Annotated in this window: 56 protein-coding genes and 2 pseudogenes (1 of these 58 only partly in view); 31 read left to right on the top strand and 27 right to left on the bottom strand. The window is 69.4% G+C overall.

From position 1 onward, the window contains the following. The 3 genes from ACIOJD_RS32400 to ACIOJD_RS32390 all read right to left on the bottom strand — a co-directional run. Window positions 1-334, bottom strand: partial view of a glycosyltransferase gene (locus ACIOJD_RS32400; RefSeq protein WP_401920013.1) — the 5' portion only. It extends 2,369 nt beyond the left edge of the window; the window shows 334 of its 2,703 coding nt (coding positions 1-334); its start codon is at window positions 332-334; its stop codon lies beyond the left edge, outside the window. An 83-nt stretch (window positions 335-417) separates the two neighbouring features. Next, a complete protein-coding gene (locus tag ACIOJD_RS32395; protein WP_401919821.1) occupies window positions 418-1,101 on the bottom strand; it encodes a GntR family transcriptional regulator in 684 nt (227 codons plus the stop codon). 165 nt (window positions 1,102-1,266) lie between these two features. Next, window positions 1,267-2,661, bottom strand: coding sequence for an aspartate aminotransferase family protein (locus tag ACIOJD_RS32390; RefSeq protein WP_401919820.1), 1,395 nt, complete (start codon window positions 2,659-2,661; stop codon window positions 1,267-1,269). Between the two features lie 264 nt (window positions 2,662-2,925). Between ACIOJD_RS32390 and ACIOJD_RS32385 the strand changes: the two genes are divergently transcribed. Further along, window positions 2,926-3,678 carry an HD domain-containing protein gene (locus tag ACIOJD_RS32385; protein WP_401919818.1) on the top strand — a complete coding sequence of 251 codons (753 nt, stop codon included), beginning with the start codon at window positions 2,926-2,928 and terminating at the stop codon, window positions 3,676-3,678. Window positions 3,679-3,741: 63 nt separating this feature from the next. On the opposite strand, the gene ACIOJD_RS32380 is transcribed toward ACIOJD_RS32385, so the two are convergent. Together ACIOJD_RS32380 and ACIOJD_RS32375 are read right to left on the bottom strand one after the other, a co-directional pair. After that, complete coding sequence (locus ACIOJD_RS32380; RefSeq protein ID WP_401919817.1) at window positions 3,742-4,419, bottom strand: response regulator; 678 nt, start codon at window positions 4,417-4,419, stop codon at window positions 3,742-3,744. Beyond that, window positions 4,416-5,744, bottom strand: coding sequence for a sensor histidine kinase (locus ACIOJD_RS32375; RefSeq protein ID WP_401920011.1), 1,329 nt, complete (start codon window positions 5,742-5,744; stop codon window positions 4,416-4,418). Before ACIOJD_RS32375 ends, ACIOJD_RS32380 begins: the two co-directional genes overlap by 4 nt. A gap of 365 nt (window positions 5,745-6,109) precedes the next feature. Here ACIOJD_RS32375 and ACIOJD_RS32370 point away from each other — a divergent pair, with 365 nt between their 5' ends. From ACIOJD_RS32370 to ACIOJD_RS32360, 3 genes are all read left to right on the top strand, one after another. Next, the gene (locus ACIOJD_RS32370) at window positions 6,110-6,904 is read left to right on the top strand and encodes a class I SAM-dependent methyltransferase (RefSeq protein ID WP_401919816.1); all 795 of its coding nucleotides are present in this window, start codon (window positions 6,110-6,112) and stop codon (window positions 6,902-6,904) included. A 304-nt stretch (window positions 6,905-7,208) separates the two neighbouring features. Beyond that, window positions 7,209-8,345, top strand: coding sequence for a PQQ-dependent sugar dehydrogenase (locus tag ACIOJD_RS32365; RefSeq protein ID WP_401919815.1), 1,137 nt, complete (start codon window positions 7,209-7,211; stop codon window positions 8,343-8,345). A gap of 107 nt (window positions 8,346-8,452) precedes the next feature. Further along, entirely contained in the window at window positions 8,453-9,202 is a 750-nt protein-coding gene (locus ACIOJD_RS32360) for a DUF6333 family protein (protein ID WP_401919814.1), read from the top strand. 41 nt (window positions 9,203-9,243) lie between these two features. On the opposite strand, the gene ACIOJD_RS32355 is transcribed toward ACIOJD_RS32360, so the two are convergent. After that, the gene (locus ACIOJD_RS32355; protein WP_401919812.1) at window positions 9,244-9,951 is read right to left on the bottom strand and encodes a B3/4 domain-containing protein; all 708 of its coding nucleotides are present in this window, start codon (window positions 9,949-9,951) and stop codon (window positions 9,244-9,246) included. A 114-nt stretch (window positions 9,952-10,065) separates the two neighbouring features. Here ACIOJD_RS32355 and ACIOJD_RS32350 point away from each other — a divergent pair, with 114 nt between their 5' ends. Beyond that, window positions 10,066-10,665, top strand: a complete 600-nt coding sequence (locus ACIOJD_RS32350; protein ID WP_401919811.1) for a helix-turn-helix domain-containing protein — start codon at window positions 10,066-10,068, stop codon at window positions 10,663-10,665. 225 nt (window positions 10,666-10,890) lie between these two features. Here the strand turns inward: ACIOJD_RS32350 and ACIOJD_RS32345 are convergent, their stop codons facing one another. Together ACIOJD_RS32345 and ACIOJD_RS32340 are read right to left on the bottom strand one after the other, a co-directional pair. Continuing rightward, window positions 10,891-11,325: a VOC family protein gene (locus ACIOJD_RS32345; RefSeq protein WP_401919809.1), complete on the bottom strand. Its 435-nt coding sequence runs from the start codon at window positions 11,323-11,325 to the stop codon at window positions 10,891-10,893. Window positions 11,326-11,520: 195 nt separating this feature from the next. After that, a pseudogene (locus tag ACIOJD_RS32340) lies at window positions 11,521-11,922 on the bottom strand (hypothetical protein); the annotation flags it as partial. Window positions 11,923-12,078: 156 nt separating this feature from the next. Between ACIOJD_RS32340 and ACIOJD_RS32335 the strand changes: the two are divergent. Continuing rightward, entirely contained in the window at window positions 12,079-12,915 is an 837-nt protein-coding gene (locus ACIOJD_RS32335; protein ID WP_401919808.1) for a Scr1 family TA system antitoxin-like transcriptional regulator, read from the top strand. Beyond that, on the top strand, window positions 12,912-13,157 hold the full coding sequence (locus ACIOJD_RS32330) for a DUF397 domain-containing protein (protein ID WP_401919806.1): 246 nt from the start codon (window positions 12,912-12,914) through the stop codon (window positions 13,155-13,157). The genes ACIOJD_RS32335 and ACIOJD_RS32330 overlap by 4 nt, the downstream gene beginning before the upstream one ends. A 63-nt stretch (window positions 13,158-13,220) precedes the next feature. Here the strand turns inward: ACIOJD_RS32330 and ACIOJD_RS32325 are convergent, their stop codons facing one another. The 4 genes from ACIOJD_RS32325 to ACIOJD_RS32310 form a co-directional block, all read right to left on the bottom strand. Further along, window positions 13,221-14,060, bottom strand: a complete 840-nt coding sequence (locus tag ACIOJD_RS32325) for a TauD/TfdA family dioxygenase (protein WP_401919805.1) — start codon at window positions 14,058-14,060, stop codon at window positions 13,221-13,223. Window positions 14,061-14,206: 146 nt separating this feature from the next. Next, window positions 14,207-14,626, bottom strand: coding sequence for a hypothetical protein (locus ACIOJD_RS32320; protein ID WP_401889707.1), 420 nt, complete (start codon window positions 14,624-14,626; stop codon window positions 14,207-14,209). After that, window positions 14,623-14,889, bottom strand: coding sequence for a hypothetical protein (locus ACIOJD_RS32315; RefSeq protein WP_401919804.1), 267 nt, complete (start codon window positions 14,887-14,889; stop codon window positions 14,623-14,625). The genes ACIOJD_RS32320 and ACIOJD_RS32315 overlap by 4 nt, the downstream gene beginning before the upstream one ends. 131 nt (window positions 14,890-15,020) lie before the next feature. Then, complete coding sequence (locus tag ACIOJD_RS32310) at window positions 15,021-15,674, bottom strand: hypothetical protein (RefSeq protein WP_401919802.1); 654 nt, start codon at window positions 15,672-15,674, stop codon at window positions 15,021-15,023. Between the two features lie 769 nt (window positions 15,675-16,443). Here ACIOJD_RS32310 and ACIOJD_RS32305 point away from each other — a divergent pair. Together ACIOJD_RS32305 and ACIOJD_RS32300 are read left to right on the top strand one after the other, a co-directional pair. Beyond that, window positions 16,444-16,563 (top strand): annotated as a pseudogene (locus ACIOJD_RS32305) (SDR family oxidoreductase); the annotation flags it as partial. A 37-nt stretch (window positions 16,564-16,600) separates the two neighbouring features. Continuing rightward, on the top strand, window positions 16,601-16,966 hold the full coding sequence (locus ACIOJD_RS32300) for a MerR family transcriptional regulator (RefSeq protein WP_401919801.1): 366 nt from the start codon (window positions 16,601-16,603) through the stop codon (window positions 16,964-16,966). Window positions 16,967-17,003: 37 nt separating this feature from the next. On the opposite strand, the gene ACIOJD_RS32295 is transcribed toward ACIOJD_RS32300, so the two are convergent. From ACIOJD_RS32295 to ACIOJD_RS32285, 3 genes are read right to left on the bottom strand one after another with little or no spacing between them, the layout of a single operon-like run. Continuing rightward, entirely contained in the window at window positions 17,004-17,438 is a 435-nt protein-coding gene (locus ACIOJD_RS32295; RefSeq protein ID WP_401919800.1) for an NAD-dependent epimerase/dehydratase family protein, read from the bottom strand. Further along, a complete protein-coding gene (locus ACIOJD_RS32290) occupies window positions 17,356-17,910 on the bottom strand; it encodes an SDR family oxidoreductase (RefSeq protein ID WP_401919798.1) in 555 nt (184 codons plus the stop codon). The genes ACIOJD_RS32295 and ACIOJD_RS32290 overlap by 83 nt, the downstream gene beginning before the upstream one ends. A gap of 34 nt (window positions 17,911-17,944) precedes the next feature. Beyond that, the gene (locus ACIOJD_RS32285) at window positions 17,945-18,814 is read right to left on the bottom strand and encodes an alpha/beta fold hydrolase (RefSeq protein WP_401919797.1); all 870 of its coding nucleotides are present in this window, start codon (window positions 18,812-18,814) and stop codon (window positions 17,945-17,947) included. 118 nt (window positions 18,815-18,932) lie between these two features. On the opposite strand from ACIOJD_RS32285, the gene ACIOJD_RS32280 reads away from it, so the two are divergent. Then, window positions 18,933-19,406, top strand: coding sequence for a MarR family winged helix-turn-helix transcriptional regulator (locus ACIOJD_RS32280; protein WP_401919795.1), 474 nt, complete (start codon window positions 18,933-18,935; stop codon window positions 19,404-19,406). 293 nt (window positions 19,407-19,699) lie between these two features. On the opposite strand, the gene ACIOJD_RS32275 is transcribed toward ACIOJD_RS32280, so the two are convergent. Beyond that, window positions 19,700-21,520, bottom strand: a complete 1,821-nt coding sequence (locus tag ACIOJD_RS32275) for a bifunctional metallophosphatase/5'-nucleotidase (RefSeq protein ID WP_401919793.1) — start codon at window positions 21,518-21,520, stop codon at window positions 19,700-19,702. Between the two features lie 323 nt (window positions 21,521-21,843). Here ACIOJD_RS32275 and mshD point away from each other — a divergent pair, with 323 nt between their 5' ends. The 11 genes from mshD (at window position 21,844) to pstB (ending at window position 34,184) form a co-directional block, all read left to right on the top strand. Then, window positions 21,844-22,764, top strand: a complete 921-nt coding sequence (gene mshD / locus ACIOJD_RS32270) for a mycothiol synthase (protein WP_401919792.1) — start codon at window positions 21,844-21,846, stop codon at window positions 22,762-22,764. Window positions 22,765-22,911: 147 nt separating this feature from the next. Beyond that, window positions 22,912-23,298, top strand: a complete 387-nt coding sequence (locus ACIOJD_RS32265) for a GntR family transcriptional regulator (RefSeq protein ID WP_401889724.1) — start codon at window positions 22,912-22,914, stop codon at window positions 23,296-23,298. Further along, window positions 23,295-24,203 (top strand): ABC transporter ATP-binding protein, encoded by a 909-nt coding sequence (locus tag ACIOJD_RS32260; protein WP_401919791.1) that lies wholly within the window; start codon window positions 23,295-23,297, stop codon window positions 24,201-24,203. The genes ACIOJD_RS32265 and ACIOJD_RS32260 overlap by 4 nt, the downstream gene beginning before the upstream one ends. 2 nt (window positions 24,204-24,205) lie before the next feature. Continuing rightward, window positions 24,206-25,231 (top strand): ABC transporter permease subunit, encoded by a 1,026-nt coding sequence (locus tag ACIOJD_RS32255; protein WP_401920009.1) that lies wholly within the window; start codon window positions 24,206-24,208, stop codon window positions 25,229-25,231. A 309-nt stretch (window positions 25,232-25,540) separates the two neighbouring features. Beyond that, the gene (locus ACIOJD_RS32250; protein ID WP_401919789.1) at window positions 25,541-27,784 is read left to right on the top strand and encodes an RNA degradosome polyphosphate kinase; all 2,244 of its coding nucleotides are present in this window, start codon (window positions 25,541-25,543) and stop codon (window positions 27,782-27,784) included. Then, entirely contained in the window at window positions 27,771-28,919 is a 1,149-nt protein-coding gene (locus ACIOJD_RS32245; protein WP_401919787.1) for a CHAD domain-containing protein, read from the top strand. The genes ACIOJD_RS32250 and ACIOJD_RS32245 overlap by 14 nt, the downstream gene beginning before the upstream one ends. Continuing rightward, a complete protein-coding gene (locus tag ACIOJD_RS32240; RefSeq protein ID WP_401919785.1) occupies window positions 28,916-29,350 on the top strand; it encodes an NUDIX hydrolase in 435 nt (144 codons plus the stop codon). The genes ACIOJD_RS32245 and ACIOJD_RS32240 overlap by 4 nt, the downstream gene beginning before the upstream one ends. A 710-nt stretch (window positions 29,351-30,060) precedes the next feature. After that, on the top strand, window positions 30,061-31,188 hold the full coding sequence (gene pstS, locus ACIOJD_RS32235; RefSeq protein WP_401919784.1) for a phosphate ABC transporter substrate-binding protein PstS: 1,128 nt from the start codon (window positions 30,061-30,063) through the stop codon (window positions 31,186-31,188). Between the two features lie 98 nt (window positions 31,189-31,286). Continuing rightward, the gene (gene pstC, locus ACIOJD_RS32230) at window positions 31,287-32,279 is read left to right on the top strand and encodes a phosphate ABC transporter permease subunit PstC (protein ID WP_401919783.1); all 993 of its coding nucleotides are present in this window, start codon (window positions 31,287-31,289) and stop codon (window positions 32,277-32,279) included. Then, window positions 32,276-33,355 carry a phosphate ABC transporter permease PstA gene (gene pstA, locus ACIOJD_RS32225; RefSeq protein ID WP_401919781.1) on the top strand — a complete coding sequence of 360 codons (1,080 nt, stop codon included), beginning with the start codon at window positions 32,276-32,278 and terminating at the stop codon, window positions 33,353-33,355. Before pstC ends, pstA begins: the two co-directional genes overlap by 4 nt. A gap of 52 nt (window positions 33,356-33,407) precedes the next feature. Then, complete coding sequence (gene pstB, locus ACIOJD_RS32220; protein WP_401889767.1) at window positions 33,408-34,184, top strand: phosphate ABC transporter ATP-binding protein PstB; 777 nt, start codon at window positions 33,408-33,410, stop codon at window positions 34,182-34,184. Window positions 34,185-34,595: 411 nt separating this feature from the next. On the opposite strand, the gene ACIOJD_RS32215 is transcribed toward pstB, so the two are convergent. Further along, window positions 34,596-35,594 carry an anion permease gene (locus ACIOJD_RS32215; protein ID WP_401919779.1) on the bottom strand — a complete coding sequence of 333 codons (999 nt, stop codon included), beginning with the start codon at window positions 35,592-35,594 and terminating at the stop codon, window positions 34,596-34,598. Window positions 35,595-35,599: 5 nt separating this feature from the next. Further along, window positions 35,600-36,220, bottom strand: a complete 621-nt coding sequence (locus tag ACIOJD_RS32210) for a DUF47 domain-containing protein (RefSeq protein WP_401889771.1) — start codon at window positions 36,218-36,220, stop codon at window positions 35,600-35,602. A gap of 209 nt (window positions 36,221-36,429) precedes the next feature. On the opposite strand from ACIOJD_RS32210, the gene ACIOJD_RS32205 reads away from it, so the two are divergent. Further along, window positions 36,430-36,825: a metal-sensitive transcriptional regulator gene (locus ACIOJD_RS32205; RefSeq protein WP_401919777.1), complete on the top strand. Its 396-nt coding sequence runs from the start codon at window positions 36,430-36,432 to the stop codon at window positions 36,823-36,825. Between the two features lie 211 nt (window positions 36,826-37,036). Here the strand turns inward: ACIOJD_RS32205 and ACIOJD_RS32200 are convergent, their stop codons facing one another. Continuing rightward, entirely contained in the window at window positions 37,037-37,273 is a 237-nt protein-coding gene (locus ACIOJD_RS32200; protein ID WP_401919776.1) for a hypothetical protein, read from the bottom strand. 185 nt (window positions 37,274-37,458) lie between these two features. Beyond that, window positions 37,459-38,286 (bottom strand): hypothetical protein, encoded by an 828-nt coding sequence (locus tag ACIOJD_RS32195; RefSeq protein WP_401919775.1) that lies wholly within the window; start codon window positions 38,284-38,286, stop codon window positions 37,459-37,461. Between the two features lie 618 nt (window positions 38,287-38,904). Between ACIOJD_RS32195 and ACIOJD_RS32190 the strand changes: the two genes are divergently transcribed. Continuing rightward, on the top strand, window positions 38,905-40,536 hold the full coding sequence (locus ACIOJD_RS32190; protein WP_401919774.1) for an FAD-binding oxidoreductase: 1,632 nt from the start codon (window positions 38,905-38,907) through the stop codon (window positions 40,534-40,536). Window positions 40,537-40,746: 210 nt separating this feature from the next. Here the strand turns inward: ACIOJD_RS32190 and ACIOJD_RS32185 are convergent, their stop codons facing one another. Beyond that, window positions 40,747-40,983, bottom strand: a complete 237-nt coding sequence (locus ACIOJD_RS32185) for a hypothetical protein (RefSeq protein WP_401919773.1) — start codon at window positions 40,981-40,983, stop codon at window positions 40,747-40,749. Here ACIOJD_RS32185 and ACIOJD_RS32180 point away from each other — a divergent pair. Both ACIOJD_RS32180 and ACIOJD_RS32175 read left to right on the top strand, forming a co-directional pair. Beyond that, window positions 40,976-41,113 (top strand): hypothetical protein, encoded by a 138-nt coding sequence (locus tag ACIOJD_RS32180; RefSeq protein ID WP_401919772.1) that lies wholly within the window; start codon window positions 40,976-40,978, stop codon window positions 41,111-41,113. The two genes, ACIOJD_RS32185 and ACIOJD_RS32180, sit on opposite strands and share 8 nt — an antisense overlap. 182 nt (window positions 41,114-41,295) lie before the next feature. Continuing rightward, a complete protein-coding gene (locus ACIOJD_RS32175; RefSeq protein ID WP_401919771.1) occupies window positions 41,296-41,880 on the top strand; it encodes a sortase domain-bontaining protein in 585 nt (194 codons plus the stop codon). Window positions 41,881-41,901: 21 nt separating this feature from the next. Here ACIOJD_RS32175 and ACIOJD_RS32170 read toward each other — a convergent pair whose 3' ends face one another. The 5 genes from ACIOJD_RS32170 to ACIOJD_RS32150 all read right to left on the bottom strand — a co-directional run bounded on the left by ACIOJD_RS32170 (window position 41,902) and on the right by ACIOJD_RS32150 (window position 46,801). Further along, a complete protein-coding gene (locus ACIOJD_RS32170) occupies window positions 41,902-42,630 on the bottom strand; it encodes a phosphatase PAP2 family protein (protein WP_401919770.1) in 729 nt (242 codons plus the stop codon). Window positions 42,631-42,913: 283 nt separating this feature from the next. Continuing rightward, window positions 42,914-43,891, bottom strand: a complete 978-nt coding sequence (locus ACIOJD_RS32165; RefSeq protein WP_401920008.1) for an NlpC/P60 family protein — start codon at window positions 43,889-43,891, stop codon at window positions 42,914-42,916. 113 nt (window positions 43,892-44,004) lie between these two features. Further along, the gene (locus ACIOJD_RS32160) at window positions 44,005-44,349 is read right to left on the bottom strand and encodes a hypothetical protein (RefSeq protein WP_401919769.1); all 345 of its coding nucleotides are present in this window, start codon (window positions 44,347-44,349) and stop codon (window positions 44,005-44,007) included. 239 nt (window positions 44,350-44,588) lie between these two features. Further along, window positions 44,589-46,391 (bottom strand): alpha/beta hydrolase, encoded by a 1,803-nt coding sequence (locus ACIOJD_RS32155; RefSeq protein ID WP_401919767.1) that lies wholly within the window; start codon window positions 46,389-46,391, stop codon window positions 44,589-44,591. Then, entirely contained in the window at window positions 46,388-46,801 is a 414-nt protein-coding gene (locus ACIOJD_RS32150) for a hypothetical protein (protein WP_401919765.1), read from the bottom strand. Before ACIOJD_RS32150 ends, ACIOJD_RS32155 begins: the two co-directional genes overlap by 4 nt. Before the next feature lie 511 nt (window positions 46,802-47,312). On the opposite strand from ACIOJD_RS32150, the gene ACIOJD_RS32145 reads away from it, so the two are divergent. The 6 genes from ACIOJD_RS32145 to ACIOJD_RS32120 all read left to right on the top strand — a co-directional run bounded on the left by ACIOJD_RS32145 (window position 47,313) and on the right by ACIOJD_RS32120 (window position 54,919). Continuing rightward, window positions 47,313-47,621 (top strand): hypothetical protein, encoded by a 309-nt coding sequence (locus ACIOJD_RS32145; protein WP_030353484.1) that lies wholly within the window; start codon window positions 47,313-47,315, stop codon window positions 47,619-47,621. 300 nt (window positions 47,622-47,921) lie between these two features. Further along, window positions 47,922-48,800: a hypothetical protein gene (locus ACIOJD_RS32140; RefSeq protein ID WP_401919764.1), complete on the top strand. Its 879-nt coding sequence runs from the start codon at window positions 47,922-47,924 to the stop codon at window positions 48,798-48,800. Continuing rightward, a complete protein-coding gene (locus tag ACIOJD_RS32135) occupies window positions 48,790-50,169 on the top strand; it encodes a hypothetical protein (protein ID WP_401919763.1) in 1,380 nt (459 codons plus the stop codon). The genes ACIOJD_RS32140 and ACIOJD_RS32135 overlap by 11 nt, the downstream gene beginning before the upstream one ends. Next, the gene (locus ACIOJD_RS32130) at window positions 50,166-51,719 is read left to right on the top strand and encodes an SCO6880 family protein (RefSeq protein ID WP_401919761.1); all 1,554 of its coding nucleotides are present in this window, start codon (window positions 50,166-50,168) and stop codon (window positions 51,717-51,719) included. The genes ACIOJD_RS32135 and ACIOJD_RS32130 overlap by 4 nt, the downstream gene beginning before the upstream one ends. A gap of 109 nt (window positions 51,720-51,828) precedes the next feature. Next, a complete protein-coding gene (locus tag ACIOJD_RS32125; RefSeq protein WP_401919759.1) occupies window positions 51,829-53,286 on the top strand; it encodes an ATP-binding protein in 1,458 nt (485 codons plus the stop codon). 1 nt (window position 53,287) lies between these two features. After that, window positions 53,288-54,919, top strand: a complete 1,632-nt coding sequence (locus tag ACIOJD_RS32120; protein ID WP_401919757.1) for a type IV secretory system conjugative DNA transfer family protein — start codon at window positions 53,288-53,290, stop codon at window positions 54,917-54,919. 33 nt (window positions 54,920-54,952) lie between these two features. On the opposite strand, the gene ACIOJD_RS32115 is transcribed toward ACIOJD_RS32120, so the two are convergent. Further along, complete coding sequence (locus tag ACIOJD_RS32115; protein WP_401919756.1) at window positions 54,953-55,462, bottom strand: GNAT family N-acetyltransferase; 510 nt, start codon at window positions 55,460-55,462, stop codon at window positions 54,953-54,955. Between the last annotated feature and the right edge of the window lie 179 nt (window positions 55,463-55,641).

Genomic DNA, 55,641 nt, shown 5'->3' with positions numbered 1-55,641 from the left:
CCAGTACGCCCTGCCGCAGGGCGTATCCCTTGCCGTGGTTGCCGTCGCCCGTGACCAGCTGGACGCGCGGCTCGTCGGCCGCGGCCTCGGCGGCGATCGCGGCCGTCGCGTCGGTCGAGCCGTCGTCCACGACGATCAGTTCCCACGTGCCCCAGCGGTCCGGATCGGCGCGCAGGTGGGCGCGGATGGCGTCCAGGGTGGGGCGGAGCCGGTGCTCCTCGTTGTACGCGGGGACGACGACGGTCAGATCCACGCTCCCGGCGTCCTTCTTCCCGGCGTTCTTGCTCGGGCCCACGGTCGTCACGTCCGTTCCTCCGGCGGGCGCGTGCGCCATGTCCGTATCCGCGCTGTTCAAGCCGTTCGCATCCGCGCTGTTCAGGTCCACGCCGTTCCGCTCCACGCTCGTACCGTCCCCGCTCACCGGCGCGGGCTCCCCAGCCGGTCCGCCCACTTGAGCGAGTGATCGTCGTACTCGCCTATCACCGCCCGTACCGCCACCACGTCGCCGAGCGTGAACGCGTCGACCAGCTGCTCATGTCCGTGCCACAGCCACTTGCCGCCCTCGTCGTCGTCGCGGAGGAACGGTACGGAGAAGACCCAGGCCTGGACGCGCAGCCTGTGCAGGAAGTCGGCGACGTAGCGGTTGGCCACCAGGGCGCCCAACTCGCGCCAGAATCGCAGGTCGTAGCCGATGAGAATGTTCAGGTCGCCGCTCCGGGCCGCGCGGGTGGCCTCCTCGGCCCGGCGTCGTACGGACACCAGCGTCGCGCCGTGCACTCTGGCGGCGAGGTACTCGCTCTCCAGCTCGCGGAAGACGGCGTCCACGATCAGTGAGCGGGCCTCGACCATCCCCCGGAAGTCCTCGAGGGAGAACTGATGCACCCGGAAACCGCGGTGCTGGTCGGAGTCGAGCAGGTCCTGCGCGGAGAGATCGACCAGCGCTTCCCTGACCGGGGTGGCGGAAACTCCGTACTGCTCGGCGATCTGCTTGACGGTGAACTCCTGCCCCGGCAGTAAACGCCCCGCGAGCACCTCGTCACGCAGCGCGTCCGCGATCTGCTGCCGCAATGTACTGCGGGTCACAGCTCCGCTGGCGGGCATGGTTTTCTGTCCCCTCGTCCGGCTTCGGACACCTTAAGCCAGGGTTTGGCAGGGGTGGTGTGGACCGCTTGTGAGGCGCGCGGGGCCGACGGGATCCCGCCGGCCCCGCGCGTGGCGAACAGCGCGTACGGCTCTCTCCGCTCCGCGCCGTCGGGCAACTCGCCGTCAGCCCGTGGTGTGCTCGTCCGCGACCGCCAGCGCGGCGTCCAGGATCGCCAGCCCCTCCTTCGCCTCGGCCTCGGTGATGTTGCAGGCCGGGACCGCGTGCGTACGGTTCATGTTCACGAACGGCCACAGGCCGCTCTTCTTGCAGGCGGCGGCGAACGCGGCCATGGGGGCGTTCGCCTCGCCCGTCGCGTTGTACGGCACCAGCGGCTCGCGGGTCTCCTGGTCCCGCACCAGGTCGAGGGCCCAGAACACGCCCGTACCGCGGACCTCGCCCACCGAGGGGTGGCGCGCCGCCAGCTCGCGCAGCCCCGGACCGAGCACCGTCTCACCGATGCGCGCGGCATGCTCGACCACCTTCTCCTCCGCCATCACACCGATCGTGGCGACGGCGGCGGCGCAGGCCAGCGGATGGCCGGAATAGGTGAGTCCCCCCGGGTAGGGGCGGGTGGCGAACGTGTCGGCGATGGCGGCGGAGATCGCGACACCGCCCAGCGGGACATAGCCGGAGTTGACCCCCTTGGCGAAGGTGAGCAGGTCCGGGACGACGTCGAAGTGTTCGGCGGCGAACCACTTGCCCGTCCGGCCGAAGCCCGCCATCACCTCGTCGAGGACGAAGACGATGCCGTGCCGGTCGCAGATCTCCCGTACACCCGCGAGATAACCGGGCGGCGGGGTCATGACACCGGCCGTGCCCGGGATCGTCTCCAGGACGATCGCCGCGATGGTCGCCGGGCCCTCGTGGGCAATGGTCGCTTCGAGGTGGTCCAGCGCGCGGGCGCACTCCTCGGCCTCGGTCGACGCGTAGAAGGGCGAACGGTAGAGGAAGGGCGCCCAGAAGCGGACGACGCCCGCCGAGCCGGTGTCGGAAGCCCAGCGGCGCGGGTCGCCGGTCAGGTTGATCGCGGTGGAGGTACCTCCGTGGTACGAGCGGTACGCGGAAAGGATCTTGGGGCGGCCGGTGTGCAGCCGGGCCATCCGGACGGCGTTCTCGACGGCCTCGGCGCCACCGTTGGTGAAGAAGATCTTGTCCAGATCACCGGGGGTGCGCTCGGCGACAAGACGCGCTGCCTCGGAGCGCACATCGATGGCGAAGGCGGGCGCGAAGGTGGTGAGGCGGCCGGCCTGCTCCTGGATGGCGGCGACGACGGTGGGGTGCTGATAGCCGATGTTGGTGAAGACGAGGCCGCTGGTGAAGTCGAGGTAGCGGTTGCCGTCGTAGTCCCAGAAGTACGAACCCTCGGCGCCTGCGACGGCGAGCGGATCGATCAGTTCCTGGGCGGACCAGGAGTGGAACACGTGCGCGCGGTCGGCCGCCTTCACCGCCGCACCGGCCTGCGGGTGGGCGTGAAGGGCGTGACCGGCGTGACCGGCGTGATCGGGATGAGGGTTCATGCGGCCAGGGTAAGGAGGCGCGGGCGGGCGGCGGTACGGCCAGGGCGTATGGACTCGGCCACTTTGATCGACAAGGTGTCGGGGCGGGGCGTGGCGGGGGTACGGCGTGTGTCGGGGGTTCATGGACGGACGGACGGGCGGACGTGGCGGGCGCGGGCGCGCCGGACGTGGCGAGGCCGGGCACGGGGGCTGAGAGTGGGGAGAGATACCGGGGTGTGTTCCGCTCCGGACGCCGCTCCCGACAGTCCGAAAGGCAGGGCCGCCATGTCATCGACACCTCCCACGTCCTCGGCTTCCACCGCTTCCTCCGCTTCCACTGCTTCCTCCGCTTCCACTGCTTCCGCTGCTTCCGCTGCTTCCTCCGCTTCCGCTGCTTCCTCCGGCGAGCGCATCGCCGATATCGAGATCCCCGACAGCGCGCTCGCGAGGGAAGCCACCGAACTGGTACGGGACACCACGAGCCCGCTGCTGTACGACCACTCCCGCCGGGTCTTCCTCTTCGGCTCGCTCCAGGGACGGCGGCGCGGGCTGTCGTACGACCCCGAACTGCTCTACGTCGGCGCGATGTTCCACGACCTCGGCCTGACCGAGGCGTACCGCGCCTCCCAGCAGCGCTTCGAGATCGACGGCGCCGACGCGGCCCGCGACTTCCTGCTGCGCCACGGGCTGTCCGGGGAGAGCGCGCGCATCGTCTGGACCGCGATCGCCCTGCACACGACACCGGGGATCCCGGCCCACATGGAGCCCGAGGTCGCGCTGGTGACGGCGGGGGTGGAGTTCGACGTGCTGGGGATGGGACTGGACTCCGTACCGGAGAAGGTCAGGGACGAGATCGTCGCGGCGCACCCGCGTCCGGACTTCAAGCGGCGGATTCTGCGGGCGTTCACGGAGGGCATCGAGCACCGGCCGGACACGGCGTTCGGGAATGTGAAGGCGGATGTGCTGGCGCGCTTCTCACCGGGGTTCGTACGGACGGACTTCGTCGACGTGATCGAGAACTCGGCCTGGCCGGAGTGAGCGAGGGCTGCTGAGCTGAGGGGCCGGTGAGCTGCGGGGTCGGTGGGGCCTGCGGGGCTGGTGTCACGACAGCAGCCGCCGCTCATTGGCGACCGCCACCGCCCCCGCCCGGGTGTCCACCCCCAACTTGCCGTAGATCCGGCCCAGATGGGTTTTGACGGTGGCCTCGCTGATGAACAGGGCGCGGGCGATCTCCCGGTTGCCCAGGCCGCGCGCCAACTGCTGGAGGATGTCGCGCTCCCGCTCGGAGAGGGCGGGGCGCGGGCTGCGCATCCGGGCCAGTACGCGTTCGGCGACGGGGGCCGACAGCGCGGTACGGCCGGACGCCGCGTCGCGGATCGCGGCGAACAGTTCCTCCGGCCGTTCGGCCTTGAGCAGGTAACCGGTGGCGCCGGCTTCGATGGCGCGGGCGATGTCGGCGTCGGTGTCGAACATGGTGAGCACCAGCACGCGCGGCACCGGTACGCCGGGATCCTCCGCGCTCCCCGCCGACCCGCCATCCGCCAACAGATGGCGCGTGGCTGTCACGCCGTCCATGCCGCCGCCGAGTTGGAGGTCCATCAGTACGACGTCGGGCCGGACGCGGGCGGCCGCGGCGAGGGCTTCCTCCCCGCTGCCCGCCTCACCGACCACCTCGATGCCGTCGGTGCTGGACAGCAGCGCGCGCAGCCCGGCACGCACCACGGCATGGTCGTCGCACAGCAACAGCCGGATCGGTGACGAGGGTTCGCAGGGGCTCATGAGGTGGTCTCCTTCAGGGGATCGGAAGCGCTCAGCGGCCCGAGGTCACCGCGAGCGCCGGGGCCACCGGGAGCGCCGAGGTCACTGAGGTCACCGCGAGCGCCGGGGCCACCGAGGCCACCAGGGTCACCGGGGCGACCGAGGTCACCAGGGTCACCGAGGTCACCGAGGTCACCGAGGTCACCGACGGGAACAGCCACCGACACCACCGTGCCCTCGCCCGGCGTGGATTCCACGGTGAGGGTTCCGCCCGACTGGCGTGCCCGGATACGCATGGCCGGCAGCCCGTGCCCGCGCGCCCGGTCCGCTCCGGAGGCCGGCGGGCCTGCCGGGTCGAAGCCCCGGCCGTTGTCGGCGATGTCCAACGAGACCTGATCATCGAGGCAGGTCAAGGTCAGCGCGGCCCGCGTCGCCGCCGCGTGCTCACGCACATTGGCCAGCGCGCCCTGCGCGATGCGCAGCAGCGCCGCCTCGACCCGTTCCGGCAGCGGGCCCGGGGTGCCGTCGAGCCGGAAGACCACCGTCAGCCCCGCACCGCTCTCGCGGTCGGCGAGCGTGCTCAACGCCTCGGCCAGGGTGCGCTCGGCGAGGTCGGCCGGGGACAGGTCATGCACGAAGCGGCGGGCCTCGGCGAGGCTGCGGGACGTGCTCCCGGCCGCCTCCCTGACATGCCCACGGGCCGCGTCCGGGTCCGTACCCCAGACGCGTTCGGCGGCCTGCAACAGCATCCGCTGGCTGGACAGGCCCTGCGCCAGGGTGTCGTGGATCTCCGAGGACAGCCGCTGCCGCTCCGCCAGGATGCCCGCCCGCCGCTCGGTGGAGGCCAGGTCCCGGCGGGTGCGGACCAGGTCGTCGATCAGGACGCGTTGCCGGGCGGCCTGGCGCTGGAGGTGCACCAGGACGGCCGTGGCGACCGCCGCGACGGCCGGCGGGGCGATCACCATGTTGGGGTTGATCCCACCGTCCGACACACGCAGCTGGGAAGCGACGACGAGCGTGGTGAGCACGCCCACCACCGGCACCGCGATCCGCGCGGGCAGCGTGTGCAGTCCGGCGAACAGCAGCGGCATGGCGCACCATGTGGCGCTCGGCGCGAGGGCGAGCAGGACGATCCAGACGGCCGACACCGTACCCAGCCAGGCCAGGTGCCGGGCGGTGGGCCGGGCGCCGGGGCGCGGCGCGGGGGCCAGCAGCCGCCCGAGGACGTACAGCAGCCAGAAGACGGCGAACAGCGTGAGGACCCATGCGGTACGGGTCCCGCTCTGGTCGCGGGTCAGGTAGCGGGCGAGCGAGGAGCCCAGCAGCAGGAAGAACGCGACGTGCATGACGGCCGTCAGCCACCGCCCGTCCGGATCGTCCCGCTCGCCCCGCCCCTGGGGACGGTCCTCGCCCAAGTCCTCGCCCAAACCCTCACCCAGGTCGCCGTGCGGCACCGACCATCCTCCTCACCACTCACACCACTCACCTCACGCACGCCACTCACATCACGCACGCCACTAACGCACCCGGCGTAGCACCGCATCAACCGATCAGCTGATACCGGCATCCCCCGAACCGTCTCCGTACCCCAGCCGGTCAGCGGTGGCCGACTCCCTCCCGTACGCCGAGGCTGGTACGAGACCACCGAGACCACCGAGACTCCGAGACTCCGAGACCACCAAGACCCGCACCGAACAGCGAGGGAACCGACATGCCCACCAAGAATGTCACCGTCAACCGCGCCTCCCTCAGCCACCGCATCGGCTACGCACTGCGCCACCCCGGCCGGGTGCCACGCCACCTGTCACGCGCCACCCGCGACGCGTGGTTGCGTTACCGCTGGCCGGACCATGTCTCGTACTACCGCGCGGTGATGAAGTCCGACACCCGCGCCGACCCGGACGCTGCGGTCGGCAGCCGCAGTCACGAGCGGTGGCTGGCGCTGGGGGCGATGCAGTTCGACTACCTGCTCGGCCACGGCCTGCGCCCCGAGCACCGGATGCTGGAGATCGGATGCGGCAACCTGCGGGCCGGCTGGCGGTTCATCCGGCACCTGGAGCCGGGGCACTACTACGGCATCGACATCTCCCCCGACATCCTCGCCGCCGCCCAGGACACCATGGTCCGCATGGAGTTGCAGAAGCGGCTCCCCACCCTGACCCCGGTCCGCGACCTGACCCTGCGCTTCCTGCCCGACGCCCACTTCGACGTGGTGCACGCGCACAGCGTCTTCTCGCACTCCCCGCTCCCGGTCATCGAGGAGTGCCTGGCCCACGTCGGCCGGGTGCTGGCGCCGGGCGGCTGGTTCGACTTCACCTTCGACCGTACGGAGGGCAAGGAACACCAGGTGCTGCGGGAGGACTTCTACTACCGCACCGAGACGCTCATCGCCCTGGCCGAGAAACACGGCCTGTCGGCCCGCTTCATGACCGACTGGGAGGACCTCCCCCACGGCCAGTCCAAAATCCGCGTCACCCACGGACCGGACCACGCGGCCGGACGGTGACCACGGACGACAACCACAAGGCCGGACGGTGACCACGCCCCCGGCCTCGTGCCCCAGCGGCTCCGACACGTCCCGGGTTTCACGCGGTGACCCCGACGCCGGGGGCCGACAGCGCAACGACGACTGAACGGCCATACATGGCCGAAGAGTTGGTCTACGCCAGACGCACCCGTCCCGGTACTCTCACCCGTAGCCAGTAGCACACACTCCCCCCACCCAGGTTGCGTGCTGGCACGGGCGACACCCGCACCACTCTGCCCCCAGCAGCCGGGTCACCCCCATTCGCCGCCTCCAGGAGGTCACGGTGAACGTTCGCACCAGAAGCACAGCGATCATCGGCACCATCTGCCTCGTCGCTTCCCTCGCCTTGACCACGGCGTCCGCCGACGAGCGAACAGTCCCACGCCAGAGCGCGGAGGTCGCGCTGAAGCAAGTGGCCACGGCCAAGAATCCGGTCGCCGGCACCGCCGGGCCCGGTGGCACGGTCTGGATAGCCGAACGCGCGGGCACCGTACGGGTTCTGGACGGTCAGGGGCTCGGCGAGACCGTCCTCGACATATCCGGCGACACCACCACCGACGGCGAACGCGGCCTGCTGGGCATCGCGTTCGACAAGGAGTTCGCGCACTTCTACGTCTCGTTCACGAACCTCGAAGGCACCAGCACCGTGGACGAGTTCGCCGTGCGGGACGGCAAGATCCAGCCGGACACCCGGCGCACCGTCCTCACGCAGACGCAGCCGTACGCCAACCACAACGGCGGCGACATCCAGTTCGGCCCCGACGGCTACCTCTACATCGCGCTCGGCGACGGCGGCGCGGGCGGCGACCCGCACGACAACGGGCAGAACCTCGACACGCTGCTCGGCAAGGTGCTGCGGATCGACCCGAGCGGCGGCGACCCGTACGCGATTCCGCCGGACAACCCGTTCGTGGGCGACCCGAACGCGAAGGACGAGATCTGGGCGTACGGGCTGCGCAACCCGTGGCGGTTCTCCTTCGACTCGGGCACGGGCGACATGCTGATCGGCGATGTCGGCCAGAACGAGTGGGAAGAGATCGACTGGGCCCCGGCGAACAGCAAGGGCGGCGAGAACTACGGCTGGTCCGACATGGAGGGCACCCACCCCTTCCGGGGCGGCACGGAGCCCGCGAACCACGTACCGCCGGTGTACGAGTACGACCGTAACGGGCCGGGCTGCTCGGTGACCGGCGGATACGTCTACCGCGGCGACGCCATCCCGGCCCTCCAGGGGCAGTACGTGTTCAGCGACTACTGCGACGGCACCGTCCGCGCCCTCCGGATGGAGAACGGCAAGGTGACCGGCCAGAGCGACCTCGGAGTCAACGGCGGCGAGGTCGTCTCGTTCGTGCAGGGCGGCGACGGCGAGTTGTACGTGCTCGCCATCGGCGGCACCGTCTCCCGCCTCGACCCGGCATAGCTGTTGAGAACCCACGGGGCCCCCGGAGCCGCCACTTCGACGGTGGCGGCGTTCGGGGCCCCGTGGTGGACGCGGAGGTACGGAGAAGTCCTGCCTAGGCTCCTCCCATGAGCCCCGATCCGCAGATCGCCTGGCGGCAGTCCACCCTCCAGATCACCCGCGTCCACCCGCCCTGCCCCACCCCCTACGACCAGCGCGTCGTCCACCACCTGCCGGTCCACGACCCGGTCCGCGCCCGCGCTGTCGTCGCCGAACTCTCCACCGTCGCCACCGTCGCCGAAGAACTCGATCCCGTACTCCGCCGGGACATCGACTACCCCCGGGACATGGGTGACCTCGACTACGTCGCCGTCGGCTGCTGGGGAAACATCGTCCAGATCAACGACCCGGCCTTCGGCGAGGACGGCATCCTCTCCACGAACCTCGAAGACGCCTTCGACGCCCAGGTAGAGGCTCACCCCGAGGCCCGTATCACCGCCGTCTGCGAGATGTACTCGGCCGAGACCTACGGCAAGTACCTCGCCCATGTCCCCGGACAGCCCCGCCTCTGCGCCGAGGGCTGGGAGGACCAGGACGTCACCGGCGACCCCGCGCAGCTCCTGCGGGCCGTCGGCGTGGGCCCCGGCGGCCCCGGGGCCGAGTACCTCGACGCCGACATCACCGACAGCACCGACAGCACCGACAGCACCGACGGCACCGGCCAGGACGAGCCCTTCATCGGCATCGAGTACCTCGATCTCCTCGCCTACGGCCTGCACTCCGTCTACACCTCGGAGAACGCGATGGTGTCCCTCTTCAAGGTCACCCGCACCAAGGACGTCCAATTCGAGATCGACGAGGTCTGGCGCCAGGACTGAGGCCGGCGGCCTCAGGTTCCGCCCCGGTGCACTCGATCCGCTCAGGGGGCGGCCTGGGGTTGCGCCGGGCCGAAGTAGTACACCTCGGCCTGTTCCGCGTGCGGGATGAGCAAGCCTTGCAGTTCGTCCGCCGCGGCCTTGAGGAGGTGGCCGTCGCGGATCGCGTGGAGGGTTTCGAGGAGGAAGGCGACGTGGGTGGAGTCCTCGGTAACGCGGGTGCGGTGGGCGTCGCGGTGATTCCAGTGACGGGTCAGGACGCCTGTGCTGTCGGCGTAGACGATCTCGCCGTGCTTGGGGTGCTCGACGGTGCCGGGTTCGCCGAGTGGGGTGAAGGACTCGGTGCCGTCCGCGTACCGGATGTCGATGTCGCCGGTGACGTGGGCCAGGTCGAAGGCGCCGGCGGGCAGGCCGTGACGGACGGAGACGGCGTTGTAGGAGTCGACGGCGGGGTTGATACGCGGCAGGGTGCCCCTTTTGGCGAAGCGGCGGCCGAGTGCGTCGACGCTGGGGCGGATCCGGCGGGGGTTGGTGCCGAAGGAGCGGTAGGCGGTGTGCCACGCCTCGATACGGGGGTCGGTCTCGTCGGCGGGCTGCCAGGTGCCGTCGGCGAGCTGCTTCTCCAGGTCCTCCACAGCCGCGGCCGTACGGGGCCAGGCTTCGTGGGCGCGCAGGCCGGTGGCGGTGACCAGGGCGATGAGGGTGTCGGGGAAGGCGTCCGCGACAGCGGGGGCGATGCGGAAGGCGACCATGAGAGGGCTCCTTTCTATTAGAACGACCAGATCGTACAATGCAACGACCGTCCCATGTCAACCAAGCGACCGGGCGGTGCATTGAAATGGTCCAGCTGTGAGGATGGTGCCCAGATGGCCGAGACGGTCGCAGCCCTGCGGACGGTCGCCAACAACGTCAAGGCGGCCCGCACCCGCGCGGGACTGTCCCTGGATGAACTGAGCCGACGTGCCCAGGTCAGCAAGGGGGCCCTGGTGGCCCTGGAGAAAGCCCAGGGCAACCCCAACCTGGCCACCCTGGTCCGGCTCGCCGACACCCTTGGCATCTCGGTCTCCGCACTGATGCAGGGCCCACCCGAAGAGCGCGTCCGTGTCGTGACCGCCGACGCCGTCGCGCCCCTGTGGACCGGAGAGCAGGGCAGCGAGGCCCGGCTCATGCTGACCACGTCAGGAGCGGCCCCCGTCGAGGTCTGGCGCTGGCACCTGGAACCGGGCGACGCATACCCCAGCCACCCCCACCAGGCCGGAGTCGTGGAAACCGTCAACGTCGTCTCCGGTGAGATGACCCTCGTCGTCGACGGCACCGAGCACACCGTCGAAGCCGGACAGACCGCCACCTTCGACGGCGACACCGCCCACACCTATCGCGGCGCCGGAGCCACGACCTGCCACCTGATCATGACGGTCCACCTGCCGCCGGGCCCTGCCTCCTCGCCTGCGGCCTTCACTCCATGACCTGACGTCGGCCGAGACTCCCGGAACACCCAGCTCCGCACGGGAGTTCAGGGCGGGCGCGCTGCGCGTGGGCGAGGAAGCCGGGCTGCCGTTGCACCGCTTCACCCTGGAGCGCACCGCCGACGCCCACGCCGCGCTCGAACAGGGCCTGACCGGGAAGGTCTTGCTCGACATCCCGTGAGTGCCACGGCAGGCACTACCTGCCGCGGACACGTTCGCGGCCTCTCAGTCGAGACAGAACTCGTTGCCCTCGATGTCCTGCATCAGGAGGCACGACTCGTTTACGCCATCGGCACGCAGGAGTTGACCGCGTACCGCGCCGAGCGGGACCAGTCGTGCGCACTCGGCCTCAAGGGCGGCGAGGCGCTCTTCCCCCACGAGCCCGGTCCCGACCCGCACGTCAAGATGCACCCGGTTCTTGACGACCTTGCCTTCGGGAACGCGCTGGAAATACAGTCGCGGGCCCACACCTGAGGGATCACTGCACGCGAACCCTGAATCCTGCTCCTCAGGTGGCTGCGAGCGCTTGAAATCGTCCCACGTGGCAAACCCCTCCGGCGGCGGCGGTGCGACATACCCCAGCACCTCGCACCAGAAACGAGCGACGCGCTCAGGTTCCGCGCAGTCGAAGGTGATTTGGACCTGCTTGATCGACGCCATCGGTCCACCCTATGGCGTGCTGTTCAGCGGCCCCACTGGTTTTCATCGCCGCCAGGAGTTCGTCAGGGCGCGCCCTCACCCGGGACCCGGGTCGTTCTCGGCCCGCTGCTCTTGGCGGCCCTCGTGCTCCTGCTGATCCGTGGACAGCCGGTAACCGATCGCCGCCAGGTCACGCAGCCCCACCGCCTCACCGAAGAGCGCGGTCGCCGCGTTGAGGAGCAGCACCGGGTGTACAAACCGTTCGGGCCCGGTCGGCGGGAAGTACCAGGACACCGGCCACGTATGCCCGCCCAGCGCGGGCACCGGTACGTAACTCCGGCAGCCCGAGGCCGAGTTGAACGGCACCACGCCGGGCGGCCACGACCGGAACGCGGTGCTTCCCGGGGGTACGAAGAAGTACATTCCCCGCCGCCCGTTCGCCTCGCTGACGACCGGGCCCGGTTCGCAGCCACAGAGTGCCTCCAGCATGTCGGCGAGACGGCGCCCGTCGTCGCCGTCAACTCGCACGGCATCGAATCGCGTTCCTACCTTACGGAGCTGGAATCCGGAATACGGAATCCAATCAATGCCTGCTAATTGGCGAGTTGTCGCATCCATGGGGACATTTTGGCGGTCGTTGACTAGCGTTTTCCAGGTCTGCACTGGGTACGTCGGACAGGGGTTGACCTGCCCGAACGCCCTTTGCGGAAGGTTGAATTCCGCAAGTCTCGGTTGAGACCGGTTGAGTCCGGTCGAGTCGAAAAGGTGATCGCGATGGCGCGAGCGGAGAACAAGGAAACGGCAGGTCCGGCGACACGGCTGGTAGCCGATATCGCCCGGCAGATGCGCGTACGGAAAAAATTGACGCAAGAACAACTCGGCAGCGAACTGGGCTTCTCGGGCGCAGCGGTGAGCGCGATGGAGACCTGCGCGCAGCCCGCGAGCGACGACATGCTGGTGCAGCTGGAGCGGGTGCTCGGCGACGGGTTGGGCATCTTCGATCAGGCGCGGGAGTACGTACGGCTGGACAAGTACCCGGAGCAGTTCAAGGACTACGTACTGCTGGAGCAGAAGGCGGTGGGCCTACAGCTGTACGCGACGCTGGTCGTCCACGGCCTGTTCCAGACGGAAGAGTACGCGCGGGCGCTGATCGGCGGTGGGTACCCGCCGCTGTCCGAGCAGCGGGTGGAGGAGCTGGTCGAGGTCAGAATGGCGAGGAAGAAGCTGTTCGACCGAGAGCCGACCGCGCTGATCGAACTGATCGTGGACGAGTCGATACTGCGTCGGCCGATCGGCAACCAGGGGATCATGCGTGGGCAGTTGCGGTATCTCGCGGAGTGCGCGCGGCGACGCAACGTCACGCTCCAAGTGCTGCCGCTGGACTGCGGGTTGAGCGGCGAGCACGCGGGCTTGCGTGGCGACATGAATCTGGTCGAGACTCCAGACCACGACCACCTGGTCTTTCTGGAGATCCAGGGTGAGAGCATCCTGCTCAGCGACCCCGCAAAGGTGAGCTCACGCGCGCAGCGTTATGCGAAAATCCGGTCACAGGCCCTGGGTCCTCGTGAATCACTGGGCCTCATCGAGCAGTTGGCGGGAGACCAGGAATGAGCAGCACCCTGCGGTGGTTCAAGTCCAGCTACAGCGACGACGGCGGCGGTAACTGCATCGAAGTCGCCTTCGACTGGCACAAGTCCAGCTACAGCAGCCCCAGCGGTGGCGAATGCGTCGAGGTCGCCACCTGCCCCCACAACACCGTCCACATCCGCGACTCGAAGAACCTCGACCGCGAAGGCCCCACGTTCGCGGTCGCGCCCGACGCCTGGAAAGCGTTCCTCACCTGGGCGGGCTGAGTCCGTACGTCCGGTGCGGGGCCGGGGATTATCCCGTCCCCGCATCCGGATCGACGGATCGACTCAGTCGGCCCAGGCGCGGGTCAGGCAACGGTTCCGGGACGGATCGGCGTGGTCGGTAAAGGATGTCCGGCCGTGCAGAACGGTGTTGTTGTCCAGCACGAGGAGATCTCCTCGGCGTAGGGGCAGGCGCAGGAACTGGCTTTCGTCGCCCAGCACTTCCTCGAACGCGTCGAGCGCTTCCACCTGCGCCGACGTCAGCGGCTCGCCGACCGCTTCGTGGCCGCGTTCAATCTGGTACCGGTTGAACTGCACCTTGAGCTGACCGCCGGTCCGGGCGAAGACGGGACCGGTGCGCGCAAGGTTCTGTTCCGCGCCGAAGTGGAAGTCCTGGTAGAGCGTCGACAGGGCCCCGGGCCGATTCGCCGACAGCTGCGCGTGCACGGTGTGACCGCTGATCAGCAGGGACTCGCCCCCGCTCAACGCCGGCCTGACACACAGAAGAGCGAGGAGACGCGGAGGCCCGGGTGGCCCGGCACGGTCGGTATGCGGAGCCAGCGCCGCCTCTTCGACCGGAGCGTGAGGAGTGTTCCGTACGGTGGCGAGGAGGTCGTCCATCGGCGCGGCGGATTCCCTCGGCCGGACCGTACCCACCAGGGAGATCACCGACCGGCACAGCTCCGCGCACTCCTGATCGCTGAGCCCGTCCAGCGGAAGCCCGCGCAGAACGGCCAGCCCCGGCCCGTCACACAGGGCTGACCGGAGTCGGCGCGTCACGCCTTCGGTCAGTGCGGCGGGCCAGGACGAAGAGCCCGAAGGCAGCGGGATCAGCCAGGCGTCTTCCTCCAGCGTGGCCGGGTCCCACGCGTGAAGCCGTTCGGTGGCGACGGATCCTTCTTGCACGAACACCCACCCCTGCGTCTTGAGATCACTCGCTGACAGCGTTCCCTGTCCGAGTTCCCTGGACGACGAGCGCGAAGCACGTGGATTGGTGCGGGACCGGAGTGCACCCGGCCCCGTACCAATCCCGCACCCTCAGGCGGCCGGAGTTACTCCTCGATACGGATTACCCGTACGCCCGTGCCCCGGTACCGCATCGGGTCGAGGGTGAAGACCGGTCGCCCCCTCGGCCACTCGACCGACGGGTGGGCGAGGTACATCGCGTGCGCGCCGCTCCAGTCCGCTTCGGTGGTTTTCTGGCTACGGAGGCGCTTGCCGACCGCAGCGGCGCCCGCGAAGTCCAGCGCCGTGATGTCCACGGACGGCAGGGCACCCACGTGCTCAGCCACACCCGCCCGGTCGCTCTCCGCGACCGCGAGGCACAGCGCGGGAATGTAGATCCGTAACGTCGGGTCCTTCTCGGCCTCGACCACCAGGCGCGAAGCCATCCGGTTTCCCGCGCCGAGCGCGAGGGCGGCCGTCTCGTCGAGAACAACCGCACGCGGCAGCGGGTACGTCTCTTTCTTCACTGGACTTCCCCGATCCGTCCGGACACGACATCGGCCCAGAGCTGTTCCCCGGCCTTCTCGTCCTCTTCGGTGTAGGGCCTGCCGAGGAAGTGCTCCTCGACGTACGCCTTGGTCTCCTCGCGCCGCTGCGCCAGCTCCTCCTTCGTCGGAGTCGCACCGGCCAGCTGGGTCAGCAGATCACGCATGGTGATCCCGCGATCCCGGGCCAGCTCCTGAAGGCGGTCACGGACGGCAGGGTCGACCTTGATCGTGGTGTCAGCCATAGCGATAGTATACCTGCGGTATACCACCTCTGGGCGTTCGAGTGTGACTGTCATGGCACTCCGTTTCTCTCGATTTCTCTTGACGGAACCGGCCTCAGAAGTGAGGACCGGGGGTCTATGGGCCGCGTCCGTCAGGCGGGACCGGGCGCGGCCGACAGGGCGGGTGCGCCCAGGGCCGCGCGGACCTTGTCGCGGCCCCTGCGGGCGGCTTCGGCAAAGCCGGTGGTCGCGGGCGAGGCGGGCGGCGGCGTACAGGCTCGGCAGTCGCCGGAGGGCGCGAGCGGTACGCCGCACTCCTCGCACTCGTTCTTCGCCCGGGAGGGCGAGGGTTCCGCCGAGACGGAGGCGGCCAGGGGCAGCGGCGGGGGCAGTGGCGCGGGCAGTTTGCGGCGCAGCCGGTCGGCGAGCAGACCTGGCGCCGAGAGGACCCGCTCCGGCAGTCCCGCAGTCAGCGACGTCCGCAGCTGCGCGTCACTCGCGCCCGCCGCCCGCCACTGCTCGACCAGCGGCGCCAGCCGTACCGCTTCGGCCGCACCCAGGGCGAGCCGGTGCTCGCGGCGGCCGATGGAGAGCAGTAACTCGGTTGCGGATCGCAGCTGTTCGGGAACGGACAGCTTGGGCAGCCCCCGCCCGCCGGGCCGGTTTCCGCGCCGGGGGCACTTCCCGTACCACCGGAGCCAACTCCCGTACCGGGGAGGGAGGTTCTTGTTCCCCAGTCGTTTCTCCCGTAGGGAGCGAGCCCGACACGCCGGTGCGCTCCTCGCCGGAGGCCAGGTTTCGGCCATTCTCACCACCCCCACCAGGTCCCCCGTCCGAGTACGGGCAATCGAACACCTCGTACAGGGTGCGGAGTTGGCCATTCTCCGGGTCCTTCACGACCCGGCGCCGCAGATAGCGGGATTCCTCCAGCTCACGCAGCGATTCAGCGATCCGCGCCCGGCCCTCCTTACGCTGCTCGGCCAGCGACCGGATGGACGCGCGGGCGCCGGGCGGGAGGCTCAGGAGGTACATCAGTACGCCTGCCGCACACCACGAGATGCTGCGGTCGCGCAGAAGGACGTTGGCGAACGTGGAGAAGGCGCGCGTGGGCGTTGTACGGTAAATGCGCATCGGAGTGACGGCTCCTGGTCTCTGGTGGAAGCCGTAGCCTCCGGTGCCAGGCCCCCGGGTGGTCGCACACCGCGGGGGCAACTCATGTCTATGGACTCTGGACTGATCTCAGACCTGAAGACATCCGTGACACTAACGCCACACACAGTCACGAGTGCAAGTGCCAACGGCGGGTCCCTGCGCGGCTGTTCGATTCCCCCGTACCCGACCACCGAACCGCCCACGACCTGCGGTTACCGCCAGAACCGAAGCCCCTTCCCCGCTCCCTCGCGCCCTCCCCCGAGCGGCCGCAGTTTCACCCGCCGGAGTGATGGAACAGCAGGGTCGTCGTCATCACCGGGGCCGGCGAGCCCGAACGAATCGTCCAGGAGGTGCTGACGGCATACGGGCGGCTGGACGTACTGGTCAACAACGCAAGCATTGTGACGCGGGCATTGTGAGCAGCTGAACCGGGTCGGCCGGCCGGAGGAAGTGGCCTGGGCCATCACCCAACTCGCCTCTCCGGAAGCGTCGTTCATCGCCGGAGCGATCCTCCCCGTCGACGGCGGAGCGGTCGTGGCGTGATAGGAGTGACGAACAGGGTCGGGCAAGGGGAGAAACGGTGCGGATCGGCGAACTGGCGAAGGCGACCGGGGCGACCGCCCGCGCCCTCCGCCACTACGAGCAGGCGGAACTGATCTCGTCGGAACGCGCCCCCAACGGCTACCGCGTCTACGACGAACGAGCGGTGGTACGGGTCCGCAACATCCGCTATCTGCTGTCCGCCGGGCTCACTTTGGACGACGTACGGGTGTTCCTGCCCTGCCTGGACGGGGATGTGGCCACGGTGCCGCCCTCGCGGAAGGGGCTGCGGGTCGCGTACGAGCGGATGGCGGTCCTCAACCAGCGCATCGCGGCCCAGACTGAGGCCCGCGACCGCCTGGAATCCGCACTCCGACGAGCGGCCACGGTCCGCCCCGACGCCTGAATCCCCCGTCCCCCTGCCGGGGCCCCGGGGCGGCGTGTCATGCGGCGGGCCGGGCGGCCTTCCACGCGCGGTAGTGGCGGGTGGGGTCGTCGGTGAAGGAGGTGTGGCGGGGGCTCCAGCCCAGGAGGCGGCGGACCTTGGCGCTGGTGACGAGTTCGTCCTGGTCGGCGGCCATCTGCATCATGCCGCCTGCCTCTGCGCTCTCCAGCGCGATCTCGCCGGTGTAGCCGACGGCTCGTACGGCGGTGCGCTGCATGTCCAGGGCGGCCAGCCGCTGGTCGTCGGCGATGACGAAGGTCTCTCCGTCCACGGCGGCGGGGTTGTCGAGGATGCGGACATAGGCGTCCGCGAGGTCGTCGACGTGGACCCAGCTCCAGCGCTTGGCGGTGTCACCGTAGAAGACGGGGCTGCCCGCCTCGGCGGCGGCGAACCACTGGCCGGTCATGGAGGTGCTCGCGGGGCCCCCGTACATGAACCCGGGACGGACCACGGTGTGGGCGAGGCCGGAAGCGGCCAGCTCCTTCTCCAGCGCGAAGCGGAAGCCGATGGGGCTCTCGGGGTCTCCGGGGGGTGTTCTCGTCCATGAGAGGCAGGCCGGTGCGGCCGCAGGAGGAGATGCCGGTGGTGAACACCAGGTGGCGGCGGCGGCCGTCACGCTCCTGGGCGGCGAGCAGTTCGGCGAACAGGCGCCGGTCACCGCCGACGGGGTCGCTCATGTCCAGCAGCAGGTGGACGACCGCGTCGGTGCCGTCGAGGTGTCCGCGCCAGGTCTCCGGCTTGGCGAAGTCCCCCTCGACGGGGGTGACTTCGTCCACGGTGAGCGCGCGGGCCGCGGGGGCGGAGGTGTCGCGCGCCAGGCCCAGGACGGTGTGCCCGGCGCGGGTCAGAGCGGCTGAGACACGGCGGCCGGCGTAGCCGGTGGCGCCGATGACGAGGATCTGCATGAGGAGTGCTCCGTGTGCCGTGTCGTGCCGCGGGTCAGGCGGCGGGGGTGGTGGAGAAGAACCGGGCGAGCCGGTCAGCCGTCCAAGCCGGGTTGTCGGCCGCGAAGGTGTGCGCGGCCCCGGGGACGGTGTCGCGGCGCACGTCGGCAGCGGCTGCGCGGGCGCCCTCCAGCAGGACGTCCTGGGGCAGGCCGTGCTCACCGTTCAGGACGAGGACGGGCATGGTCAGGCGGCCACCGGCGCGGGCCGCCTGACCGTCCTGGACGAGGGTGACGTAGTGCTCGAAGCCGCCGCGCATCGCGTCGGGGCGGGTGTAGGCGCGCAGCAGGTCGGCGCGGTCGGCGGCGGTGATGCCGCCGCCGGTCATCATCGACCAGAAGCCGGACAGGTACTGCTCCTCCTTGCCGGCGGTGAGCATGGCTGCCAGGTCGCTCTGGGCGTGGAAGCCGAAGTGCCACGAGCCGCCGGTGGCGGGGTTCATGTGCTCCTCCAGGCCGTAGCCGGGCAGGAACGCCTCGCTGAGCACCAGCCGGACCACGTCGTCGGGACGGCTCTGGGCCCAGGCGTGAACGGTCATCGCACCCACATCGGTGCCGACCACGAAAGCCCGGTCGTGGCCCAGGTGCCTCAGCAGGCAGTGGAGGTCCTCGGCCTCCTGGCGCTTGGTCCAGTGACCGGCCGGGATCTGTGAGTCGCCGGATCCTCGCAGGTCGGGCGCGATGACCGTAAAGCCTCGTGCCGCGAGCAAGGGCATCAGCGCCCGCCACTCGATCCAGCTGAACGGCCAGCCGTGCACAAGGACAACGGCGGGTCCGGATCCGCCGGTCACGTAGTGGAGCCGGATCCCGTCGACATCGGCGACACCGTGCTCGAATCCGTCCGGTGCGGGTGCCCGGGGAGACATGTGACCACCTCACATTGGCTTGCTCAGCAGGCGTCACACTCCACGCCTACTTGCCTAGTCAAATATTGACCAGGCAAGCATCACACTGGTTCCTTGCCTAGTCAAATACAGTGGACGCATGGAGCCCACCGCCACAGCCACCACTGATCCACTGACTGCCGATGAGCTTGTGCTGTGGCAGAGCCTGGGACGTCTCGTCCACTCCCTGCCGCGCGTTCTGGAGGAGGACATGGCCGGGACCGGCGTGATCATGACCGAGTTCGCCGTCCTGCTGCTGCTGAGCGAGGCGCCCGACCGCCGCATGCGCATGTCCGCGCTCGCGGCGGCCTCCGGCCTCACCCCGTCGCGCATCACGCGCGTCATCGACGGCCTGTCCCGCCGCGACATGGTGCGCAAGGAACGCCACGGCGTGGACGCACGCGGCAGTGAAGCAGTCCTCACCGATACCGGGCTGCGAGCCATGCACGCGGCTCAGCCCGCTCACCTCGCCAGCGCCCGGCGCCGGGTCCTCGACCACATCCCGGCCGACCTCCTGCCGGGCATCGCCGAAACACTGGCCAAGCTCGCCGGGGGCCGGGCCCTCCCCCGGTAGCCGCGCCGTGCCGAGACGGCGGGAGGGGACCGGGGGTGCAGGAAGTGCGTGTCCGGACACTGAAGCGTGATGTGTGGCGCAGGCCGGGCCGCACCCAGGCACGAGACCCGCACGCGCCGTAAGTCATGCCGTCCGGACATGTATCTCCGGAGGCCCCGGCCCCCGCACCTCGCAGCCCGCAGCCCGCACCCCGCACCCCGCACACGCCGAAGGGCGGTGAGCACCAGCCCACCGCCCCTCGAAACACAACCCGCAACCGCGACCCGCGCAAGCGACCCGCTGCTTACGAACCGCTACTTGACGATCTTGATCCGGTCCGCCGCCGGCGGCGCCAGCGGCGCCTCCGCGCTGGAGTTCGCCTTCAGGTACGCGTTGAGCATGTCCAGGTCCGCCGCGCCGACCAGCTTGTTCTTGCCCTCACCGAGCGCCGGGAAGCCGTCGCCGCCGCCCGCGAGGAACTCGTTCATCGCGACCCGGTACGTCTTCGCCGGGTCGATCGCCTCGCCGTTCAGCTTCACCGTGTCCGTGACCACGCGGGCCGCGCCCGACTTGGTCATGTCCAGGGTGTACGTCAGGCCCTTCGAGGGCTGGAGGATCTTCGGGGACGCCTCGTTGGACCCGCTGACCTGCTGCTGGAGCGCCTTGATGACCTGCTCGCCCGTCAGGTCCACCGCGTTCATCATGTTGGTGAACGGCTGCACCGTGAAGGCCTCGCCGTACGTCACCACTCCGTCGCCCTCACTGCCCGACGCCTTGTGCACCAGGTCCGACCTGATCCCGCCCGGGTTCATGAAGGCGATCTGGGCGCCGCCCTTGTCCGCCGGGGACATGCCCGCGAGCTGGGCGTCCGCGATCAGGTCGCCGAGCGGGGACTCCGGGGTGGACGCGCCACGGCCGTTGATGTCCGCCGCGATGTAACCCTGGGGAGCCGCCGCGATCGGCGCGGCCAGCTTGTTCCAGCGCCCTATGAGCGAGGTCAGGTCCTTGGCCTTGGGCTGCTCGCGGCTGACGACGTGGTTCGCCGACTTCACGCTCGTACGCACGATGTCGTTGGTGCGACGGTCGTAGGTGAGCGTGGTGTCCGTGTACAGCTTGCCGAACGACGACGCCGACGTGACCAGTCGCGGGTTCCCCGCCGGGTCCGGGATCGTGCACGCGTATGCCTGGTGGGTGTGCCCGGTCACCAGCGCGTCGACCTTGGGTGTGATGCCCTTCGCGATGTCGCTGATCGGCCCCGAGATACCGTCACCGGCGCCGGGGCTGTCGCAGTCGTAGTTGTACGCGGTCGAGGCGGGCGAGCCGCCCTCGTGGATCAGCGCGACGATCGACTTGACGCCCTGCCGCTCCAGCTCCTTGGCGTACTTGTTGACCGTCTCGATCTCGTCGTGGAACTTGAGCCCCTTGACGCCCTCGGCGGTCACGACGTCCGGCGTGCCCTCCAGGGTCACACCGATGAAGCCGACCTTGACGCCGTTCTTCTTCCAGACGGTGTACGGCTTGAGGACCGGCTTGCCCGTCTTCTCCGTCGTCACGTTGGCGGCGAGGTACGGGAAGTCGGCGCCCTTGAACTTCTTGCCCTTCTCGTAGCACCCCCCGGTCGGGTGGCAGCCGCCGTTCTGGAGGCGGGCCAGTTCGGTGGCGCCCTCGTCGAACTCGTGGTTGCCGACGGTCGTCACATCGAGGTCGATCTTGTTGAGCGCCTCGATGGTCGGCTCGTCGTGGAAGAGGCCGGACAGCAGCGGGCTCGCGCCCACCATGTCGCCGCCCGCCGCGGTGATGGAGTACGGGTTGCCCTTGCGCGCGTCGCGCAAGGAGGTCGCCAGGTACTCGACACCACCGGCCGGGATCGTCTTGGTCGTGCCGTCGGCCTGCTTCTCGGTGACGGTCCCGGCGGAGCCCGCGGGCGCCTCCAGGTTGCCGTGGAGGTCGTTGAAGGACAGCAGCTGTACGTCGACGGTGCGGGGCTTCTGGTGACCGTGGCCGTGGCCCTTGCCGGACGCCTGGTCCTGGGCGGTGGCGGCCGGCATCGTGGCGACCAGGGCGCCGACGGTGGCCAGACCGGCGGCAGCGGCGAGCACCCGCCGGGCCGCGCGGTTCTTCTGCGGTGCTGACATGGGTCCCCTTGTGAATTGAGCGTGAGGCGTGAGGCGTGAAACGTGAGGGCGGTGCGCCGGGTTGCGCCGGATCCGCCGAGGCGAGGTGCGGGAGGCCCGGGGAGGAACCCGGGAATCTCCCAGAGGCTGCGAGCGGCAGCCTAGAGTCAACGCGCGTAGCCCAACAGGGGGTACCGGGTTACGAGCCGGTTGCCTTTCGGGGCGCCCCGCCGGTCACGGCCCGCCCGTACGTCCGCTCACGGCCCGCCCGTACGTCCGCTCACGGCCCGCCCGTACGTCCCTCTCGTACCCCTCCCGCCGTACCCCCGCCGTACCCTCGACGCATGACTGACGCAGCAGCCCGCGAGTCCGGCCGGCAGATCCAGACCCTCGACGCGCTCACCCCCGAGCAGGCCGAGGATGTCCTCGGCCTGCTCGCCGAAGCCGCCGCCACGGACGGCGTGCAGGCCGTGTCCGAGCAAGGCAGGCTCCAGTTGCGGGGCGGACACCGCCAGGGCGTACGGCACTTCCTGCTCACCGCCGACGACGAACTCGTCGGGTACGGACAGCTGGAGGACACCGACCCCATCGAGGCTCCGGCCGCCGAGCTGGTCGTGCACCCCGGGCGCCGGGGGCGCGGTCACGGCCGGGCGCTGGGCGTCGAGCTGCTGCACGCGTCCGGGAAGCGGCTGCGGGCGTGGGCGCACGGCGGGAAGTCGGCCGCCCGGCATCTGGCGCAGGTCCTCGGGCTGACCCTCTTCCGTGAACTGCGGCAGTTGCGCCTTCCGTTGAACCCGCCGTCCATCCCGGAGCCGGCCCTGCCCGCCGGGGTCACCATCCGTACGTTCGTCCCCGGGCAGGACGACGCCGCCTGGCTCGCGGTCAACGCCGCCGCCTTCGCGCACCACCCCGAGCAGGGCTCGCTGACCCAGCGGGACCTGGACGACCGGATGGCCGAGCCGTGGTTCGACCCCAAGGGCTTCTTCCTGGCCGAGCGCGGCGGCGAGCTGATCGGCTTCCACTGGACGAAGGTGCATGCCGAGGAGCAGTTGGGCGAGGTGTACGTGGTGGGCATCAGGCCCGACGCGCAGGGCGGCGGCCTCGGCAAGGCGCTCACGGCGATCGGCCTGCGGCACCTGGCGGCCGAGGGGCTGCCGACGGCGATGCTCTACGTGGACGCGGACAACACGGCGGCCGTGACGGTGTACGAGCGGCTGGGGTTCAGCACGCACGAGGTGGACCTGATGTACCGGACGGAGTCCTGACCGGGGCCTGACACGACCGCAAAGTCGCTGGCCGCAAAGTCGGTGGCCGCAAAACCGTAAGTAAGTGACGTAAGGGGCGGCGGCCTTGACGCCGCCCCTTACGTACATCACCCTTTCCCTACTTCCTTAGTGAAAGGGTGTTTGCGGGTGATCGAATACCGCATCGACCGGCGCAGCGGGGTCGCCACCTACCTCCAGATCGTCCAGCAGACGAAACAGGCTCTGCGCCTCGGACTGCTGGAGCCCGGCGACAAGCTGCCCACCGCCCGCGAAGTGGTGGAGGCCACCGCCATCAACCCGAACACCGTGCTCAAGGCGTACCGCGAACTGGAGCGCGAGGGACTGGCCGAAGGCCGGCGCGGGCTCGGCACCTTCGTACGGGGCACCCTCGGCCGCGGTTCGGCCGACAGCGCGCTCCGGGCCGAGCTGGCCGCCTGGGCCGATCGCGCACGGGCGGAAGGCATGGACAAGGACGACGTGACCGCGCTCTTCACATCCGTGGTCGAGGAAAGATTCAAAGGGGACGGCGCATGACAGTGACGGCGATCGAGGCGACGGGCCTCGGCAAGCGGTACGAGACGCGCGGAAGGCGGCGCGAGAGCTGCTGGGCACTGAGCGACTGCTCCTTCCGTCTTCCCGTCGGACGCGTCTGCGCCCTCGTCGGGCCGAACGGTGCCGGCAAATCCACCCTCCTCGCCCTCGCGGCCGGGCTGCTGCCTCCCACTGAGGGCTCCCTCCGCATCCTCGGCACCGACCAGGGGTCCGCCCGCGCGCGCCTCGCGTATGTCGCCCAGGACAAGCCGCTGTACCCACAACTGACGGTCGGTGAGACCCTGCGCATGGGCAGCGAGCTGAACCCGGGGAGCTGGGACGCGGAGACCGCCGAGCAGATCGTCGAAGACGGCATGCTGGATCACGGATGCCGGATCCGTACGCTGTCCGGTGGCCAGCGCACCCGCATCGCCCTTGCCCTCGCGCTCGGCAAGCGCCCTGAACTGCTCCTGCTGGACGAGCCGATGGCGGATCTCGACCCGCTGGCCCGCCAACAGCTGATGGGCATCGTGCTGGCCGGCGCGGCGGAGCACAACACCACCGTCGTGATCTCCTCGCACGTCCTCACCGAGTTGGAGGATGCCTGCGACTTCCTGCTGCTCGTCGACGGCGGCCAGGTACGCCTCGGCGGCGAGATCGACGACCTCATCGACGCGCACAGGCTGGTGACAGGGCCGGTAAGGGACCTGTCACCGCACACCGTCGTCGAGTCGCGTGCGACAGGGCGCGGGTTGACATCGCTCATCCGGCCGGAAGGACCTCTGGACGACGGCTGGCAGACGGACGCCCCCTCACTCGAAGAACTGCTGCTCGCGCATCTGCGCTCGCCCGACGCGCCCATCATGCTCACGCCCAGCGCGCGGTCCCTGACGGCGGTGGCCGCGTGAACATGTCCACCTCGCGCATCCCGGAAGGGCTCACCGCTCTCATGTCCCGGATCCCGGAATGGCCGGCCGCGCTCACTCCGCGCGGCCCGGCCTGGCTGGCGATACGTCAGCACCGCTTCGTACTCCGGATCGTCCTCGCGCTGACCGTCACCGGCGCACTGATCCTCATCCACCACCGGATCTCGATAGGGAAAGCGGCGGCCGCGTTCGCGGCCACGGGCTGCTCCACCTCGTACGAACCGGTGAAGTGCGACTACTACCTTCGGGAGTATCCGGACAGTGAAGAGGCATTCCACGCACTGCTGCAAACGTCGGCCTTCTGGATCATGGTGCTGCCCATCGCGATCGGCGCGTTCGTCGCGGGACCGCTGATCGCCCGGGAGATGGAGTCGGGGACGTACAGACTGGCCTGGACCCAGTCCGTCACGCCCGCGCACTGGCTGGCCGCGAAACTGCTGGCGGTGGCCGCCGCGGCGCTGGGGTGCGTCGCACTGCTGACGACCGTCCAGTCCTGGGCCTGGGCGACGGGCCCGAGGGACTATTACGGCTTCCCCTGGTGGGACTCGTTCACCTACGCCTCGATCGGCATCGTCCCTCTCGCCTACACGGCGCTCGGCATCGCGGCGGGCGCGCTCGTCGGCCTGCTGGTGCGGCGTACGGTCGCGGCGATGTCCCTCACCGGGCTGGCGGTGAGTGCGGTGCTGATCGTCCTCGGCGCGGCGCGAAGCATTCTGTGGCCGCTCGTCACGGTCACGAACAACGATGTCCCCGAAGAGGCCGATGGCGGCTGGCGGATCGAGGAAGGCCTCCTGACCGCTTCGGGCAAACGGCTTCCCACCGACTTCTGCGAGTCGAGTCCGGACGTCGGGCGGTGCATGGCGGACCACGGTGTCAGCGGCAGGTACCTCGACTATCACCCCGACCCACACTTCTGGCCGCTCCAGATCGTGGAATCGGGCCTCGTCCTGGCCCTGGCGGCCGCCGCCTCCTATGGAGCGTTCCGAGTCCTCCGCAGCCATCACGGCTGAGCCGCGGTTCACCGCGCGGCTCCCCGAGAGTCGGGTATGACACCCTCGGGGAGCCGCGCGGCCCCTCGGGAAGCACGAATCCATGGTGTGACGTCTCCGGGGAGCCCCGCCCCGCTTTCCTTCACGTCATGTCGCCGTTACCGGCCATTCAGAAGAGATTGCGACCCTCTCTGAATGCAGCCCGCTGTGCCCCCCATTCCGAACGGCATCCCGAACGGCAGGACCAACGGCAGGACCAATGGCAGGGTCCACCTCACCCCTGCTCTCTCCGACGCGCCTGTCTCGCCCTCCGCGCGGAACAATAGGGACATGAGCCAGCAGCCCGCCGAGGTACCGGTCCAGCACTCCCAGCACCCTCAGCAGCCATCCGTCGGTTTCATAGCCGCCCACCGGCCCCATACGGTCGCCTCGCGCGGAGGTTCCGACCTCGAACCCGATCTCGACTCGGACCTCGACGCGTACGAGGAGGACGGTGGCCCGCACGGCACCGAACTGCCCCAGGGGCGGTTCCTCGACCGCGAGCGCAGCTGGCTCGCGTTCAACGAGCGGGTTCTGGAGCTGGCCGAGGATCCGACGACACCACTCCTCGAACGGGCGAACTTCCTCGCGATTTTCGCGTCCAACCTGGACGAGTTCTTCATGGTCAGGGTGGCCGGACTCAAGCGGCGCATCGCGACCGGAGTGGCCACCCGCTCCGCGTCCGGCCTCCAGCCCCGCGACGTACTGGACCTGATCTGGACCCGCTCGCGCGAGATCATGGCCCGGCACGCCGCCTGCTACCAGCAGGACATCGCCCCCGCCCTCGCCGACGAGGGCATCCACATCATCCGCTGGCCCGAGCTGACCGAGAAGGAGCAGGCCCGCCTCTTCACGCTCTTCCGCCAGCAGATCTTCCCGGTCCTCACGCCCCTCGCGGTCGACCCCGCGCACCCCTTCCCGTACATCTCCGGCCTCTCCCTCAACCTGGCCGTCGTCGTTCGCAACCCGGTCAGCGGCCACCGCCACTTCGCCCGCGTCAAGGTGCCGCCGCTGCTGTCCCGCTTCCTGGAGGCCTCACCGCAGCGGTACGTACCGCTGGAGGACGTCATCGCGGCCCACCTGGAGGAGCTGTTCCCCGGGATGGAGGTACTGGCGCACCACATGTTCCGGGTCACCCGCAACGAGGACCTGGAGGTGGAGGAGGACGACGCGGAGAACCTCCTCAAGGCGCTGGAGAAGGAACTCATGCGGCGTCGCTTCGGCCCGCCGGTGCGCCTGGAGGTCGAGGAGTCCATCGACCCGTACGTCCTCGACCTGCTGGTCCGCGAGCTGAAGGTGTCCGACGCTGAGGTCTATCCGCTGCCCGGACCGCTGGACCTGACGGCGCTGTTCGGGATCTCGGCGCTGGACCGGCCCGAGCTGAAATACCCCAAGTTCATCGCGGGCACGCACCGTGACCTCGCCGAGGTGGAGTCCGCGTCCGCGCCGGACGTCTTCGCCGCGCTGCGCGAGCGCGACGTCCTGCTGCACCACCCGTACGACTCGTTCTCCACCTCCGTCCAGGCCTTCCTGGAGCAGGCCGCGGCCGACCCGGACGTACTGGCCATCAAGCAGACGCTGTACCGGACGTCCGGCGACTCCCCGATAGTGGACGCGCTGGTCGACGCCGCCGACTCGGGCAAGCAGGTCCTCGTCCTCGTCGAGATCAAGGCCCGCTTCGACGAGCAGGCCAACATCAAGTGGGCGCGCAAGCTGGAGGAGTCCGGCTGCCATGTGGTGTACGGCCTGGTCGGGCTGAAGACCCACTGCAAGCTCTCGCTGGTGGTCCGGCAGGAGGGCGACATCCTGCGCCGCTACAGCCATGTCGGCACCGGCAACTACCACCCGAAGACGGCCCGGCTGTACGAGGACCTCGGCCTGCTCACCGCGGACCCGCAGGTCGGCGCGGACCTGTCCGACCTGTTCAACCGGCTGTCCGGCTACTCCCGCCGGGAGACCTACCGCCGGCTGCTGGTCGCCCCGAAGTCCCTGCGCGACGGACTGATCTCCCGTATCAACAAGGAGGTCGCGCACCACCGCGCGGGCCGCCCCGCCTATGTCCGTATCAAGGTCAACTCGATGGTCGACGAAGCGATCATCGACGCCTGTTACCGGGCCTCGCAGGCGGGCGTACCGGTCGACATCTGGGTCCGCGGCATCTGTGCCGTACGCCCCGGGGTCGCCGGGCTCTCCGAGAACATCCGGGTGCGCTCGATCCTGGGCCGCTTCCTGGAGCACTCGCGGGTCTTCGCCTTCGGCAACGGCGGCGAGCCCGAGGTCTGGCTCGGCAGCGCCGACATGATGCACCGCAATCTCGACCGCCGTATCGAAGCGCTGGTCAGGGTCGTGGACCCGGCCCACCGCGCGTCCCTCACCCGGATGCTGGAGACCGGGATGTCCGACACCACCTCCTCCTGGCACCTCGGCGCGGACGGCAACTGGACCCGGCACTCGACGGATCCGGACGGCCAGCCGCTGCGGCACGTACAGGAAATGCTCATAGACGCCCGGAGGCGCCGGCGTGCAGCACCATGAAGTGGACACCGACCGGCTGACGGCGGGGGAGGTACTGGCGGGGTATCTGCACTCCCGCGCCGGTGACTTCCTGCGCAGCCTGCGGCAGTACGGCGAGAGCGGCTCGGACACGGCCGCGGCCGAGGCCGCGGCCCGTGCGCTACGGGGCGCGGCCCGCAGAATCGGCGGCGGGCTGCATACGTTCCGGCCGCTGCTGGACCAGGGCTGGGCGGATCAGCTCCGTACGGAACTGGGCTGGCTCTCCGGCACCCTGGCCCAGGAACACGCCTGTACGAACCGGCTGACCCGGCTGCTGGGGGCGCTGGCGCGGCTGTCGGGCGAGGCGCCGTCCGGACCGGGTTCCGCGTCGATGTCCGCGTCCTCCGCGTCCACGTCGGCGTCCGCTTCCGTGCCGGCCACCGCTTCGTCCGTTCCGTCCGCGCGTACGGAGAAGGAGGCCGCGGCACGGCCGACCGGTCCCCTGGCCGTCGGGGCGTCCCGGGCCGGCGCGCTGCTCGAACGCCAGCTGACCCTGGCCCGGACCCGCTCCCACTCGGCGGCGCTCCAGGCGCTCGGCTCGTCCCGCTTCCACGCGGTGGCGGACGCCGTGGCCGTACTGGCCTCCGAGGTACCACTGGCACCCGTCGCGGGCGCCCCCGCCGCCGAACTGCTGGCCGGGCCGGGCGCGGCCGCCGAACGGCAGCTGCTGGATGCCGTGGCCGCGCTGCCGCTGGCCCGCGCCGCGCATCCGTACAACGCGGAGGCCCTGGTCAGCGGGTTGGCCACCGCATCGGACGGGGAGGCGCAGGACACCCCCTGGCACCAGGTACGCCACCTGCTCCGGCTGCACCGGTACGCGCAGGAGGTGTGGTGCGCCGACGGCCCCGATCCACTGCTGGCCGGCGCGGTCCAGGCCCTGGACCGGCACCGCGACGCGGCCGAGGCGGCGGCAGCGGCGGCGAACGCGGCCCGCACGCCCCGCATCGCCCCGGCGACGGCGTACGCGCTCGGGGTTCTGCACGCGGACCAGCGCCACGAGGTGGAGGCGGCGCGCTTCGCGTTCCAGCAGGTGTGGCAGAAGACGACGGTGGGCGCGATGGGTTCGGTCGGACCGGTGGGTTCGGTGGGCTCGATTGGTTCGGTGACCGCGCCATGACCGGGGCGGAGCCCCCTTCGGGCGCCTCGGACAGACCGGGCCCGGTGCTCGCGGCGGGCTGCGTGCTGTGGCGCCGGTCGCCATCCGGCTCCGGCATCGAACTGGCCCTGGTGCACCGGCCCAAGTACGACGACTGGTCCCACCCCAAGGGCAAGCTCAAGCCGGGAGAGACGTTCGAGGACGCGGCGATACGTGAAGTGCGCGAAGAGACCGGCATGACCTGCGCCTTGGGCTCCACGCTCCCCACCGCCTGGTACCTGGTCGACGGCGTCCCCAAGGAAGTCCGGTACTGGGCGGCCGAGGCCACCGGTGGAGCGTTCACGGCGAGCAAGGAAGTGGACCGGATGCTCTGGCTTCCTCCCACGGCCGCCCAGGAGCGCCTCACCCACGAGAGGGACAAGCAGCTCGTAACGGTCCTGACGGACGGATGACCCGGCGCCGGCGTGCGGTCATGAGGACTGCTCGCCCCGGGGGAACATGGCCAGCCCTTCCAGGTGAGCCTGATGGACCGCCTCGGCGGCGAAAAGGTACGCGTCGAGCAGTCGCGCCACCTGCGCGAGTCGACAGAAAACCCAGGCGTCACCCTCCAGGTCCAGTCACAGCAGCGAGCACCCCGAACTGACCGCAGACAGCGGACCGGCGGGAGGGGGCCGGGGTCGCAGGAGGTGACGTGTCCGGACGTAAAGCGTGATGTGTGGCGTACGACAACCCGCACCCGGAAAACGAACCCGCACACGCCGTAAATCATGCAGTCCGGACATGCGCCTCCGGAGGCCCCGGCCCCCGCACCCCCAACGGCGCGCACCAAACCGCACCCCCACCCGCGACCACGCCGGACGGCGCACCACACCCGCACCCGCCACCACGCCGGACGGCGCAGCGCACCCGCACCCCACAGAGACACCGCACCCCCGCCGGACGGCGCACCACACCCGCACCACCCGCCACCCGGCGCCCACTCCCGAACCTCAGCCGTCCGACGAGGTTCACCCGCCGTTCACTCTCCCCCGTCGGCCGATTCACCTGATCTGCCTAATTTCGGCCTTACACGGTGACGGTCACCGCACCGCACCGGCCACCCCGATGCACGCCGCCGTACAACAACCGAAGACCCCGGCGGCTCCTGGAAGGAACACCCGAAGTGAAGCTTCAGCGCAAGAACGGGCTGCGCGCCACCGCGCTCGGTGCCCTCGCCGTCTCCGGCGCCCTGGTTCTCACGGCGTGCGGCTCGGACGACAACACCGGCGGCGACCCCGGGAAGAAGGCCTCGGCCGCGTCGAAGGCCGTGTGTGACGACGCCAAGGGCCAGCTGCTGGCGTCGGGCTCCAGCGCCCAGAAGAACGCGATGGACCTCTGGGTCAAGAACTACATGACGACCTGTACCGGTGTGGAGGTCAACTACAAGTCGTCCTCCTCCGGTGAGGGCATCGTCGCGTTCAACCAGGGCACCGTGGGCTTCGCCGGTTCCGACTCGGCGCTCAAGCCCGAAGAGGTCGCGGAGTCGAAGAAGATCTGCAAGGGCGGCCAGGGCATCAACCTGCCGATGGTCGGCGGCCCGATCGCGCTCGGCTACCACCTCCAGGGTGTGGACAACCTGGTCCTCGACGCCCCCACGCTCGCCAAGATCTTCGACAGCAAGATCAAGAAGTGGGACGACCCGGCGATCAAGGCCCTCAACCCCGACGCCAAGCTCCCGAGCAAGCCGATCCAGGCGTTCCACCGCTCCGAGGACTCGGGCACCACGCAGAACCTCGGCAAGTACCTGGGTGCCGCGGCCCCGTCCGACTGGAAGTACGAGGCCGAGAAGAAGTGGCCCGCCCCCGGCGGCCAGGCGGCTTCCGGTTCCTCCGGTGTCGCGAGCCAGGTGAAGCAGGTCGACGGCTCGATCGGTTACTTCGAGCTCTCCTACGCCCACTCGCAGAAGATCCCCACGGTCAAGGTCGACACGGGCGCCAGCGCCCCGGTCGAGGCGACCTCCGCGAACGCGTCCAAGGCCATCGCCGCCGCCAAGATCAAGGGCACCGGCAAGGACCTGGCGCTCGACCTCGACTACGCCACCAAGGCCGACGGTGCCTACCCGATCGTCCTGGTGACGTACGAGATCGCCTGCGACAAGGGCAACAAGGCCGAGACGCTGCCGACGGTGAAGTCCTTCCTGAACTACACCTCCAGCGCCGAGGGCCAGAAGCTGCTCTCCGAGGCGGGCTACGCCCCGATCCCGGCGGAGATCAACGCCAAGGTGCGCGAGACGGTCAAGTCCCTCTCGTAACACCCGTGACGGCCGCCGGCCCGGTGCCGGCGGCCGTCCCCCATCCGGTGCACCGCCGCCAGGGGAGTCCCGCCTCCCTCAGACAGACCGGAAAGATCATGGCTTCCACCACCCCCATAGACACCCCGCCGGCACCGCCGGCCGACCCCCCACCGAACCGCTCCACCGGGAGCGCGGGTGACACGATCTTCTCGGGCCTCTCGAAGGGCTCGGGCATTCTGCTGCTTGTCATCATGGCGTCGATCGCGGGGTTCCTGACCTACCGCGCCGCCATCGCCATCTCGAAGGACGAGGGCAACTTCCTCACCACCTTCGACTGGAACCCGTCCGCGACCCCGCCGGTCTTCGGCATCGCGGTCCTGCTCTTCGGTACGGTCGTCAGCTCGATCATCGCGATGGTCATCGCGGTTCCGATCGCTGTCGGCATCGCCCTGTTCATCTCGCACTACGCGCCGCGCAAGGTGGCCTCGCCCCTCGCCTACGTCGTGGACCTGCTCGCCGCCGTGCCGTCGATCATCTACGGCATCTGGGGCGCCCTGGTCCTCGTGCCGTATCTCGACGGCCTCAATGTCTGGCTCGACCAGTACTTCTCCTGGACGTACATCTTCGACCAGACCCACCCCGGCGTCGCCCGCAACATGCTCACCGTCGGCATCCTGCTGGCGATCATGATCCTGCCGATCGTGACCAGCGTCAGCCGCGAGGTCTTCCTCCAGGTTCCGCGGATGAACGAGGAGGCGGCGCTCGCGCTCGGCGCCACGCGCTGGGAGGTCATCCGGCTGTCCGTGCTGCCCTTCGGCCGCTCCGGTGTCATCTCCGCCTCGATGCTGGGACTCGGCCGCGCGCTGGGCGAGACGATGGCCGTCGCCACGGTCCTCTCGCCGAACTACCTGATCTCGCTCCACCTGCTCGACCCGGGCGGCGGCACGTTCGCCCAGAACATCGCGGCGAAGTTCGACGAGGCCAACGAGTTCGGGCGGGACGCCCTGATCGCCTCCGGTCTGGTCCTCTTCGTCCTCACACTGCTGGTCAACGGCGCGGCCCGCCTGATCATCGCGCGCCGCAAGGAGTACTCGGGGGCCAACGCATGAGCCACGCAGCCGTCACGGACACGCCGGCCCCGGCGCCGCCGGAGGGTCCGAGGAAGAGCCTGAGCCGGCGGGGACTGCCCCGCTGGGCACCGGCGGGCTTCGCCGCCGCCGGACTCGCCATCGGTATCGGCGTCGGAGCGGGCGCCGGACTGAACAGCAAGGTCCAGTGGGGCCTGATCGCCGTGGTCGCCTTCCTGGCCATCTCGTACGTCGTCACCTCGGCGGTCGAGAACCAGCGCCAGGCCAAGGACCGCCTCGCCACCAGCGTCGTGTGGGTCTGTTTCATCCTGGCCGTCATCCCGCTGTTCTCGCTGCTCTGGACGACGATCAGCCGCGGTGCGAAGGTCGTCGACCCGTACTTCCTGACCCACTCCATGGCCGGAGTGCTCGGCTCCGACCCGACCGGCGGTGTCTACCACGCGCTGATCGGCACCCTGGAGCAGGTCGGCATCGCCACCGTGATCTCCGCGCCGATCGGCCTGCTGACCGCCGTCTACCTGGTGGAGTACGGGAAGGGCGCGCTGGCCAAGGCCGTGACGTTCTTCGTGGACGTCATGACGGGTATCCCGTCCATCGTCGCGGGTCTGTTCATCCTGTCGATCGTGCTGATGGCCAAGATCGAGCCGTCGGGTCTGCTGGGCGCGCTCGCCCTCGCGATCCTGATGATCCCGGTCGTGGTCCGCTCCACCGAGGAGATGCTCAAGCTCGTCCCGAACGAGCTGCGCGAGGCCGCGCTCGCCCTGGGCGTACCGAAGTGGCGGGTGATCCTGAAGGTGGTCCTGCCGACCGCGATCGGCGGTATCACCACCGGCGTCATGCTCGCCATCGCGCGTATCGCCGGTGAGACCGCGCCGATCATCCTGCTCGTCTACGGCAGCCAGCTGATCAACTCGAACCCCTTCGAGGGCGCCCAGTCCTCGCTCCCCTTCTACATCTACGAGCAGTACAAGGTGGGCGAAGTGGCAGCCGTCGACCGTGCCTGGGGCGCGGCGCTGGTCCTGATCGCGTTCGTCATGATCCTCAACCTGGTCGCGCGGGGCATCGCCCGCTGGAAGGCCCCGAAGACCGGCCGCTGAGGCCCGATATCCGGCTCCGCCGCGCGGGGCCACGAAAGAAGCAGTGAGTGACATGGCCAAGCGAATCGACGTCAGCGGACTGACCGCCTACTACGGCTCCCACCGGGCCATCGACGACATATCGATGACCGTGGAGCCCCGCTCCGTGACGGCCTTCATCGGCCCGTCCGGCTGCGGCAAGTCCACCTTCCTGCGCACGCTGAACCGGATGCACGAGGTCACCCCCGGTGGCCGGGTCGAGGGCAAGGTCCTCCTGGACGACGAGAACCTGTACGGACCGGGTGTCGACCCGGTGACCGTGCGCCGCACGGTCGGCATGGTCTTCCAGCGCCCGAACCCGTTCCCGACGATGTCGATCTTCGACAATGTCGCGGCGGGGCTCCGGCTGAACGGCCGGTACGGCAAGAGCCAGCTCGCGGACATCGTGGAGAAGTCCCTCAAGGGCGCGAACCTCTGGAACGAGGTCAAGGACCGCCTGAACAAGCCCGGCTCCGGTCTCTCCGGCGGCCAGCAGCAGCGCCTGTGCATAGCCCGCGCGATCGCGGTCGAGCCGGACGTCCTGCTGATGGACGAGCCGTGCTCCGCGCTGGACCCGATCTCCACCCTCGCCATCGAGGACCTGATCGGTGAGCTGAAGGAGCGCTTCACGATCGTCATCGTGACGCACAACATGCAGCAGGCGGCGCGCGTCTCGGACCGTACGGCGTTCTTCAACCTCGCGGCCGTCGGCCAGCCCGGCAAGCTCATCGAGATCGACGAGACCGAGCGGATCTTCGCCAACCCGTCCGTGCAGGCGACGGAGGACTACATCTCCGGCCGCTTCGGATAGGGCGACTGAGCCGTCCTGCGGTGCTGCATGGCGGTGCCACCGCAAGGCGAAGGGCCCGCCCCCTCTCCCAGGGGGGCGGGCCCATTCATGTCTGCCGGCGGGTACGCCGGGGGTACGGGCGCGGCGGCACGAGCACGGCGTACGGACACGGCGGTACGAGCGCTGCGGTACGAGTACGGCGTACGGACACGGCGGTACGGCGGTACGGGCGCGACGTACGGATCCCCCGAGCGGATTCCCCTGACGCGGATTCCCCCGACGGGTCTTCCGGCACGGCCCCCCGATACGGCTACGGGCCTCCGGTGCGTGCACCCGATACGGAGACGGGCCCTCCCGTACGGGTCTACGGGCGTAGATTCCGTAACGTCCACAACCCCCGGCAAGCGCCGGATCCGGGAGGTCCCGTACGGATCAGCCGAAGGCCAGGTTCACGAGCCAGAAGCTCACCGCGGCGACCAGTGCCGCCGCCGGCATCGTGATGAACCAGCCGAGAATGATGTTCTTGGCGACACCCCAGCGGACCGCGTTCACCCGCTTCGTCGCCCCGACCCCCATGATCGCCGAGGTGATCACATGCGTCGTCGAGATCGGCGCGTGGAACAGGAACGCCGAGCCGAACATGATCGACGCGCCGGTCGTCTCCGCCGCGAATCCCTGCGGCGGGTCCAGCTCGATGATCTTGCGGCCCAGTGTCCGCATGATGCGCCAGCCGCCCGCGTATGTCCCGAGGGACAGCATCAGCGCACAGACGATCTTGACCCACACCGGGATCGCGTCGCCCGAGTCCTCCACATCGGCGATGACCAGCGCCATCACGACGATGCCCATCGTCTTCTGCGCGTCCTGGAGGCCATGGCCGAGCGCCATACCGGCCGCGGACACGGTCTGGGCTATCCGAAAACCACGCTTGGCCTTGTGCGGGTTGGAATTCCGGAACATCCACATGATCGCGACCATCACGAGATAGCCGACGACCAGACCGATGACCGGCGAGATGAACATCGGGATGACGACCTTCTCCAGCACCCCGGTCCAGATCACCTCGGTCCCGCCGGCCAGCGCCGCGCCCACCATGCCGCCGAACAGCGCGTGGGAGGACGAGGACGGAAGCCCGAAGTACCAGGTGACGAGGTTCCAGACGATCGCGCCGACGAGCGCCGAGAAGAGGATGCCCATCCCCCGCGACCCGTGAGGCGTGGCGATCAGGCCTTCGCTGACGGTCTTGGCGACTCCCTGTCCCAGGAACGCGCCCGCGAGGTTCATCACCGCGGCCATCGCCAGGGCGGCACGCGGGGTCAGTGCCCGGGTGGAGACCGAGGTCGCGATGGCGTTCGCGGAGTCGTGGAAGCCATTGGTGTAGGTGAATCCGAGCGCGACACCGACGGTCACGATCAGTGCAAAGGTGTCCACGAGGTTCAGGACTCCTTGACCGCGATGGTCTCCACCGTATTCGCGACGTGTTCGAACGCGTCGGCGGCCTCTTCAAGCACATCCACGATCTGCTTGAGCTTGAGCACCTCCATCGCGTCGTACTTGCCGTTGAAGAGATGGGCGAGCAGCTTGCGGTGGATCTGGTCGGCCTGGTTCTCCAGCCGGTTGACCTCGATCCAGTACTCGGTGAGGTTGCTCATCGTCCGCAGGTGCGGCATGGCCTCGGCGGTCAGTTCGGCGGCCCTGGCGAGGACCTCGATCTGCTGCTCGACGCCCTTGGGGAGTTCCTCGACGTTGTAGAGGACGACAAGGTCGACGGCCTCCTCCATGAAGTCCATGATGTCGTCGAGCGAGGACGCGAGGTTGTAGATGTCCTCGCGGTCGAACGGCGTGATGAAAGAGGAGTTGAGCTGATGGAAGATCGCGTGGGTCGCGTCGTCGCCCGCGTGTTCCGCCGCCCTCATCCGCTCCGCGATCTCGGCCCTGGCGGAGGAATCCGCCCCGAGCAGTTCCATCAGGAGCTTGGAGCCCGTGACGATGTTGTCCGCGGATGCGGCGAACATGTCGTAGAAGCTCGTCTCCCTGGGGGTCAGACGAAATCGCACGTGGGGTCCTCGGGTTACATGGATTCGGTCAAAGGCTGATGCTAGGCGCATCATCCGGCCACGGCTAACCGGCATCTCAGTGTCACCCATGGCGCACGGGGATCATGACGGGGCCCTGCCCCAAGGCTCACAGACGGGTACCATATACCCACGTGGGGTATATGGCCCCTTTCGGACAGTATTCCGGACGGCATTTACGGGAGGACGCGATGACGACCACCGAGGCGGCCGGCGCGGCGACGAGCGACGCGCCCTCCACCACCGGCGACACCGACGACGAGGCGGTGACCGGCGGAGCCGTCACCACCGACCACGACCGCGGGGTGCACGGCTACCACCACCAGAAGGCCGAGCACCTCAAACGACTCCGCCGGATCGAGGGCCAGATCCGCGGACTCCAGCGGCTGGTCGACGAAGACGTCTACTGCATCGACATACTCACCCAGGTCTCCGCCTCGACGAAGGCCCTCCAGTCCTTCGCGCTCCAGCTCCTGGAGGAGCACCTGCGCCACTGCGTTGCGGACGCCGCGGTCAAGGGCGGGGAGGAAATCGACGCGAAGGTGGAGGAAGCGACGAAGGCGATCGCCCGGCTGCTCCGCACCTGACCCGGCCGCTCTGCACCTGACCCCGCCGCTCTGCACCTGACCCCGCCGCGCCGTACCTGACCCCGCCGCTCCGTACGCGACGCGGCGGCCCCTTCGCACATTCCGTACGCGACGCGGCGGCCCCTTCGTACATAACGTGGCGCCCCCTTCGCACATGAGCCGGTGACCGCTCCTCACCCACACCGGCCGTCGCACCGCCCCGCCCCGGCGGTCACTCGCCGCGCGCCCCGGTCCGCCGGGCGGGCCGGCTCGTCCGGGCGGGGCAGGCCGAGCCCGGCGACCGAGCGGGGGCGCGGCGCTCGACCGTGACGTTCAGCACCTCGTCGATACGGTCGGCGCTGAGCCGTTCACCGTCCGCCGCCGATGCCGCGATGATCAGCTCCCCGCACAACTCGATCTCGGCGAGAGCCACGTGGTCCTGGACGGTCGGCCTACGCAACTGAGCCACGTGCTATCACCTCTTCCTCACCGAGTCGCCTTCCTGGCGTTCGCGTTCCTAGCGTAGGGAGCCTGATACACACCGCGCATGGCACGTCCGGACCATTTCCGTCTTGGTCCTCTGTGGTTACGGCTTGATCTGATCTTGCCGACGCGGGCCGCCCGGACGCACCCTTCGCCCGCACACCTCGCATGTCATGTCTTGATCTCCCCCGCGAAGATGTCGCCCCGCGGCGGCAGCGTCACGACGACCTCGGCCCCGAACGCGTACAGCAGTGTCGTGGACGCGACGGCGACCGTATGCCCCTGATTGACATAGCTGAACCGGTGCCTGACCTTCCGCAGTCGTCCCGATTCATCCAGATACGCGTCGAACGGCACCGCGTCCTCGCCGAACCCTTTCGCCGCCGCGGCCAACGCCTCGCGCGCGTACGGCGACGCCGCCTTCGCGGCCCGGCCGATGTCGGTAACCCCGCGGTAGTGCCGGACCCGGCTTCCGGCCAGATCCTGTTCACCGACAAAGGTCACATTCCGGGCGGCGCGCAGCAGTTCGGCGGCGGTCAGCGGGTCAGTGGCCCCGCCCGTGACCAGATTCCCGTCCTCCAGGACGGTCGAGTCCACCCGGACCCACTTGTCGGCGGGCACCCCGGCCCCTCGATTCTTCATGTACAGGGCGGCGGGGGAGAGCAGTTCGGTGATGGGCCGGTGCTCGTTCGCGCCCGCCGGGTCCTTGGGCAGGACGACCCTCAACCGTCCCATCCGCTTGCCGAAGTCGTATCCGCCCTCGCCACGGATGGTGACCCGGGTCCCGCCGGCCGCCATCTCCAAGGACGTACGGGCCTTCGAACTGCCCGACGCCAGGAGCACATCGGCCGCCCTGCGCACCGCGGTGGAGTCACGGCCCGGCCGGTCGTCGGCCACCGCGCCGCCGTCTCCGGAGCATCCACCGGTGGTGGCCACGACCCCCGCCACGGCCACGACGGCGAGTGTCACGCCCTTGCGTCTGTGCTCCCTCGCCACCATCGCCAGCCAACCCCCAACGCCCAACCGCCGCTTGTCCGAAATCCACCCGCTCCGGATAACGACCGCCCGCGTCCCCCGTCACGCCGGGCCCTGTTCCACGGCGCGAACACGGCGGTACGGTGGAGACGTGCGCGAACAAGAAACCTCCGGTTCCCCCACCGCCACCGCCCCCCGCCCCCACACCGCCTCGACCGTCGAACGCGGCGCGTTCTGCCTGGCCCGCTGCAGTTGCGGATGGTGGGGCCCCGCGCGCAGAGCCCGCGACCGGGCCCGTGCGGACGCGACGTCCCACACGTCAACCACCTGAAGGCCGAGGCGAAGCCGAGGCGGCGGTCGTGACCGTGACCGCAGCCACGACCGTGGCCGCAGCCATGAAGGTCGCCGCAGCCATGACCGTGGCCGAGAAGTGACGACGACAGGTGATCCCAGCATGGGTGATCCCAGCATGGGTGATCCCTGACGGCTGATCCCTGACGGCTGATCCCCCAGGGCCCGCTCCCCGGCCGTGAGGCGAAACACCACCCGCCCAACGGAACCCCGTACCCCTGTGACCCGTCCCGTTCCCCAGGACGTTGTCCGCGCTGCCCCCTCCCGGGGTCGCCAACAGGAGGTCGCCACATGGAACGGCGCACACTGCTCACCGCTGCCTTCGGCGCCGCCACGGCCGCCGCCACGACCGCCTGTTCCGGCGGAAGTTCGGGCAATACGGTTAATTCAGGCAAGACGCCAGGCGGTATGGGCAGTTCGAGCGCTTCAGGTGCTTCGGGTGGAGCAGACGTGGCGGGCGCAACAGGCCTGTCGAGCAAGGGATCGGCGGGCACATCCGCCTGGAACGCGCTCGCGAAAGGGCTGGACGGGGATCTCGTACGGCCCGACGACGCCGCGTACGCGACGGCACGGCAGCTGTACAACACCCGGTTCGACTCCCTGAAGCCCGCGGGCGTCGCCTATGTCTCCGGCGAGGACGACATCAAGGAGTGCCTCGCCTTCGCCCGTACCCACCACACCCCCGTCTCCATCCGCAACGGCGGCCACTCGTACGCGGGCTGGTCCAGCGGCAACGGCCGCCTCGTCATCGACATATCGAAGCTCGACTCGCTCAGGCGGGCGGCCTCGGACGGCACCGTCGGCGCCGGCGCCAAGCTGTCCGATGTCTACCGGACCCTCGCGGACGGGGGCCGTACGATCCCCGCCGGATCCTGCCCCACCGTCGGCGTGTCCGGACTCACGCTCGGCGGCGGCCACGGCGTCGCGGCCCGCGCGTACGGCCTCACCTGCGACAGCCTCACCTCGGCGACCGTCATCACGGCCGACGGCAAGCGTCTGACCGCCGACGCCGAGCAGAACAAGGATCTGTTCTGGGCGCTGCGCGGCGCCGGTAACGGCAACTTCGGCGTCGTCACCGAGCTGCGTTTCCGTACGCACCCGGCGCCCGCGACCGTCACGGCCTACCTCAGCTGGCCCTGGTCGAAGGCCGGGACCGTACTGAGCGCCTGGCAGAAGTGGGGCCCCGACCAGCCCGACGAGATATGGTCCTCGCTCCATCTGGCGGCGGGTCCGGGCGGCGCCGCCCCCACCGTCTCCGTCTCCGCCTTCTCTCTCGGCGGCGAGGCCGACCTGAAGAACGCGCTCGACAGGCTGGCCGACGGACCGGGCGGACCGGGCTCCGCGCGCTCCGTCTCGGTGCGCCCGCGCGGCTACGAGGACGCGATGCTCGTGTACGCGGGCTGTTCGGGCATCACCGAGGAGCAGTGCCGACTGCCGGGCACGACGCCCGGCCGCAGCACCCAGGGCGCGCTCCAGCGCGAGACGTACTCGGCGGCCTCCGACTTCTACGACCGGTCCCTCTCCCCCGCCGGAGTGCGCGCGCTCGTATCCGCCGCCGAGGCGTTCACACGGATCCCGGCGTCCCAGGGCGGTGGCGGCTCGATCACCCTGACCGCGCTCGGCGGCGCGATAAACCGCGTGGACCCGCTCGCGACGTCCTTCGTGCACCGGAGGTCGCGGATGCTGGCGCAGTACATCGCCGGCTGGAAGCGGGGAAGCTCCGGATCACCCCAGCAAACGTGGCTGAAAACCACTCATACCTCGATGCGCAGGTACGCGTCCGGCGCGGCCTACCAGAACTACGTCGACCCGACGCTGAAGGACTGGCGGACCGCCTACTACGGAGCCGCTGCGGACCGTCTGACGCGCCTGAAGAAGCAGTACGACCCTGGCAGGCTCTTCGACTTCCCGCAGGCGCTGTAGACCCGGCAGGGGCCTGTGGGGATGCTCGGAGTGACCTCGGTAGGCCGTACGGCCCACCGAGGTGGCCGTACGGCCCGCGGGGCGATGGCCTGTACGCAGCAAGGAGGGGGAGAAACCTGACTTCGAGGGCGTACCGATGTATCGACACGGATCCGGGATAGCCGCGCTCGCCACAGCCACCGTCTTCCTTCTGTCGTTGAGCGGCAGCGCCTACTTGACCGCCGCGAAGGCGCCGTCCCCTTCGGCGTCGGAAACGATCTCTTCCACTTCGAGGCCGAAGCCGTCGGCGTCTGCGCCTGCCTCCGCGTCATCGTCGGCATCGGCGCGGACACCGGCGTCGGCGGCGGCGCGGGCCTCGTCCGCCTCCGCGTCCCGGTCACCGTCCATGGGCGCCCTTCGCGTCACACCGTCCGGAGCGGCGAGGGGAGGCGCGGACCACATGGCCACGGCCGACTCATCGGGCCGTTCCGGCGCGGCCCAGCTCGCCCTCGCCATCGGGACCACCGCCGCGGCCTCCGCCGGCACGATCCTCGTGGTGCGCCGCCTCCAGCGTCGCGTCGCGGGTGAGCACCACTGAACGGAAAAGCGGGGCGCGCGGACAGGCCGGGTACGGGTGCGGGTACGACGGGCACGGGTCCGGGCACCCCGGATACGGATACTCCGGGCACGCGTACGGGCACTCCGCCTCCGACAGATACGGGTACGAACAGGGCGGGCACCGCGGTCAAGGTCCTCCTCACCGTCGCGGTCCTGTGCGCGGTGGCCGCCGTACCGCTGCATCTGTCCGCGCGGCACCCCGAGGCCCGGCCGACGGCCACCGGCCACGAACCCCGCGCCGTGCGGGTCACGGACCCGCCCTCCGCTCCCGTACGGCTGCGCATACCCGCGCTCCGCCTCAGCGCGGATGTGCTGCCCCTGGCCCTGGACGCCGAAGGCGCGCTGGACGCGCCCGGTTTCCGGAACGCGATGAAGGTCGGCTGGTACGCCCTGGGCCCCCGCCCCGGCGAACCGGGCCCTGCCGTGCTGGTCGGCCACCGGGACGCCCCGGCCAACCCCGGCACCGTCCCGGTCCGCAACGGCCGCGACAACATCCGCAACGCGGTCTTCGCCAAGCTCGGCCGGCTGCGCTCCGGCGATCTGGTCGTGACGGAGCTGGGTGACGGCCGGCGGCTGCGGTTCCGCGTGACGGCGGTCGACACGTACCGGACGAGGGAATTCCCCTCGTCACGGGTCTACGGTCCGGTGCCCGATCCGCAGCTACGGATGATCACCTGCGGCGGAGTCATCGACGCGAACGGCCACTGGGATTCGAACGTGGTGGTCAGCGCGTCAGCACTGCCGTAAAGGTCGTTGGAGGAGGGGTGGTCAGGCGGCGAGGTTGTTGTCGTCGGGGCGCGGCTCGGGGATGCCGAGCGTCCGCGTCCCGCCGACCGTGCCGCCCCCGGCCGTACGGTCCGCCTCCCGCGCGGCCCGGGACCGTACGAGCAGGCCGAGCCGCGCCGAGCGGGAGACCGACGACACCAGCGGCGTCAGCAGGGCGATGGCGAGCGGGGTGAGCAGCAGGGCGACCGCCGTACCGAGGGCGAAGCCGCCGATCACGTCGGTCGGGTAATGGACGCCCATATAGACCCGGCAGAAGCCTTCGAGAAGCGCCAGTCCGATGGTGACAAGGCCGAATTTCCGGTGCGCGACAAAGACGCCGACGCCGATGGCCATCGCCATCGTGGCGTGGTCGCTGACGAACGAGAAGTCCGTCTTCCCGTCCACCAGGACATCGAGGCCCTTGTGGTCCAGGAAGGGCCTGGGCCGTTTGACGAATTCGCGGATCGGAATATTGATCAGCAGCGCGACCGCGGCGGCGAGCGGCGCCCAGACCAGCCCGGCGACAGCCGTGACCGAATCCTCGGCGGACCCGCGCTTGCGCACGCTCCACCAGCACCCGAGCGCGACGAGCACCATGGCGAGCATGATCCCGTACTCACCGACGAACTCCATGACGCGGTCGAACCACGACGGGGCTTCCTTGGCCAGTCCGTTGATGTCATAAAGCAGACTGACGTCGGGGTTCGACCCATCCAGTACGAGTCCAGCCATCTGCTGCGGCCCCTTGCCTTGTCGCCGACCGCGCCACACTCCGTGTGCGCAGCCTCACCAACCCCCGTGGTCGGTACGGAATATGCTGCGCGATCAGTACCGCAGCTCTCGTCCAGGGAACGGCCCACTCACCGCGAGCGTTCCACTCTCCACCGAACGATCACCATGACGTTATCGAAGAGTGACACATCGTCGCAGCTCAGGGCCCCGGCCCGACGAAGAGTTCCGGCCACCGCGGCCCCGGCGAAGGCGTCCGGAACCACCCGTGGCCACCGGGCCCGGGTCAACTCGCGGAACGGCTCTTGGGCAGATCCGTGGGCAGCGATTTCGCGCCGTCCTCGGTGACGCGGGTGGCGCCGAAGTAGTCCGGGGTGTCGATCTTGTCGAACCGGATCACGGCCCCCGTGTACGGCGCGTTGATCATGTACCCGCCGCCCACGTACAGCCCCACGTGCCGAATCGCCCGTGAATTGGTGAGATCGTCCGAGAAGAAGACCAGGTCACCGGGGAGCAACTCGTCCCGCGACGGATGTTCGCCCGCGTTGTACTGATCGTTGGCCACCCGCGGCAACTCTATGTCCACGGTCCGGTACGCGGCCTGAGTCAGCCCGGAGCAGTCGAACCGCCCACCCTGATCGGCGGTCCCGTTCCCGCCCCAGAGATACGGCGTTCCCAGCTTCTGCTGCGCGAAGTAGATGGCCGCCGCGGCCTGCTTGGACGGCTCAACCCGCCCGACGGGCTTGGAGAAACTTTTCTCCAAGGTCCGGATGATCTTTACGTAGTTCTGTGTCTCGTTGTACGGCGGCACACCCGAGTACTTGATGACCGCGTACGCCCCCGCGTTGTACGAGGCCAGCATGTTGCTGGTCTGGTCCCCGGGCACGTCCTTGACGTACTTGGCCAGCTCACAGTCGTACGTCGCGGCGGAGGGAATGGCATCGGCCGGATCCCAGATGTCCCGGTCCCCGTCCTTGTCCCCGTCTATCCCATGAGCGGCCCAGGTCCCGGGGATGAACTGCCCGATGCCCTTGGCGTCGGCAGGGCTCTGAGCGGTGGGGTTCCACCCGCTCTCCTGGTACAACTGCGCGGCGAGCAGAGCGGGGTTGATGGCAGGGCAGAGGTTGCCCCACTTCTGCACAAGCGGCTGATAGGCAGCGGGCACGGCCCCCTTGGCCAACCCAACGGCCCTCCCGCCCCCACCACCCGCGAGCCCGGAGGCGGCGGAGTAGGTCCCGACGACGAGCAGCCCGATAAAACTCATACACAGCCCCCCGACGGCGGCCACGACCAGCCATGCCTTACGCACCGTCAAACACCCTCCGCGTCAGGGCCACTGCCACTGTCCTGCGCCAGTGTAGGCGGGGAGGGAGCTGATCAGGGGGTGGACGGCGATGCGGCTGGTAGAGGGGCCTTGGATGACCAGAAGTCGTCGTGGACGTTGGGGCGGGGGATGGGCCCGCCTGCGTAGTTGGGACCGTTGGGCTTTGAGCTGGAGTCAGCGACAGCGGACTCCTCCACGCAGGGGCTATCCACCTCAAAGAACACCTGGCCTCCGGCGCCGACGCTAAGGCTGACGCCGAAGCCCTCGGCCGACTGTGCGTAGACAGCCGGAAACTTCCTACTGGCATTCACAGACTTGATCACATAGCCGTTCTGTCGCCAGAAACGCTCGACCACTCCGAGGAAGCTACCTCGGCGCACCTCCGAGATCTCGGTCATAACTGCACGCCTTCGCGTCACGTCGCACCTCCCGACCGTTGTTTGACCATGAGTCCAATGAACTCCGGGATGGATAGCCCTCAGGGTGGAGTCGAGGATTGCGTCAGCATTGTCTGCCGCGCCTTGAAGGTTCACATCGAATCCCCTTTCAACATCAGATCCCGATTGTTCCCAACCAACACATCCAGCCAGGAGGGCACTCGTCATCACGAAAATCAGTGCAGATCTTCCTTTGGAGATCACCGCCACCTATCCGCCTTAATCTCACTGGAGTTTCCCGAGGCAATCAGAGCAATATTGTCCGCCGACACAGCATCCCTCACGGGGGTGAAGTAATTGGAGTGTGCGGGCGTGACACCCTCACCATCCACAATCGGTCGAGGACCGTCATCGACCTCGAAGCGCCTCGCGCCGAAGGCCTTACTCGCCGGATCCTTACCGAACCAGAGGTCGTCGTCGCCCACATCCCCGACCTCGCCGGCGAGGTACGCACCGGGCGGCCCCGCTACGCAGAGTCCCGCAACGGCAAGCGCGGACTGCTGCTTGGACGGAAGTTTGGTCACTGGATCGTTCTCGGCAGCCCCGACGAAGACGTGACCTCTTTCGACACCCAAGTCCTGCGCATGGTCCACACCGACTCCCGGACTCCCGACCAGGACGATGTCGTCCACGTCAGGAATACCACCCTCCTGCTGAGCCGCGGCACCCACCGTACGGGATCCATAAGAATGACCGATGGCAGTCAAATGAGTATCGTCGTGTTGATTGGTGGCCGCCAGACCGCTCATGAAACTGTTGAAAGCAGGTGCTCCTTCCTCGGCCCTCTCAGGCCCCGCCACCGCGGCGTTTCCCAACAGGCTCTCGGAATCAGGAATCTGGGGCGCGTCGTAGCCCAGCCAAACGATCGCCGCACTGGACTCATCATATTTCTGCGCCCCAATCGCCGTGTCCCGCGCCCTCTTCAAGTCGCTCCTCGCGAATTCCTCATCGAGCGCCGTCCCCAGCCCCGGCACATACGCGGACACGTTCCTCGCCGTGTCCGGATTCCCGTACGACACAATCGCCCGCCCGTTCCCCTCGTCCCCGATGCCCAGCAAATACATCGGCGGATTTCCTCCGTCCCGCAACTGCTCACCGATCGCCCTCAGCCCCGCGAGCTGTGTCTGCGACCTCTCGTCGTCCCGCCCCTCCAACCTCCCGATCAACAACTGCAGGTTGTCCCTGTTGGCCGCGTCCCTCACCTCCGCCGGGATCCCGTCCAAGTTCCCGATCAGGTCCGGGTAGACCGCCAGATACTCCTCTCGCTCCTCCCGCGTCAGGCCCTCCCACCACGATTTCCGTTCGGCGGGCGGCCTGTCCTGGGGGATGGCGTCCCTCAAGTACTCGTCCGCCAGCCCCCGCACGGCCGTCGCGTCCCCGCTCACGTCCGCCCACATCGCGTCGGTGACCTTCAGACCATCCCGCGCCGCCAGTTTCCGCAGCGTGCCCGTGTATCGCGCGTCGATCTCGCCGGCCTCGCCGAGCGCCCGCGCGATCCTGTCGGCGATCTCCTGGGCCATCGCGGCGTTGGGGTTCTGGCTCGTCAGGGGCCGGGGCTGTGCGAGAAGCCGCGGTACCGCGCTGCCGGCGGCCGTTCCGCCCGGCAGTTCGTCGCCCGTGATCCGGTTCTCGCCGGCCGCCGGATAGCTCACCGAGCCGTCCTCATGCACCGTGAACTTCAGGCCGCCCGCATCCTCCAGCGCGTCGCGCAGCTTCCGCTGAGGTGCTCTCAGTTCCTGGGCGAAGCTGTTCAGTGCCGTACGGACCAGGCCGCATTCGGTGTACACGTACTGGAAGTTGCGGCTCAGATCCCGCAGCCGCGTCACCGCGGCCTCAGCCGCCTCGCCCTCCTGGGATGCCTCAAGGCCCACGAGCAGCTGCTTGTCGATCCGATCCCGCGCCGCATCCGCCCGGTTGCTCGCTCTGCCCCAGCCGTCGGCCGCGTCCTCCAACTCGGAGCACTTGACCTCACGTAACTGTGCCCACGTGAGCGTCCCGTTCACAGCCCACCACCACCGGCACCCGTACCAGAACCAGAACCAGCCGCACCCACCCGCCCGAACGCCGACCGAATCGCCATCTCGTTCTCACCCTGGTCCTTCGCGGCCGCCCGCAACTGCCCTGCAAGGCTTCCGCACTCCCCCATCGCGGCCTCGATCCGCCGCTCCCACGACGTACGCACCGTCCGCAGCACCGCCGCGACGCCCAGGCCCTCCGTACCAGCGGCCAGCCCCTCATGCGCGGCGGCGAATTCGGTCCTCACCTGCCCCATGTGCGTACGCAGCGCCTCGGCCGCGCCCGCCGCACGGGTCCACGGCCCTCCGCTGTGCTTCAAGCCCCCGCCGGACCGAGAAGCCGGCCCTCCGTCGGTCATGTCGATCAGCCGTTGCCAGTTCTCCGGATACCCCGTCATGCCGTACGCCCCTGTCCCTCAGCCCCTTCACCGACGGCACTGTCGCAAAGCCGGACGCACATCCATCCCACGCACGGGCGCGGCGAGAAGGAGGCACGAAGGACGAAGTCGCCAGTTCCCAAGGGCATTCGGGGGGCTCACGGCCGACAGGACGGGGACGTCAAGTTCACCCGTACGGTGGGAACGGATCAGGGGGTCGCGACGGACCGTCATACGGACCGCCCCACGCAGCCGTCCGCAAAGGTGTCACCGTGTCACCGTAAGGGTGCATCAACGACAGTCATTGCTCGGAGTCACTCTCCGTGATACACAGAGTAACCGTGCGCGTACACGCATACGCGATCCGCGCCTGGTCAGAGCAATTCAGAGCAATGACGTCGGTCATATGTGCGGGGATCGGGTAAAGAGAGCGGCCAAGCGGCCCACTCGGACGGTTCCATCAGCGAAGATAGAGCGTGACCCATGCCATGGGGGCGTGGGCGTGAACGACCCAACAGGGGCGGTGAGTTACATGTACCTGGCGGCCGAAAAGGGCGACATCACCACCATTATCGGTGGCATCGCCCCTAATTGGGGGCCTTTCGGGACACTCGGGAACGAGGCTCGGATCATGATCGAGGTCGTGATGGCCGTGGCCATCCTTCTCTGCCTCGGTATCGCGATCTGGGGCGCGGCCAAACAACGGATCGGTGCGACGGCGCTCAGGGACACGTTCAGCGCCGAGCAGGGCAAGGGCCTGATCGTCGCCGGCCTGACCGGTGTCTTCATCATCGGCTCACTGGGAACGCTCTTCACGATCGTGTACGGGATGGCGGTCTGACCCGCCGCCCCGTCAGTCCGCACCGGGCGCGCCCCGGGACCACCCTCAACACCACCTGTCCGTCGCACCCACCGGCTGAGGTTGCGTCTCCCTGATGTCGAGTCACCACACCGCGCCCGCGCGGCCACCAGCACGGCTACCGTCGTACTACGCGGAGACCGCGGAGAACGTGGACACCGCGGGATCGCGAGCGAAACCGCACGTGAGACCGCACGCGGCACCGCGACCGGCGGCGTCACTGGTGGTGCTACACGCGGAACCGCACGCGGCACGGCAATCGGCTGAGGGGGCGTACGCGGCATGAGCTTCGGCGACGAGCACGGCTACGGCAGCGACTCCGGCCGTACGGACGAGAGTTTCGGCGGCTCGGGCCAGACCCGCACCCGCCTGCCCGACGGCAAGGGCACCGACGAGTACGGGACAGGCGCGCGCCGCCCCGCCCGTACCTCGCGCTCCCTCATCACCGTGGTGGGTGTGGTGGTCCTCCTCATCGCGGCCATCGCGTTCGCGAACCGCGGTGACGGGAGCGGGGGCGGGAGCGGGGGCGGTTCCTCGGACAACGGCAATGGCACGTCGGCCGGACCGGGGTCCGATCCGACGGCGGCCACGGGCGTGGAGCCGGTGACGGGGAAGAACGGGGCGATCCCGTCGGGCTTCGCCCAGGACGAACAGGGCGCGGCGAGCGCGGCGGCGAACTACGCGGTGGCGCTCGGCTCTGACGGCATGTTCCATACCGCTCCCCGGCAGGACATCGTCCGCGCAACGCATGATCCCAGCACCGCCGACGGGCTCCTGAACAAGCTGGACAAGGCCTATTCACCTGCCTTCTTGAAGCGCGTCGGGCTCAACGAGGACGGCTCCACCCCCTCGGGCCTCACCTTCGTATCCAGGACCATGCCTGTCGGCACTAAGGTCACCGACCTGAGCTCTGGCGCGGCGACCGTGGAAGTCTGGTCCACCGGCCTGGTGGGACTGGCGGGCGAAGGGTCCACCAAGCCTGTGACCGCAACCTGGTTCACCATCACCGAAAAGCTCAAGTGGATCGACGGTGACTGGAAGATTGCCTCTTCGAGCCAGTCCGAAGGTCCCACGCCGGTCAACGGTGACAACAGGGCTTCCTCCGCCGACGAGATCGCCAAGGCCGTTCAGGGATATGGAGGCTTCACCTATGCCCGGTAGCCGCCGTCACAATCTGTCTTCGTTCACCGCGTCGTTGGCGGGTGCGTTCGCGCTGGTCCTGACGCTGACCACCCGCGCGTCCGCCGCACCGACCCCCAGCCCCTCCCCGAGTACGAGCGACAGTCCATGTGACCTCATCGCCGGTCAGGCAAGGGACTACTGCGAGGACGGCGAAGGGTCCTCCGGCGCGCCACGCACAGGCGGAGTCTCCGACCCCTCCGACGCCCTGGACCCCCTCTCCTCCCTGGCCCGCGGCTGCGCCGACGCCGCCGCCTGGATCGTCGGCAAGCTCAGCGACGCCGTGAAGGAGACCGCCAACGTCGACTTCACCAACGCCGCCTTCCTCCGCCAGTACGCCGTCGTCTTCGCCGCCTCCACCGTCCTCACCCTCGTCCTCTGGCTCCTCGCCGTCGCCAAGCGCGCCATCCGCGGCGTGCCCCTCACCACCGCGATCTCCGAAGCCATCGGTTTCCTCTGGCTGACGGTCCTCGCCTCCGCCTTCACGCCCCTCATCCTCTATACGGTCGTCTCCGCGACCGACGGGGTCACCGAGGTGATCGCCACCTCCACCGGCGGGCAGACCGACGCCTTCTTCGGCGGCTTCGCCGAAGCCCTGAAGAAGGGCGACGACATCGGCGGCGGCCCGATCATGCTGATCGTCGTCTCACTCGTGTCGATCCTCGCCGCCGGTGTCCTCTGGCTGGAGCTGGTGATCAGGGCCGCGCTCCTGTACGTCGGCGCGCTGCTCGGCACCGTCGTGTACGCCGGGCTCGTCGACAAGAACATGTGGGGGCACGTCCGCCGCTGGGCCGGGATCATGATCGCGGTCATTCTCGTCAAACCCGTCATCATGATCGTGCTGGGCCTCGCCGGCGCGCTCTCCGCGGACGGCGGACCCGACGCCTTCTCCGCCGTGGTGTCCGGCCTCGCCATCATCCTGCTCGCGATCTTCGCCTCCGCGATGATCTACCGCTTCGTGCCCGGCTTCGGCGACGAGATCGCCTCCGCCCGCAGCAACCGCTCGCAGGCCACGGACGGTTCGAAGGCCGCCGCCGTCATCAGCTCCCCCGCCGCGCTCGTCTCCCAGGGCATCAAGACCCACAGCAGCCGCAACCACGGCCAGGGCAACGGCGGTGACGGCGGAGGCGGCGCCCGGCCCGCCAACCCGATCTCCGGCGGCGTCGCCGCACACAGCTCGCGCGGCTCCGGAGGCGGAACAGGCGCCGGAGGCGGCGGTGGACACATCCCCACCGCGCCTCCGCCCCGTAGCAGCAGCCCGACCAGCGGTACGCCGCACAGCTCCCGCGGTGGCGGCGGCTCGCGCGGATCCGGCACAGGTAACAACAGCACAGGAGGTGGCGGGCGTTGACGACCCAGTCCCAACCGATGGCGCCCCGCCGTACGTATCTCATCGGCCGCGCCCGGCCGAACGCGATCGTCGGCAAGAACCGTGAGACCGGCGAGATCGCGCTGATCATCGCCGGCGCGTTCATCGGCATGATGTGCGGTCTGCTCGTACCCGTCCTGTCCCTGCGGATCGCGACGCTGACCGGCTTCCCGCTCCTCGCGCTGGCCGTGGTGTACGTCCCGTACAAACACCGCACGTTCTACAAGTGGTTCGAGATCAACCGCAGCTTCAAGCGCACCCTGCGCAGCGGCACGGCCTACCGCTCCACCGCCATGGAGTCCGGTACGAGCCTCGACGGCCGTGAGGTCGAGGTCGGCCCGCCGCCCGGGATCGGCCGTATCAACTGGCTGGCCGCGCCCTTCGGTCCGGATGAGATCGCCGTACTGCTGCACGCGGACCGCCGTACGGTCACCGCCGCCATCGAGATCGAGGGCCCCGGCGTGGGGCTGCGCGACAGCGAGGACCAGGAAGCCCTCGTCGACCGCTTCGGCACGCTGCTCAAGCATGTCGCCAACGGCGACGGTTTCGTCACCCGGCTCCAGATGCTCGCCCGTACGCTGCCCGCCGACCCCGACGCGCACGCCAAGGACGTGGCCCAGCGCGGCGACACGTCCTCCCCCGGCTGGCTCCAGGACTCGTACGACCAGCTCCAGTCGATGGTCTCCACCTCCAGCGAGCAGCATCGCGCGTATCTGGTCGCCTGCATGCACTACACCCGCGAACTGGCCGCCGAGGGCCAGGCCATGGCCCGAGCCGCCCGCCAGGCCGCCGGTACGAAGAAGCTCGACCGGGACGCCGGGCTCGCCGTCGTCATGGCCCGCGAGCTCACCGACATCTGCGCGCGGCTGGCGGAGGCGGACATCCGCGTACGGCAGCCGCTCGGGCAGGGCCGGCTGGCTTCCCTCGTGCACTCGATGTACGACCCCGACCACCCCATCGACCACATCCAGGCCATGACGAAACGAAACGCCTGGCCCGCCGAGCTGGACGCGATGGAACCGACGTACCTCCAGGCCAAGACACGGGAGTCGTCGACCCGCGCGCCCTGGTGCCACTCCACCGCCTGGGTGAAGGAGTGGCCGATGACGCCGGTCGGCGTGAACTTCCTCGCCCCGCTGCTCGTCCACACCCCCGATGTGATCCGTACGGTGTCGGTCACCATGGACCTCGAACCGACCGAGATCGCCATCGAGCGGATGCTCACGGAGAAGACGAACGACGATGCGGAAGCCAGCCGCGCCGCCAAGATGAACCGCACCGTCGACCCCCGCGACATCGCCGCGCACGGCCGTCTGGACCAGCGGGGTGAAGATCTGGCGAGCGGGGCGGCGGGCGTCAACCTCGTCGGGTACATCACCGTGTCGTCCAGGTCGCCCGAGGCCCTGGCCAGGGACAAGCGGACGATCAGGGCCTCGGCCGGCAAGTCGTACCTGAAGCTGGAGTGGTGCGATCGCGAGCACCACCGCGCCTTTGTGAACACGCTGCCGTTCGCGACCGGCATCCGACGCTGACGACCGACCAGCCCGAGCAACCCAAACAGCCCGAGCAACCCGAGCAACCCGAGCAACCCGACCAGTCGCGGAAAACCCGACCAGCCCGACCAGCCGAAAGGGGCCTGTGGTGCGAGATCCGCTGTCCGTCCTCACGGAGGCCTTCACCAGCTTCCTCTTCGGGAAGGTGGAGACGACCCGGCTGCCGGTCCGTACGTCGACCGGCCAGGCCCAGGCCGTCTACCTGCCCACCGCGGCCCCCGGCCTCGGCGACTCGGGCGTGATCATCGGCCGCGAGGTCTACAGCGGCAAGGGGTACATCTACGACCCCTTCCAGCTGTACGGGCAGCAGCTCCCCGCCCCCCACTGGCTGGTGCTCGGCGAGTCCGGCAACGGCAAGTCGGCGCTGGAGAAGACGTACGTCCTGCGCCAACTGCGCTTCCGCGACCGCCAGGTCGTCGTCCTCGACGCCCAGGGCGAGGACGGCGCCGGCGAATGGAACCTCATCGCGCAGGAGCTGGGTATAACCCCCATCCGGCTCGACGCGATGGCCGCTCTCGACGACGGGATCCGGCTCAACCCCCTCGACCCGGCGATCACCACGACCGGGCAGCTCGCCCTGCTCCGTACGATCATCGAAGTCGCGATGGGACACGGCCTGGACGAGCGCTCCGGCTTCGCGCTCAAGGTCGCGCACGCCTACGTCAACGAGACCATCGTCGAGCGCCAGCCCGTGCTGATGGACATCGTCGAGCAACTGCGGCACCCCGAGCCCGAGTCGGCCGAGGCCATGAATGTCGACCTGGACGACGTACGGGCCTGGGGTCTGGACGTGGCGCTGGTCCTGGACCGGCTGGTGGACGGTGACCTGCGCGGCATGTTCGACGGCCCGACGACCATCGGCATCGACCTGGACGCCCCGCTGATCGTCTTCGACCTCTCGCACATCGACCGCAACTCGATCGCGATGCCGATCCTGATGGCGATCGTGGGCGTCTGGCTGGAGCACACCTGGATCCGCCCCGACCGCAAGAAGCGCATCTTCCTGGTCGAGGAAGCCTGGCACATCATCAACTCGCCCTTCGTCGCGCAGCTCTTCCAGCGACTGCTGAAGTTCGGACGGCGACTGGGCCTGTCGTTCGTGGCGGTGGTCCACCACCTGTCCGACGTGGTCGACGGGGCGGCGGCCAGAGAAGCCGCGGCCATCCTCAAGATGGCCTCGACCCGCACGATCTACGCCCAGAAGGCCGACGAGGCGAGAGCGACCGGCCTGGTCCTCGGCCTGCCACGCTGGGCGGTGGAGATCATCCCGACGCTCACCCCCGGCATCGCGGTCTGGGACGTCAACGGCAACGTGCAGGTCGTCAAGCATCTGGTGACGGAGGCGGAACGGCCGCTGGTCTTCACGGACCGCGCGATGACCGAGAACTCCCAGGCCTCGGACGCCGCGGATGCCGCGGGCGCCATGGAGCGGGGAGAGCTTCTGCCCGAGGACATGCGGGCCGCGGAGTGGGAGGCGGAGCAGCGGGCGGCCCTGCTGGAGCGACAACGGCAGTTGGACGGGTCCCCCGAGTCGACGGTGGCATGACGTGCCGCGCCACCATGACGCTCAGGGCAGCGGTACGGGCCCCGGTCCGGGCGGTCGCGACAAAGCACAGGGCGGCCAGGGCGGGATCCCCGACGGGCTGCTGGTGGGCCTCCTGGCCTTCCTGCTCGGGCTGACGCTGCTGGTCTGGACGGCCACCGGGCTGGCCGGTCTGTTCACGCACGGCGGCTGGCCGGACGCGGTCACCTTCGCACGTACACCCCTGGCGATACGCCAACTGGCCTCGGCACCGCACGACCTGCCGGCGGCCTGGCCGGACACCCCACCGGGGCAGCTCTCCGGATACGGGCTGTTCTGGGGCCTGTTGATCAGCCAGTTGATGGTGCTGATCGTGCTCACGGTCTTCGGGCTGGGAGTGACGGCCCGCTATCGGATGGTACGAGCGCGACGGCGGGAGCAGTCGCGTGAGGAACGGTACGAGAAGTACGAGCAGGAGACCGCAGCGGAATCCGTACCGGCCCCGGAAACCGCACAAGACCCGGAGCCCGCGCCGAAGCCGACGGGAACCAGCGACATCGCGGCCCCGGTTCCGCCGGCAGCGGCGGCTCCCCGACTCGCACCGACGCCCGCGCCCACACCCACACCCACACCGGCACCGGCACCGGCACCGGCACCGGCACCAATCACCCCTCCCGCACAAGTCACCGCTCCCACCTCCGGCGTTCCGTCCCCCCGCCCGGCACCGGGCGTGCGTTACGGCGATCCGCGTGTGCGCCGCCCCACCGCGGTCCAGGCCATCATCGAGGCCACGGGCCCCGCCCTCGTCGTCACCTCCGACCCCGCCGTGTGGACCGAGACCAAGGACGTACGGGCCAGGCTCGGCCCGGTCCTCGTCTACGACCCCAGCCACCTGTGCGACACCCCGGCCCGCCTCCACTGGTCTCCCACCGCCGGGTGCGAGGACGCCACCACCGCCGCCGCGCGGGCGGCCGCGCTGCTCGCCCCCGTACGCCCGCGCGCCCTCCTGGACGCAGCCCTGGCCGACACCGCCGAAACCCTCCTGCGCTGCTGGCTGCACGCGGCGGCCGTGGACGGACGACCGTTCAAGCAGGTGCTCCGCTGGGCGCAGGGCGGCGGCGCGCAGGAGGCCGTACGGATCCTCCGTACCCACCCCAAGGCCACCTCCGGCCTGGCCGGCCTGTTGGAGTCCGCGCTCACGGCGTATCCCGAACGACGCGATGCGGCACAGCAGTTGACGGCCCGTGCGCTGTCGGCCCTTTCCTCGGTGCACATCCGCGAGGCCTGCACACCCAACCGAACCGATTCGCTCACGCTGGATTCTTTTGTGGACGAGGGGGGCACGCTCTATGTGGTGGGCGAGCCGATCGAAGATCCGCGCTCCCGCCCGGGTGCGATGCCTCTGCTCACCGCACTCACCACAAGCGTGGTCGAGCACGGCCGCCGCATGGCCGCACGGTCATCTGACGGTCGGCTCGACCCACCAATGACGCTTGTCCTCGACGATGTCGCCGCCGTGGCGCCGCTTCCCCTCGTTCCCGAGCTGCTGGCCACCGGTCAGGACCAAGGTCTGCCCACCCTGGTCCTGCTCCGCTCGCGCCAACAGGGCAGGGACCGCTGGCCGCACCACGAACTCCCGGACCACCAACACGCCTGACGGCTGCCCCCTCTCCCCACCGCACTGCGGTGCCTAGGGACGTACGTACTCCATCTCCAGGTCCTTCTCGACAGCCAATCCGGTCGGTACGAACCCGAGCTTGCGGTAGGCGGCGAGTGCCCGCGGATTCTCCTCGTGGACGAAGAGTCGTACACGCGCCGCCCGGGGCTCGCGAACCGACCACGCCCAGTCGAGCGCCGCGGCGACGAGTTCCCCGATGAGTCCGGTGCCGCGCTGCTCGGGGCGTACGTACACACCCACGAGATGCCCCTGAGCCTGGTCGGCTGTGATCTCCATGAAGTCGGTCTCACCGGCCTTCTCGATCAGTACGGCCACCGAGCCCGACCACGTACCGTCCGGCGCCTCGGCGATGAACTGCCCACCGGTGCCCGTCTGCTGCCAGAAGGAGTCGGGGCGCTCCAGGGCCTCTTCGTATGTTGTCAGAAAGGCCACCGGCGCCGCCGGATCCTGTAGCGCGGCCAGCCGGAGTTCCTTGGCCTTGGCCCACTCGTCGGCGCGTACCGTGCGGATCAGATGGCTCATGTCTTCGATCCTCGGCGCGCCCTCTCCCGCCCGCAACGCGTTTTCCGCCGGCAGACCCGCCCCTATTAGGGAAACGGGAAAGGCCCCTGAACGCAGGAATGCCCCGTACCATGACTGGTACGGGGCATTCCCACAACAATTGTTCGGCGGCGTCCTACTCTCCCACAGGGTCCCCCCTG

Source organism: Streptomyces sp. NPDC088116, assembly GCF_044741745.1.
Taxonomy (GTDB): Bacteria; Actinomycetota; Actinomycetes; order Streptomycetales; family Streptomycetaceae; genus Streptomyces.
This window is presented reverse-complemented; position numbering and strand designations above follow the sequence as displayed.

Bases quoted from the DNA above. Each gene is read 5' to 3' on its own strand.
- ACIOJD_RS32395 (WP_401919821.1), bottom strand. From the start codon at position 1,101: ATGCCCGCCAGCGGAGCTGTGACCCGCAGTACATTGCGGCAGCAGATC.
- ACIOJD_RS32390 (WP_401919820.1), bottom strand. From the start codon at position 2,661: ATGAACCCTCATCCCGATCACGCCGGTCACGCCGGTCACGCCCTTCAC.
- ACIOJD_RS32385 (WP_401919818.1), top strand. From the start codon at position 2,926: ATGTCATCGACACCTCCCACGTCCTCGGCTTCCACCGCTTCCTCCGCT.
- ACIOJD_RS32380 (WP_401919817.1), bottom strand. From the start codon at position 4,419: ATGAGCCCCTGCGAACCCTCGTCACCGATCCGGCTGTTGCTGTGCGAC.
- ACIOJD_RS32375 (WP_401920011.1), bottom strand. From the start codon at position 5,744: ATGCACGTCGCGTTCTTCCTGCTGCTGGGCTCCTCGCTCGCCCGCTAC.
- ACIOJD_RS32370 (WP_401919816.1), top strand. From the start codon at position 6,110: ATGCCCACCAAGAATGTCACCGTCAACCGCGCCTCCCTCAGCCACCGC.
- ACIOJD_RS32360 (WP_401919814.1), top strand. From the start codon at position 8,453: ATGAGCCCCGATCCGCAGATCGCCTGGCGGCAGTCCACCCTCCAGATC.
- ACIOJD_RS32355 (WP_401919812.1), bottom strand. From the start codon at position 9,951: ATGGTCGCCTTCCGCATCGCCCCCGCTGTCGCGGACGCCTTCCCCGAC.
- ACIOJD_RS32350 (WP_401919811.1), top strand. From the start codon at position 10,066: ATGGCCGAGACGGTCGCAGCCCTGCGGACGGTCGCCAACAACGTCAAG.
- ACIOJD_RS32345 (WP_401919809.1), bottom strand. From the start codon at position 11,325: ATGGCGTCGATCAAGCAGGTCCAAATCACCTTCGACTGCGCGGAACCT.
- ACIOJD_RS32335 (WP_401919808.1), top strand. From the start codon at position 12,079: ATGGCGCGAGCGGAGAACAAGGAAACGGCAGGTCCGGCGACACGGCTG.
- ACIOJD_RS32330 (WP_401919806.1), top strand. From the start codon at position 12,912: ATGAGCAGCACCCTGCGGTGGTTCAAGTCCAGCTACAGCGACGACGGC.
- ACIOJD_RS32315 (WP_401919804.1), bottom strand. From the start codon at position 14,889: ATGGCTGACACCACGATCAAGGTCGACCCTGCCGTCCGTGACCGCCTT.
- ACIOJD_RS32310 (WP_401919802.1), bottom strand. From the start codon at position 15,674: ATGGCCGAAACCTGGCCTCCGGCGAGGAGCGCACCGGCGTGTCGGGCT.
- ACIOJD_RS32295 (WP_401919800.1), bottom strand. From the start codon at position 17,438: ATGTACGGGGGCCCCGCGAGCACCTCCATGACCGGCCAGTGGTTCGCC.
- ACIOJD_RS32290 (WP_401919798.1), bottom strand. From the start codon at position 17,910: ATGCAGATCCTCGTCATCGGCGCCACCGGCTACGCCGGCCGCCGTGTC.
- ACIOJD_RS32285 (WP_401919797.1), bottom strand. From the start codon at position 18,814: ATGTCTCCCCGGGCACCCGCACCGGACGGATTCGAGCACGGTGTCGCC.
- ACIOJD_RS32280 (WP_401919795.1), top strand. From the start codon at position 18,933: ATGGAGCCCACCGCCACAGCCACCACTGATCCACTGACTGCCGATGAG.
- ACIOJD_RS32275 (WP_401919793.1), bottom strand. From the start codon at position 21,520: ATGTCAGCACCGCAGAAGAACCGCGCGGCCCGGCGGGTGCTCGCCGCT.
- mshD (WP_401919792.1), top strand. From the start codon at position 21,844: ATGACTGACGCAGCAGCCCGCGAGTCCGGCCGGCAGATCCAGACCCTC.
- ACIOJD_RS32260 (WP_401919791.1), top strand. From the start codon at position 23,295: ATGACAGTGACGGCGATCGAGGCGACGGGCCTCGGCAAGCGGTACGAG.
- ACIOJD_RS32255 (WP_401920009.1), top strand. From the start codon at position 24,206: ATGTCCACCTCGCGCATCCCGGAAGGGCTCACCGCTCTCATGTCCCGG.
- ACIOJD_RS32250 (WP_401919789.1), top strand. From the start codon at position 25,541: ATGAGCCAGCAGCCCGCCGAGGTACCGGTCCAGCACTCCCAGCACCCT.
- ACIOJD_RS32240 (WP_401919785.1), top strand. From the start codon at position 28,916: ATGACCGGGGCGGAGCCCCCTTCGGGCGCCTCGGACAGACCGGGCCCG.
- pstC (WP_401919783.1), top strand. From the start codon at position 31,287: ATGGCTTCCACCACCCCCATAGACACCCCGCCGGCACCGCCGGCCGAC.
- pstA (WP_401919781.1), top strand. From the start codon at position 32,276: ATGAGCCACGCAGCCGTCACGGACACGCCGGCCCCGGCGCCGCCGGAG.
- pstB (WP_401889767.1), top strand. From the start codon at position 33,408: ATGGCCAAGCGAATCGACGTCAGCGGACTGACCGCCTACTACGGCTCC.
- ACIOJD_RS32205 (WP_401919777.1), top strand. From the start codon at position 36,430: ATGACGACCACCGAGGCGGCCGGCGCGGCGACGAGCGACGCGCCCTCC.
- ACIOJD_RS32195 (WP_401919775.1), bottom strand. From the start codon at position 38,286: ATGGTGGCGAGGGAGCACAGACGCAAGGGCGTGACACTCGCCGTCGTG.
- ACIOJD_RS32190 (WP_401919774.1), top strand. From the start codon at position 38,905: ATGGAACGGCGCACACTGCTCACCGCTGCCTTCGGCGCCGCCACGGCC.
- ACIOJD_RS32180 (WP_401919772.1), top strand. From the start codon at position 40,976: ATGGCCACGGCCGACTCATCGGGCCGTTCCGGCGCGGCCCAGCTCGCC.
- ACIOJD_RS32170 (WP_401919770.1), bottom strand. From the start codon at position 42,630: ATGGCTGGACTCGTACTGGATGGGTCGAACCCCGACGTCAGTCTGCTT.
- ACIOJD_RS32165 (WP_401920008.1), bottom strand. From the start codon at position 43,891: ATGAGTTTTATCGGGCTGCTCGTCGTCGGGACCTACTCCGCCGCCTCC.
- ACIOJD_RS32160 (WP_401919769.1), bottom strand. From the start codon at position 44,349: ATGACCGAGATCTCGGAGGTGCGCCGAGGTAGCTTCCTCGGAGTGGTC.
- ACIOJD_RS32150 (WP_401919765.1), bottom strand. From the start codon at position 46,801: ATGACGGGGTATCCGGAGAACTGGCAACGGCTGATCGACATGACCGAC.
- ACIOJD_RS32145 (WP_030353484.1), top strand. From the start codon at position 47,313: ATGTACCTGGCGGCCGAAAAGGGCGACATCACCACCATTATCGGTGGC.
- ACIOJD_RS32140 (WP_401919764.1), top strand. From the start codon at position 47,922: ATGAGCTTCGGCGACGAGCACGGCTACGGCAGCGACTCCGGCCGTACG.
- ACIOJD_RS32135 (WP_401919763.1), top strand. From the start codon at position 48,790: ATGCCCGGTAGCCGCCGTCACAATCTGTCTTCGTTCACCGCGTCGTTG.
- ACIOJD_RS32115 (WP_401919756.1), bottom strand. From the start codon at position 55,462: ATGAGCCATCTGATCCGCACGGTACGCGCCGACGAGTGGGCCAAGGCC.